Raw genomic sequence first — 55461 nt, forward strand, 5'->3', positions numbered from 1 at the left:
GCGTCGAAGCTGAGCGCCAGGTTGACCGCGATCAGCGTCGCGGCGTGCGCGGCGGGCAGCGCGCTGAGCACCCGGTCGATGCCCTGCGGCCGGGGCAGCGCGGCGCGGTGCCGGATCGACGCGTACAGGCTGGCGTGCGAGTGCACCACGGCCTTGGGCATCCCGGTGGTGCCGGAGGAGTGGGTGATCGCCACCGGGTCGTCCGCGTGGTGCCGGTAGGGGGCGGGCGCCGCGTCCGGGTCGCCGGAGCCCAGGTCGGCGGCGTCGGCGAGCACCGGGGCCGCCGGGTCGTGCCCGGCCAGCCCGGCCCGGTGCGCGGGGTCGGCGAGGACGCCGACGGCGCCGAGGCGGGCGATGTAGCGGGCCGCGCGCTCGCCGTCCACCCCGGGGTTGAGCAGCGCCGGGATCGCGCCGAGCCGGGACAGCGCCAGGAAGGACAGCACCTGGTCGGCGGCGGCGCTCGCGTACACCACCACCACGTCCCGCCGGCCGACTCCGAGGGCGTGCAGCGCGGCGGCCCGGGCCCGGACGGCGCGGTCGGCCTCGCGCAGGGTGAGCGCCTCCCGGGCGGCGCGGCCGTCCACCGCGGTGTCGAAGGTCAGCAGCGGGGCGTCGATGCCGGCGCCCAGGGCGATCCTGCTGGTCAGCACGTTCCCGGCGCCGACGTCCGGGTCGTTCGCCAGGAGACTGCGGATACTGCGGATGCTCACGGTGTGGATCCCTCCCACGGACCACGGCGCTGGCCGTGCGGGTGCGGTGCGGCGTGCGGAGACGCGTACGGACGGGGGGCGATGGGGGTGCGGGGTCAGGCGGCGGCGACCAGGACGGCGGTGGCCCGGTCGGCGCCCCCGCCCGCCTCGGCCTGCTCGGCGGCGATCACCAGGACGTGGTCGGCGTCGCCGTCGGCGAGCAGCAGTGCGGCCGACTCCAGCGCGTCCGGCGGGACTTCACCGGGCGCGGCGGCCTCCGGGGGGCTGATCGCGACGACCGGGCCGGTCAGGACCCAGCGGGCGGCGACGTGCCCGAGGACGGCGTTCGGGTTGGACTGGAAGAACAGCAGCGGCGGCATCCGGTGCCCCGCGGCGGCGGTGTCGATGGCCAGTGCGGTGGCCCGGTCGCCCCCGGCGCTGGCGAGCAGCAGGCCGGTGCGGCGTGGCTCCCCGGGCTCGCCGTAGTGCGCGGCCAGGCAGCGTTCGGCGACGGCCGCGACCAGCGGGTTGAAGGTCGAGGCCGAGAAGCCGGGCAGCGGGGGAGGCGGCTCGCCGAGGGGCCAGTGCGCGGTGGCGAGGGTGCGCAGGAGGTTCACGCGGCGGCCACCAGGAGTGCGGTGTTGGCGCCGCCGAACGCCGAGTTGAGGCTCAGCGCGCAGCGGGGACGGGCGTCCGCGCGGGGCCCGGCCAGGACGAGGTTCAGTTCGATCTCCGGGTCCGGACCCAGCCAGCCCGCGTTCACCGGAAGCCCTCCGCCGCCCAACACGCCGATGGTGACCGCGAGTTCGAGTAGCGCGGAGGCCTCCAGCGCGTGGCCGTGGACGGACTTGCTGGAGCTCACCGGGAGCGCGTCCAGGGCCTCGCCGAACACCTCGCGCAGCGCCCGCGCCTCCGCCAGGTCGGACATCGGCGAGCCGGTGCCGTTGGCGTTGACGTAGCCCACCTCGGACGGGGCGACCCCCGCCCGGGCCAGCGCGGACCGGACGGCCCGGGCCGCGCCCGCGCCGTCGGGCCGCGGCCGGCACACGTGGTGGGCGTCCCCGGAGCGGCCCCAGCCGGCCAGCCGGGCCAGCGGACGGACACCGCGCCCGGCGGCGGCGCCCGCCGTCTCGACCACCACGGCCGCCGCGGCGTCCCCGAGCAGGGTGCCGCCGCGCCCGGCGCTGAACGGCCGCAACTCCCCGTCGCGGGCCAGTGCCCGCCCCGCGTCGAAGGCCGCGAAGACACCCGGCTCCACCAGGTGCCCGGCCGCGACCACCACCCGGGGGTGCCGGCCGGAGCCGACCAGCGCGGCGGCGTCGGCCACCGCGGTGGCGGCCGCCACACAGGCGCCGGTGTAGACCCGGGCCACCCCGGACAGGCCGAGGGCGACGGCGCCCCGCGACACCTCCGCGGCGACCTCGCGGGTGCGCAGGTCGCTGTGCAGGGCGAGCAACAGCGGTGCGCCCGAGGGGAGTTCGGACTGCTCGCAGGCGTCGCTGACGGCGCCGAGCACCGCGTCGGCGAGCGGCGGCGGGTCGGGCAGCAGGGCCGCCCGCCGGGTGCTGCGCCGGCCGACGTCGAAGCGGGTCACCTCGGTGAAGCCGGTCTCGGCCCGGGCGGCCGCGGCCGCCAGCGGGGCGAGTCCGGTGCCGAAGGCGCTGAGCACCCCGAGGCCGGTGAACACCGGCCGGTCGGCCGGCGGCGTGCTGGAGCTCATGACCGCGCGACCCCGCCGCTGCCGGTGTCGGTGCCGCCGCCGCTGGTGCCGGTGCCGGTGCCGGTGCCGGTGCCGGTGCCGCCGCCGGGGGTGGTGGTGAGCACGGCCGCGCGCAGCACCGCGACGGCGTCGTCCACCGTGCGGACGGCCGCGAACTGCTCGTCGGAGAGCTCCAGCTCGATGCCGTAGCGCTGCTCGAACTCGGCCGTCAGCCAGGTGAGTTCGAGCGATCCGAGGTTCTCGGGCACGCTGCTCGCGGCCCGCTGCCCGAACGCCGCGAGCATCTCCACGACCGCGGCCCGGTCCGGCGGTACGGGCGTGCTCACGCGGCGCTGCCGGCCGCGGCGGCGGCGTTGGCGGCGACCCGGCGGGCCACGTCGGCGGTGAACTGGTCGAGGGTCATCAGCGCGGTGGTCTCCATCTCGTCCATGTCGAACTTGACCCCGAACTCGTCCTCGACCTGCACCGAGAGGTCGGCGAGGGCCAGCGACTCGAGGTCGAGGCCGGCCGGGCCGAGGTCGGTGTCGCCGGTGACCTGGTCGATGTCGTAGTTCATCTCGGCGAGTGCCGCGAGGACGAACTCGTGGATGCGCTCCTGCATGGTGGTGCTCCTCGTACTGGGTCGGGGTTCGGTGCGGTGTGCGGTCGGTCAGGGGGCGGCGGCGCGCAGCGCGGCGGTGTCGCGGACGAGCTTGCCGGTGGCGGTGCGGGGCAGCGCCGGGAGGAAGGCGAGCCGCCGGGGCCGCTTGAAGGCGGCCAGTTCGCGGGTCAGCGCGTCCCGGACGGCGTCGGCCTGGTCGGCGGTCCCGGTGGCCAGGTACGCCTCGATGGCGCCGTCCGCGAAGACCACCACCGCCTCGCGGACCTCGGGCAGCGCCGCCAGGGTGTGCTCGACCTCGTTGAGGTCGACCTTGAGGCCGCCGATGGAGACCTGGGAGTCGCGCCGGCCGAGCACGGTGACCCGGCCGGTCACCGGGTCGATCCGGCCGGCGTCGCGGGTGTGCAGCCGGCCGTCCGACCAGCGGGTCGGGTCGGTGAGGCCGGGGTAGGGCGAGTCGGCCACGGCGACGTGCAGTTCGCCGCCGTCCTCGCGCAGGTCCATGCCGTGGACGGGCGCGGTCTCCGGGTGCAGGGTGCCGTCGAGGTCGGTGGCGATGACGCCGAGCTCGGTCATCCCGTACATGGTGCCCAGCGGCACGCCGTACCGGGCGGTGAAGGCGGCGGGCAGGCCCGGGCGGACCAGCTCGCCGGCGACGATCATCCGGCGCAGCTGCGGCAGCGGCGGGGGAGCGGCCGCGCCGGCCAGCAGCTCGGCGTGGAAGGGGACGCCGATCACGGTGGCCGGCCGGTCGTCCCCGGCGACCGCGGCCAGGATGCCCGCCGTCGTCATCCGCTCGGGGACGGTCAGCGGCACCCGGGCGTGCAGGCTGTTGAGCAGCCCGCCGACCAGGCCCAGGACGTGCACCATCGAGGAGAGCAGGACGACCCGCTCCCCGGCCTTCGGGAACGCCGCCAGCCGTGCGTAGCAGTCGAGTTCGCGCAGCAGGTCGGCGGCGGTGCGGGCGATCACCTTGGCCGGGCCGGTCGATCCGGAGCTGAGCTGCACCAGCGCGTGGCCGGTCGCGGCCGGGCGGCCCTCCGGCCGCGCCACCGGCACCGGGTCGGTCTCGGCGAAGCCGCGCATCGCCGCGGCGGGGCCGTGCGCCGACTCCACCAGGACCTGGGGCGCCAGGCGTTCGACGGCGAGCGCGACCTCGTGGTCGGTGAGCCGGTGGTCCAGCAGGACGGTCTGGGCGCCCAGTTGCCAGCAGGCGAGCAGTGCGGCGGTGTAGCCGAGCGAGGGGGCCAGCCGCAGCGCGACGGTGCCGCCGCGCGACAGGCCCGCCGCGGCGAGCCGCCCGGCCTGTTCGGCGACCAGGGCGCGCAGGGCGGCGCGGTCCACGGGGGCGCCGAAGCGCAGGCACTCCTGGTCGTCGGGCCCGGCGAGCAGGAAGCGGTTCACCCAGTCGTCCGGGGTCTCGGCAGGCGAGGGAGAAGGTGCGAAAGAGCCGGTCAACGCCACTCCACGAAGGGGAGGTCGGATGGACATCGGTCGCAACCGACGGGTCGGTTCGACTTCCTGACGATTGCACAGGCGATCGAACCGAAGCAAGGTCTAGACCATTGGGCGCGCGGCCTCCTACGCTGCCGGGCCGGAGCGGGCCCGAGCGCGGCCTGCCCGGAAAGGCAAACCCCGTGGGACCACTCGAACTGCCCGACTTCGAACGCGCGGCCCGCGCCCGGCTCCCCGCCGGGACCTGGGACTTCGCGCAGGGCGGCAGCGGCGCCGAACGCACCCTCGCCGCCAACCGCGCCCAGTTCGCGCACTGCCGGCTGCGCCCGCGCATCCTCGTCGACGTCTCCGCCACCGACCAGCGCCTCACCCTGCTCGGCAGCCCGCTGAGTACCCCCGTCGGCATCGCGCCGATGGCCTACCACCAGCTGTTCCACCCCGAGGGCGAGACCGCCACCGCCCGCGCGGCCGGCCGCGCCGGGGCGCTGATGGTCGCCGGGATCTTCGCCAGCCGCACCCTGGAGTCCATCGCCGAGGCCGCCACCGGCCCGCTCTGGCTCCAGCTGTACTGGCTGCGCCGCCGCGACGCGCTGGCCGCCGTGGTCGAACGCGCCGAAGCCGCCGGCTACCGGGCCCTGGTGCTGACCGTGGACGCCCCCCGGATCGGCCGGCGGCTGCGCGACGCCCGCAACGGCTTCGCCATCCCCGCGCACGTCCGCGCCGTCAACCTCGACCCGGCCCTGATGGCCGCCAGCCACCGCGCCGACGAAGGGAGCTCCGGCCCCGCCGACCACGCCAGGGAGCAGTTCGACCCCACCCTGACCTGGGCGGACCTCGCCTGGCTGCGCGAGCGCAGCAGCCTGCCGATCGTCCTCAAGGGGATCCTGACCGCCGAGGACACCCGGCTGGCCGCCGAGCACGGCGTCGACGCCGTCGTGGTCTCCAACCACGGCGGCCGCCAGCTCGACGGTGCCCTGGCGACCCTCGCGGCGCTGCCCGAAGTGGCCGCCGCGGCGCCGCCGAACCTGCCCGTCCTCCTGGACGGCGGTGTCCGGACGGGCACGGATGTTGCCCTCGCGATCGCCCTCGGCGCCCGGGCGGTCCTGATCGGCCGCCCGGTCCTGTGGGGCCTGGCCGTCGACGGGGAGGACGGCGTCGCCCGGGTCCTCGACCTGCTGAAGGCCGAACTCGACGACACGATGGCCCTGCTGGGGCGCCCCCGGCTGGCCGACCTCGACCGCACCGCCGTCGCCGCCGCGCCCCACCACTGACGTACGGAGGCTCACGCGCGGCGGTGCGCTGCCGTCGTCGTCAGGCGGCGGGCAGGTCTCCAGGAGCGCCCCGTCCCCGTATCCTCGTGTCCGCCGTGCCCCGCCTCGGCCGGTCCGGGCATCGGACCCGCCCCCGGGAACGCCCCCTGCCGCCGCGCCCCGAGGCTGAGGTGCTCGCCGCCGCCGGAACCCGTAACCCACCGGTGCGGCCGAGGAGTCGACCGACTCCAGCCCGGGCGCCCGACTGCCGCCGCGGGCCCACCGCCCGGCCGCCGAAACGCCGAAGCCCCCTGAAGCCCCGAAGCCCCGAAGCCCCCGAGCACCACCGCCGCTGACCGGCGGTCCGACCCCAGGAACGTCCCTTGCCACTGCACCCCCAGGCCGAGGCCCTGCGCCGGCAGCGCGCCGCCGCCGGCACCCCGCCGCTGTACGCCCGCAGCCTCGCCGAGGCCCGCGCCGCCGACCTCGCCGACATCCGGGCCGCCGCCGGGAACCCGGAACCCGTCGGCGCCGTCGAGGAGTTGACCGTCCCCGGCCCCGGCGGCCCGCTGCCGCTGCGGGTCTACCGCCCGGTCGGCGGCAGTGCCCGGGACGCCCGACCCCCCGTCCTGCTCTACCTGTTCGGCGGCGGCTGGACGCTCGGCTCGCTCGACACCGGCGACGCGATCTGCCGTCGGCTCACCAACGCGGCGGGCTGCGTCACCGTCGCGGTCGGCTACCGGCTCGCCCCCGAGCACCCCTTCCCGGCCGCCGTGCACGACGTGGCCGCCGCCGCCGAGTGGATCGCCGCGCACGCCGCCGAACTGGACGCCGACCCCGGGCGGTTGGCCGTCGCGGGCGACAGCGCGGGCGGCAACCTGGCCGCCGCGCTCACCCTGCTGGCCCGCGAACGCGGCGGCCCGCCGATCCGGCACCAGCTGCTGGTCTACCCCAACACCGACCACGCCGCGGACACCCCGTCCGTCCGCGAGCACGACGACCCGCTGCTGTTCAACCGCCGCTCGGTCGCCTGGTACTGGGGCCACTACCTGGCCGACCCGGCCGACGGCGCGAACCCGCTGGCCTCCCCGCTGCGCGCCCCCTCGCTGGCCGGCCTGCCGCCCGCCACCGTGATCACCGCCGAGTACGACCCGCTGCGCGACGAGGGCGAGCAGTACGCGCGGGCCCTGCGCGCCGCGGGGGTGCCCGTCGAACTGCGCCGCTACGACGGCATGCCGCACGGCTTCTTCGCGATGTCCGGCGTCCTGGACGACGGCCGCGACGCCCAGCAGTACGCCGCCGACCGACTGCGCGAGGCCCTGCGATGACCACCACCACCGTCACCCCGCTCCGGCTGGACGACCTGCACGCCAGCCTCGCCGACCCGCTGCTGGACGCGATGACCTTCCTCAACGAGGTCACCGAGCGCTACCCGGACGCGCTCTCCTTCGCTCCCGGCCGCCCGCACGAGGGCTCCTTCGAACCCGAGGACGTCCACACCTACCTGGACACCTACCTCGCCCACCTCGCCGAACGCGGCCTGAGCGGCGGCGCCGTGCGCACCGCGCTGTTCCAGTACGGACCCACCAAGGGCATCGTCGCGGACCTGGTCGCCCGCACCCTCGCCAACGACGAGGGCCTGGACGTCGCCCCCGAGGCGCTGGTGCTCACCGTCGGCGCCCAGGAGGGCATGCTGCTGGTGCTGCGCGCCCTGTGCGCCACGCCCGAGGACGTGCTGCTGGTCAGCTCGCCCTGCTACGTCGGCGTCACCGGCGCCGCCCGGCTGCTCGACCTGGCGACCGTCCCCGTCCCCGAGGGCCCCGGCGGCGGCCCGGACCCGGACGCGGTGCACGAGGCGGCCCGCGCCGTCCGCGCCTCCGGCCGCCGCCCGCGCGCGCTCTACGTCGTCCCCGACTTCGCCAACCCGTCCGGCACCAGCATGCCGGTCGCGGCGCGCGCCGGGCTGCTGGCGACGGCGGCCGAGGAGGGGCTGCTGGTGATCGAGGACAACCCGTACGGCTTCTTCGCCCGGGAGGAGGGTGCGCGCCCCACCCTGAAGGCCCTGGACGGGAACCGCGGGCGGGTGGTGTACCTCGGCTCCTTCGCCAAGACCTGCTTCCCCGGCGCCCGGCTCGGCTACGTCGTCGCCGACCAGCCGGTGGTCGCCCCCGACGGCCGGACCACGCTGCTCGCCGACGAGCTGGCGAAGCTGAAGAGCATGACGACGGTCAACACCCCGGCGCTCAGCCAGGCCGTGATCGGCGGCATGCTGCTGCGCCACGACTGCCGGCTGCGCGCCGCCAACGCCCCCGCGCGCACCCACTACGCGGCCAACCTGGCAGTCCTGCTGCGGGAGTTGGAGCGGCACTTCCCGGCGGCCGAACGGGAACGGCTCGGGGTGTCCTGGAACGAGCCGGCGGGCGGCTTCTTCGCCGTGCTGGAGGTGCCGTTCACCGCCGACGGGGCGGCGATGGAGCGCTGCGCCCGCGACCACGGCGTGCTCTGGACGCCGATGGCCCCGTTCTACCCGGCGGGCGGCGGCGAGCGCCGGCTGCGGCTGTCGATCAGCGCGCTGAGCGGGCCCCGGATCGAGCAGGGCGTGACCCGGCTGGCCGCCTTCATCCGCTCGGCCCGCGACCGGGCCGCCGCGGGCTGAGAACGGCGGCGGGGGGACTCGGCCACCGTCTGCAGCCACACCGGCGCCAGCGCCAGCGGCAGCAGCACCCCGGAGAGCAGGCCGATCGGCTGCGCGATGGTGTTCACCACCGGCGCCATCGCGGCGTCGTTGGGCAGCGCCAGCGCGATGCCGTACGAGATGGCCGAGGTCATCAGGGCCAGCAGGCCGAGCAGCACGTACGCCAGCAGCAGGCTCGGCAGGTCGACCCGGAGGCCGAACGGCAGCGCGACCAGGGTGATGATGACCGCCTGGACGAGCAGGCCGAGCGTCTCGCGCAGCGCCCGCCCCAGCAGCAGGGCGAGCCGGCTGACCGGGGTCACCCGGGAGCGCTCGATGATGCCGGCCTTCAGCTCGCCGAGCAGGCTGAACCCGGTGTAGAGGCCGCCGAAGATGCAGAGCACCGCCAACAGGCCGGGGACGTAGATCTGGTACGCCTCGGCGTAGCTGGTGGCGCCCATGGGTGCCAGCACCTTCTTCAGCAGCGGGGCGAACAGCAGCAGGTAGAAGACGGGCTGGGTGATGCCGATCACGATCCAGATCGGTGTGCGCCACATCAGCAGCACTTGCCGCTGGAAGACCAGCCAGGTGTCACGGGCGAGCTTCACGGAAGGGACCCCAGGGTTCGTCAGGACTGTTCGATGGAGCGGCCGGTGCGGGCCAGGAACACGTCGTCCAGGCTCGGCCGCTGGAGCTGGACGGTGCCGGGGACGATGCCCGCCCCGTTCAGGACGCTCAGCAGCCGGGGGATCGCCGCCGCGCCGTCGTCCAGGTAGAGCCGCAGGCCGTCCTCGCCCTGCTCCAGCCGGTGCAGGTAGGGCTGCTCGCGCAGTGCGTCGGCGGCGGGCCCGGCCCCGTCGGCGGCGAGGCCGAGCAGGACGACGTCGCCGGAGATCTCGCGCTTGAGCTCCTCGGGGGTGCCCTCGACGACGATCTGCCCGTGGTCGACGATCGCGACCCGGTCGCAGAGCGCGTCCGCCTCGTCCAGGTAGTGGGTGGTCACCACCACCGTCATGCCCTCGGTGCGCAGCCGCTCGATCTCGGCCCACACCTGGCCCCGGCTGGCCGGGTCGAGGCCCACCGTCGGCTCGTCCAGGAACAGCACCTTCGGGGAGTGGATCACCCCGAGCGCGATGTCCACCCGGCGGCGCTGGCCGCCGGAGTAGGTGCTGCAGGGGCGGTCGGCGAACTCGGTGAGGTCGAACGCCTCGAGGGCGTCCTCGGCCTGCCGCTGGGCCTCGGCCTTGCGGCTGCCGTACATCCTGGCCTGCATGACCAGCTCCTCCCGCCCGGTGACCGCGTCGGCGGTGCCGCCGCCCTGGGCGACGTAGCCGATCCGGCGGCGGACCCCGGCCGGGTCGGCCAGCAGGTCGGCGCCGGCGATCAGGGCTTCGCCGCCGTCCGGGCGGATGAGCGTGGCGAGCATGCGCAGGGTGGTGGTCTTCCCGGCGCCGTTGGGGCCGAGGAATCCGAAGATCTCACCTGCCTGGACGTCCAGGTCGATGCCGCGGACGGCGTCGACCACGGTCCGGCCGTGTCTTCCGGACGGATAGGACTTGCGAAGTCCCTTGGTCTCGATCAACCAGAACTCCCGTGCTGGAGTGGAGTGCGGGGGCCTGCGCCCGCCAACCACCGCTCATGGTTCGGCGGTTGGCGGACGCGAGGCGGTATCAGGGGGCGACCAGTGCTTCCATCCGGTCGGCGGCGGTCAACGCCCCTCCGCCGGACAGCAGTTGACGGCCGATCAGCTCGGCGGACGCCCGGTGGGAGGGCTCGTCGAACACCCGCCGCAGCCGCTCGGCGATCACCGGCGGACTGACCCGGGCGAACGGGATCCGGAGGCCGGCCCCGGCCTCCACGACCCGCTGCGCCACGAACGGCTGGTCGTTGCGGATCGGCGCCGCCAGCACGGGGACACCGTGCGACAGCGACTCGACCACGGTGTTCATCCCACCATGGCAGAGCACCGCGTCCAAGCGGCCCTCCGACAGCAGCTCCAGCACGGGTGCCCGATCGACCACCAGCACGGAGTCCGGAAGGGCAGCGGGGAGTGCCCCCCGGGGCGCGGCGACCACCGCCCGCACGCCGTCGCCGAAGTGGGCCAGCGCCCGGACGGTGCGGTCCAGGAAGTCCGCGCCGACCGCGTCCGACATGGTCCCCATGGTGACCAGCACGGTGCGCCGGCCCGGCGCCAGCCGCTCCCACGGGAACGCCGGATCCGCCGGACGCCCGGTCAGCACCGGCCCCACCAGGGCGAGCTGCGCCAGCGGCGGCAGCTCGCCGAGCAGCGCCCGGCCGGAGGTGGCCAGCACCAGGTGCGGCGACAGGCGCGGGTCGGTGAACTCCCCGGCGGGCAGCTGCGCCCGCTGCCACAGCCCCGCCAGCAGGCCCGCCGTCCAGGCCTCGACCCGCGGTAGGTGCCGGTACGGGCGGCCCAGCTCCATCGCCCCCGGCGCCAGCGTCGCCCACGGCAGCCCGTGCCGGTGCGCGACCAGCGCGCCCGCCGGAGTGTGCTGGTCCACCAGCAGCGCGTCCGGCCGGAACTCCCGCACCACCGCGTCCAGCGGCTTCAGGGTGAACTTGGCGTACGGGACGACGAAGCCCTCCCACAGCGAGCGCAGCGAGGCCAGGCCGTGGCCCCCCATCGCCCGGAACACCCGGTTGCCGGTGCCGAAGATCCGGGCGTCCGGGCCGAGCAGCGGCCGCAGCATCGTCTCGGTGCCGGTCCAGGCCACCTGGTGGCCGCGCGCGAGCAGCTCGTCCGCGATCCCGGCCGCCGGATTGACGTGCCCGGCCAGCGGGGGCACCACCATCAGGAAGCGGCTCACCGGCGCACCAGCTCCGCCAGGTCGCCGACGGTCAGCGCGGCCAGGCCGTCCAGGTCGAGGCCGGCCCGCAGCGCGCCCAGGTCGGCGCCGAAGCGCTCCCGCAGCAGCGCGTCCAGCGCGGCGAACTCGCTTTCGTCCAGGGCGAGATCACCGTCGAGCCGGTCCTCGGGGGCGAGCGACTCTGCCCATTCGGGCAGAGCGTCGGCGGCCTCGGCCAGCGCGGCCAGCAACTCCGGGTCCAGCCCGGACGACGGCCCGGGGAGCGGCGCGGAGGGCAGCTCGGAAGCGGTTTCTGGGTACACGGAGGAAGGCTGGGAATCAGTCATCGGAAGGCTCCACCGGCTCGACGGCAACGGGGTGAGGGAGGGGGCTCCGGATCGGTGATCGCTTGTGCGACCCACGGAGCGTGGGAATACTAACCGGGGTGACCGCACTGGAGGCAGTGGCCGTCCACCTCCCCCCGCGACTCGAACCGATCGAGGACGTGGGCGCCCGGATCGGCCTTACCCCACGTCAACTCCGACTCTTCCGCCGCTTCCACGGCCTGGACCAGGTGCGCCTGGACCCGGACGGGACGCTGCTCGACCTGCTGACCGCCGCCGTCCGGGCCCTGCCCGAACTGCGCGGCAACGAACACCGCGTTCGGTACCTGCTGCACGCCCGCAACACGCCGGTCGCCGCGCCCTACCCGATCAACCCCCTGCACCAGCTCAAGGAACGCTTCGGCCTCACCCGGGCCGACGCCTTCACCGTCACCCAACAGGCTTGCGCCGCCTCGCTGTTGGCCATCGACCTGGCCGGACGGCTGCTGGCGGACGACGGCGACCCCTCGGCGCTGGCCCTGGTGGTGGCGGGGGAGAAGACCTTCACCCGGGACGCCCAGCTCCTCCCCGACACCACGATCTTCGCCGAGGCCGCGACGGCCTGCCTGGTCAGCCCCGGCGGCGACCACAACCGGGTGCTCTCCTACGCGGTCCGCCAGCGCCCCGAGTTCTACGGCCGACCGGCCGAGGACCCGGAGCTGATGACCCGCTACCAGCGGGAGTACCAGCCCACCATGATCGAGACCGTCCGGGCCGCGCTCGACCAGGCGGGTCTGGACCTCTCCGACATCGCGCTGCTGCTCCCGCACAACGTCAACCAGGCTTCCTGGCGGGCGACCTGCCGCCAACTCGGCTACCCCGTCGAGCGGGTGGTCCTGGACAACGTGGCCTCGGTCGGACACAGTTTCGCCGCGGACGCCTTCGTCAACCTCCGCACCGCCACCACCGGCGGAGCGCTCCGGCCGGGCGACCACTACCTGATCGCCGCCGCCGGCATCGGCGCCACCTTCGCGGCCATGGTCCTGCGGCACTGACCCGCCGCCGCGTCCCCGCTCCTCCCCTCCACCACCGGACGGTCCACCCATGTCAGAATCCGCCCTGCCCACCGCCGCCCTGCCCGCTGAGGCCCCGCCCACTGGGGCCCCGCCCGCGGCCGAGCCGGTCGACCCCGAGGTGCGCGCCCGCATCCGGCGCGGCATCGAGGACGTGCTGCCGCGCGTCCTGGGCGTCGAGCTCGCCGACGTCCCCGAGAACGCCTGCTTCTTCGACGACTTCGGCCTCACCTCCTCCGGCATCGTCGAACTGGTCCTGGACATCGAGGAGACGCTCGCCATCCAGGTCGACGTCGAGCACCTCGTCATCGACGACGTCCGCTCCGTCGACAGCCTCACCGACTACGTCGTCGGGCACCACGTCGACGAGGACTGACCCGGTGCCCGCCGAAACCCGGGGCCTGCGCGTGACCAGGGCGGTCGCCGCCGGATTCGACGGCCGCTCCGCGGCCTCGCTCCACCCCGACCTGCGCACCTTCACCGACGACCTGGTCCGCCCGTACGGCCTGGCGCTGCGCGAGGACCTGCTGGCGGAGGGCGCCGGGCACGACTACGGCGAGATGGCCGCCGGCCTGTTCGAACAGGCCCTCCCCGGGGGCGAACCCGCGGACCTGCTGATCCTCGCCTTCTCCTCCCCGGACGTCCGGCCCGCCGCGCCCGCCTCGCTCCGGCTCAGCTGGCACTGCCCCGGTCGGCCGACCGCCTTCGCCGTCTGCGACCAGGGCAGCGCCACCGCCTTCGCCGCGCTGCGGATCGCCGCCGCCCACCACCGCACCGGCGGCTGCCGGCGGGCCGTGATCGTGCTCGCCGAGCAGAGCGCCCTGCACCACCGGCCCGCCGAGCCCGTCGAGCTGCCCGCCGAGCACCGCGCCGTCGTCCTGGTCTGCGAGGCGGGCGCGGAGGAGGGGATGCGGGTCCGCCAGCAGGCCCAGCCGGACGGTGCCGGGGCCCTGCGCTCCGTCCGCGACGAGCACCGTCGACTCGGGTCCGGCGCCGGGCTGTTGCTCGCCGCCGGGCTGGCCTCCCACGGCGCCCCCGACGGCGCCGGGGCGGCCCGCCCCGGCCAGCCGTTCACCGGCGTCTGGAGCCTGCTCGCCGAGCGCCTCGCCGCGCCCGGCACCACCGGTCCGCTGCTGGTCGCCGACCACGACCGGCGCCTGGGCCGGCTCAGCACCCTCACCCTGCCGTGAACGCGGCACCGACGACCGACGTCATCGACGTCTGGAGCATCCCGACCGACCAGCCCCCGGCCGTCGTCCGCCGGCTGTACGGCCTGCTCGACGCCGAGGAGCGCGAGCGGGCCGACCGGGCCCGCGACCCCCGGCAGGGCGAGCGGTTCGCCGTGGTCCGCGGCGCCGTCCGGCTGCTGGTCGCCGAACGGCTCGCCGTCGCGCCCGCCGACCTGGCGTGGCGGCGCGGCCCGCACGGCAAGCCCGCCCCCGCCGCCGACACCGGCCTCGACGTCAACTGGTCCGCCTCGGGCGCCCTCGCGCTGCTCGCCGTCGCGACCGGCCGCCGGGTCGGCGCCGACGTCGAGCAGCTCCGCCCGCCCGGCGTCGGCGCCCGGATCGCCCGCCGCCACTTCCCGCCCGCCGACGCGGCCCTCGTCCTGGACGCACCCACCCCGGCCGACGGCGCCGAGCGCTTCACCCGGCTCTGGTGCCGCCGCGAGGCCTGCGTCAAGGTGTACGGCGGCCGGCTCGCCCAGGGCCTCGGCCTCCCGCTGGCCGGCCCCTCCCCGCTGCGCCTGGCCGACCCGGGCCAGCTCGGCCCCGGCCCGCTCCGGCTCGCCGACGTCCCCGTCCCCGGACCGTTCCGCGCGGCGGTCGCCGCCGACGGGGACCGCCCGTTCACCGTCCGCCGGCACCACTGGGCCTGACGTCCCGACAGCACGACGAGGAGCCCGACCGGCAAGCCGGTCGGGCTCCTCCCGTTCGGGGCCCTCAGCCCAGGGGCTTCGACATGTAGACCGCCCGCCGCCCGTACGACGCGGGCAGCTCCACCTCCCGGTGCGCGCGGTAGCCGTAGAAGCGCAGCAGGATGTCGGAGCCGCGCACCGCGACCATCGAGACCTGCACGAAGCCCTCCGCCACCGCCCGCTCCTGCACGTGCTCCATCAGCTTCGCGGCGAGCTCCCGGCCGCGCAGGTCCTCGGCCAGCACCAGGTCGTGCACGTGCAGGTTGTCCGACTCGAACGCCCCGGCCTCCGCCACGGCGAGGTCCGGGCAGCGCAGCGGCGGGTACGGCAGGCTCAGCAGGTAGCCGCGGACGGTGCCGCGCTGCTCCAGCACGAAGCAGGTCCCCGGCGAGCAGGCGACCCGGGACCGCAGCGCCTCCCGGCCCTCGGAGAGGCCGTCGGCCGCGTAGGCCTCGTGCTCCAGCGCGACCACGGCGTCCCAGTCCCGCTCGGCCAGCTGCCGGATCAGGAACTCCTCGCTCACCCGGCGGTCCCGACCGCGCCGAGGCCCCGCTCGCGGGCGGCGGCCACCATCGGGGCCCAGGCCTCGATCAGCACCGCCCAGCGCACCGCGTCCTCGCGGGCCTCGTCCAGGAGCTGCTGCCGCTGCCCGGCCACCACGTCCGCCAGCTCGGCGTACTTGCCGCCCAGCGCGCGGTAGCAGCGGTCCACCTCGTCCAGGCACTGCTCGTTGACGTCCCGGTCCAGGTCGAAGGTGCTGCGCACCAGGCCGAGGATCGGCTCGACCCTCAGCTCGTGCCGCTCGTCCAGCAGTCCGCGACCGAGGTCGATCATCTGGCCGTAGACCGGGTACAGGTACAGCATCGAGAGCAGCATCTTCACGAAGCGCAGCTGGTAGGAGACGAACCCGGCGCCGACCCGGCGTTCGGGCGTGTAGTAGTTGACGATGTGCCGCCTGTGGATGACGGCGGGCAGCTCGGCGTGGACCAGGGCGTGCAGCAGCGCGTAGTCGCTGCCGATGGTGCGCAGCGCGGGCACCAGCGGCAGCACCTCGTAACCCCGGTGGTCGATGGCGACGTTGCACATGTAGACGTCCCAGATGTCCGGCACGCCGAGCACCGAGTCGTCGCGGTCGAAGGTCTCCGGTTCGGCGCCCTTGAAGGAGATCTCCACCATGGCGTCCTGCTGCTCCCGCGTCCACACCCGCGGCGTCCACAGCCGCACCAGGTCCCGGTAGACCTCCGGGTCCAGCTCGTTGATCTCGCCGATGTCCACGTTGAGCTCGCCCATGAAGGAGGCGCTGACCAGCATCACCGGCCGGTCCGCGTCTGCCGGGTCGAGCTCGGAGCGGGCCACCCCGGCCACCGCCTCCCCGGCCGGCTTGCCGATCGACAGCAGCTCGTGGTGGATCGGGAACGTCTTCTCCCCGTCGACGACCCGGTAGTCGAAGTCGTCGTTGCGCAGGTGCGCCGAGGTGCAGCCCAGGGCGGCGGCGCCCAGGAAGATCCGGTTGACGCAGGAGCCGTACGCGACGGCCTGCGGCAGCATCAGGTCGAGCAGCAGCTCGGGGTCGGCGCCGCCGGAGCGCCGCGCCACGTCGAGGAAGAACGCGCGCTGCGCCTCGTTGCCGAGGTGGTGGACGGACACGCCGGGGGAGGGGGCCAGCGCGGCCACGGCGTCCGCGTTCTTCGCGAAGTCGGCGCCCTCGGTGGTGTCGAGGACGAGGAGGTGGACCTCGACCCCGAAGGTCTCGACGGCGTAGGCCGCCTCCTCGGCGAGGTCCACGATGGTGCCGGGGCAGGACCGCATGGTGGGCAGGGCGAGGCAGACTCGTTGCATGGTGTGGGAATCTCCGTCTGGTCGTCAGATTCGTCGCGGCGCCTGGCGGTCGAGCGGGGAGGAGCTGCCCTGACCGGCCGGCCCGGCCGTCCCGGACGGGCTCGCCGACGAGTGGCGGAGGGCTGCGGCGGCACCGTGGACGACCTGGTCGCACCACAGTGGACTAGACCAAACTGGGGTGTCAACGCACCGCCGCCGGCCCGGCCCCGCCGCCCGCCGACCCTGCCCGATGGGGCAGCGGACCCTGCCCCGGCGCGAAGTGCCCCGACTCCGTTCCGGGCCCCCGGGACGAACGGGGAACGGGCGTGCGGAATCCGCCCGGGAATCGCCGGCGCCCCGGCGGACCGACTTCCGCCCGGCCGCCGGACCGGACTTCCGGTCCCGAAGTCCGGTGAACCGGCGACCGGCCCGGACGAAAGGCGTCCCGGACGCCCATTCACCACTCGGCCGTTCCCGCCGAAATTGATCCGTGATGATCGTTGCGCAGCCTGCGCGCAGTATCTCGGCGAGATAACGGAGTTGCGGGGGGAATGTTCCGGGAGGCGGCGGAGGCCCCCGCCGGGGCCGTCCGGAAAGGCCGGCTACGCCAGGCAGGCCCGACCGCGGCCGGACTCCCCGAGGTCGGACAGCGCCTGGTCGATCGCGCTCAGCGCACCCGCCCTGCGGTGCTCCAGGCCGACCCGATCGGCGATCGCCAGCGCCTGCTCGGCCGCCTCCAGCGCCCGGGCCGGCCGCCCGGCCGCCCGGTAGGAGTCGGCCAGCGACACCAGCACGCCCGGCATCCGGTCCCAGGAGCCGAGCGCGCGCAGGGCGCCCAGGCACTCCTCGTAGTCCCGGGCCGCTGCCTCGAACCGGCCCAGCCCGTACAGCGCCCCCGCCCGGGCGTAGAGCATGTGGACCTGGCCGACGAAGTCACCCAGGCCCCGGAAGGCCGACAGGCTGCGCTCGGCCCGGCGCAGCGCCGACTCCGGCCGGCCGACGGCGACGTCCGCCAGCGCCGCCATCCCCTCCACGAAGGCGTGCGAGGACCGGTTGCCCAGCTCGACGCCCAGGCGCACCGCCTCGTCGCACCAGGCGGTGACCTCCTCGTCCGTGCAGTGCGGGAGGCTGGTCAGCGCCAGCGCCACCAGCGCGCCCGGCAGCAGGGCCGGCTGCCCGGTCCGCCGCGCCAGCGCGACCACCCGGGCCGCCTCGGAGCGGGCCTGCGCGGTGCGCTGGAACTCCCGCTGCGCCCACATCAGCGTGTACCGGGCCCGCGCCTCGCTCTCCGGCAGGCCCGCCGCCCGGGCGGCCTCGGCCACCCGCCCGGCCAGGTCGCACAGCTCCGGCACGGCCGTGCCCAGGTCGATCAGCTGGATCAGCACCAGCGTCAGGTCCGCGACCAGCACCAGCGGGCCGTCCGGATCGCGGGCGGCCTGCCCGGCGACGGCCAGCACCGCGGGCACCTCCTGCCGGGCCCAGCGCAGCCCCTCGGCCGGCCCGGTGAACTCCCGTCCGGCGGCCTCCCGCCCGGCCCCCGCCGCCACCAGGTCCGGGAAGGGGTAGCCGGGCCGGACCACCCGGTACAGGCCGGCCACCGTCGCCAGGTAGTGCCGCAGCAGCCGCTCGACGGCGGCCCGCCCGGCGGCCTCCCCGTCCACCTCCCGGACCAGCTCGCGGGCGAACAGCCGCAGCAGGTCGTGGTACTGGTAGCGGCCCGGGTACGGGCAGGACAGCAGCCCCAGATCGGTCAACGACTCGGCCAGCCGCTCGGCCTCCGGCTCCGGCAGCGCCAGCAGCACCGCGGCCGCCGCCGAGGACACCCCCGGGCCGTCCGCCAGCGACAGCAGCCGGAACGCCCGGGCGGTCTCCGCGTCGAGCTGGTCGTAGCTGAGCCGGAACGACGCGGCGACCGCCAGTTCCCCGGTCTCCAACTCGGCCAGCCGCCGCCGCTCGGAGGCCAGCCGGTCCGCCATGTGCGACAGCTCCCAGGCCGGCCGGGCCGCCAGCCGGGACGCCGCCGTCCGCACCGCCAGCGGCAGGAACCCGCAGGCCGCCGCCAGCCGCCGGGCCGCCGCCGGCTCGGCCGCCACCCGCGGCTCCCCGGCGATCGCCGAGAGCAGCCGCACCGACTCCTCCGGAGTCAGCGGCTCCAGGCCCACCTGCCGGGTCATCGGCAGCCCCGACAGCCACGCCCGGCTGGTCACCAGCACCGCGCACGAGCGGCTGCCGGGCAGCAGCGGCCCGATCTGCCGGGTGTCGCGGGCGTCGTCCAGCACGATCAGCACCCGCAGCCCCGCCACCCGGGACCGGAACAGCGCGGCCCGCTCCGCCGTCCCCTGCGGGAGCGCCGCGTCGGCCACGCCCAGCGCGCCGAGGAAACCGGCCAGCACCTCGCCCGGGTCGGCGGGCAGCGCCCCGGCCCCCCGCAGGTTCACGTACAGCTGCCCGTCCGGGTACCGCCCGCCCACCGCGTGCGCGACGTGCACCGCGAGCGCCGACTTGCCCACCCCGCCCAGGCCCGACACCCCCACCACCGGCATCGCCGGGCCGCCGGGCGCCAGGTCCGCGCAGAGCGCCGCGCACAGCTCGTCCCGGCCGGTGTAGTCGGAGACGTCGGCGGGCAGTTGGGCCGGCGGGGCCGGCGGGGCCGGCGGGGCCGGGGCGGGGCCGCCCGCCCCGGAGACCGGAGCGGGCGGAGCGGGCGGCGCGGCCGGTGCGGCCAGCTTCGGGTCGCCGGACAGGATGCCCAGGTGGAGCTCGCGCAGCCGCGGCCCCGGGTCGACCCCCAACTGCTCCAGCAGCGCGCGGCGGGCGTCCGCGTACACGCCCAGCGCCTCGGCCTGCCGCCCGCCCCGGTACAGCGCCAGCATCAGCAGCTCGCGCATCGGCTCCAGCAGCGGGTACTGGCTGACCCACACGGTCAGCTCACCGACCACCTCCGCGTGCCGACCCGTCTCCAACTCGGCCTCCAGCCAAGCCTGGACGGCGTTCAGCCGGCGCTCGACCAGCCGGGCCCGGTGCGCCTGGGCGAGCGGCCCCGGCAGCCCGGCCAGCGGCTCGCCGTGCCACAGCCCGCACGCCTCCCGCAGCAGCCCGAGCGCCCCGGCCGCGTCCCCCCGCGCGCGGGCCCGGCCCGCCGCCGCGACCCGGTCCTCGAACACCTCGGCGTCCACGCAGTCGGCCGGGAGCCGCAGCACGTAGCCGCTGCCCGAGGACACCAGCACCGCCGGGTGCACCCGGTCCGGCTCCAGCACCCGCCGCAGCCGCGACACGTACGTGCGCACGATGGCGGCGGCCCGGGCCGGCGGCTCCTCCCACAGCGCGTCGAGCAGCTCGTCGACGGACACGATCCGGCGGGCCCGCAGCGCCAACGCGGTCAGCAGCGCCCGCTGCTGCGGCGGGCCGAGCTCCAACTCGCGCTCCCCGCACCAGGCCTGCACCGGCCCGAGCAGACACAGCCGCAACCGCTCCCCGCCGTCCGGCTCCGGGGCCGACGTACCGAGGGGCGCTCCGATTTCCGTCATCGTCAGAAGGTAGCGGTTCGACCCGCCGGAGTGCGGCGCCGGGGCGGGTGCAATTCCACCCCCGAGGGCGGCCCTTGTCGGTCCCCTCTCCCCGCGCATTCGATTCCGCCGTGCCGCCCACCGTCCTCCCCGCGGACCGGAAAAGGAAAAAACCCCCGTGGAACGGGAACCACCGACGCAGATGCGCATCCGTCAATCTTTTATTGACCGGCGGCGGATAGCTTGGTCCGTGTCCGCCGAACCTCCGGCGGACACGGGGGAACTCCCGCGGTGCCAGCCGCGCCGGGGGAGGAGGAGGGACGGCGTCGCGTGCGGACGACGCCGGCCGACCGGTTCTGACGGTGCGCCGCCGCCTGTGGGGGGCGGTGGGCGCACCGCCGAGCGCAACGAAAGGAACTCAGCGCCGTGCTCCAGTACGCCGACGACGTCCGTACGACGACCCGACCGATCCCGACGCAGACCACCCGGACGATCCCGGTGGCCGTCCACGCCCTGGACCCGCTCTCCCGGGCCGGGGTGGTGAGCTTCCTCCGGCAGTGTCCGGAGGTGTCGCTGGTGGACGGCGACCACCAGGGCGGAACCGGCGTGGCCCTGCTGGTCGCCGACGCCTTCGACGGGACGGCCCTGACCAGCCTCTCCCGACTGGTCCGGGCCGAGCGCACCCGGGTGGTGCTGGTCCTGGACCGGATCCAGGAGCCGGAACTGCTCAACGTCGTCTCGCTCGGGGTGACCACCATCCTGTGGCGCCGCGAGGTGACCAGGGACCGCCTGCGCCAAGCCGTCCTCACCGCCGACCGGGGCCACGGCGACCTCCCGCCCGACCTGCTCGGCAAACTGCTCGGCTGCATGGGCCGCCGGCGCGGCGGCGAGGGCCAGGCGCACGAGAACGGCCCCACCGACTTCGGCATGCTGCCGCGCGAGGTGGACGTGCTGCGCCTGGTCGCCGACGGCATGGACACCGGGGAGATCGCGGTCAAACTGCTCTACTCGGAGCGGACGATCAAGAACATCATCCACACCGTGACGACGCGCTTCCACCTGCGCAACCGCGCCCACGCGGTGGCCTACGCCCTGCGCGAGGGCTACATCTAGACCCGCGCGGGAGCCTCACCGCCCGGCCAGCACCTCCAACAGCCTGGTCAGCGACGTCCCCAGCCCCCAGCGCACGGCCAGCCGCTCCAGCGCCCGCGGATCGCGCGCCGCCCGGGGCAGCTCCGGCTCGAACGCGGGCAGCGGGACGTCCAGGGCGACCCGCACCACCTTCGGCGCCACGTCCAGGTACGGCGCCGCCTCCAGCAGGTTGCGGCGCCGGGCCGGCGTGAGCTTCGAGGCCGGATCGGCCGCCGCCGCCCGGACGCCCGCCAAGTCCCCGTACTCCCGCACCAGTTGCGTCGCGGTCTTCTCCCCGATGCCCTTCACCCCCGGCAGCCCGTCGCTGGCGTCCCCCCGCAGGGCCGCCAGGTCGGCGTACGAGGAGCCCGGCACGCCGTACTTCTCGCGCAGCGCCGCGTCGTCCATCACCAGCGCCGAGCCGATGCCCTTCGCCGGGTACAGCACCGTCACCGCGCGGGCGTCGTCCACCAGTTGGAACAAGTCCCGGTCGCCGGTGACGATCTGCACCGGGCCGGTGGCGCGGGTGGCCAGGGTGCCGATCACGTCGTCGGCCTCGTAGCCGGGCACGCCGACGCGGGCGATGCCCAGCGCGTCCAGCACCTCCTCGATCACCGGGACCTGCGGGGCCAGGGTGTCCGGCACCTCCTCCTCGCCGTCCCGCGCGGCCTCGGCCACCCGGTGCGTCTTGTAGGTGGGGATCAGGTCGACCCGCCACTGCGGGCGCCAGTCGGCGTCCATGCAGGCGACCAGTTGGTCCGGGCCGTGGTCGTGGACCAGGCGGGAGATGAAGTCCAGCAGGCCGCGCACGGCGTTCACCGGCTCGCCCTGCGGGGAGCGGAGCGAATCCGGGACGCCGAAGTAGGCGCGGAAGTAGAGGCTGGCGGTGTCCAGCAGCATCAGGCGGGGCGCGGACGAGGCGGTCGGTGCGGTCACCCCCCGATCATGCCGCATCCCGCCGACAGACCGGGGCTGACGCCGGTTCAGCGCGAGGGCTCGGCGCGAGGGCTCGGCACGGGGGTTCGGCGCGAGGGCGGCGCGCGGCCCGGCGCGGGGTTCAGTGCGGGTGCGGCCCCGAGCGGTGCACCGGCCCGTGCGTGTCCCCGCAGTGCTCGCGGGCCTCCTCCTCGGCGGCCGCGGCCGCGCTGCTCGGCGCGATCTGCAGCAGCCCGTCCGGCCCGTCCTCGCCGACGTGGTCGACCTGCAGGGTGGCGTGGGTGATCCGGTACTCCTCGCGCAGCCGGCGCTGGAGTTCGCGCCGCACCGCGTGGCAGTCGCCGCCCGGGGCGACCAGGATGTGCGCCGAGAGGGCCGGCTCGTTGGAGGTGATCTCCCAGATGTGCAGGTCGTGGACCTCCTCCACCTGCGCCGCCGCCACCAGCCGGTCCGCCACCGCGTCCGGGTCGACCCCGGCCGGCGCGGCCTCCAGGAAGATCCGCGCCGAGTCCCGCACCAGCCCCGTCCCGGCCCGCAGCATCAGCGCCACCACCACCAGCGAGGCGATCGCGTCCGCCCGGACGAACCCGGTCAGCAGCACCACCGCGCCCGCCACCGCCGTCGCGACGAACGCGTACAGGTCGGTCAGCACGTGCTGGAACGCGCCCTCCACGTTCAGCGAGGACCGGTTCGCCTTCGACAGGCACCAGGTCGCCGCGACGTTCACCACCACGCCCACCAGCGCCGTCACCAGCACCAGCGAGCCCTCCACCTCCGGCGGCCGGATCAGCCTGGTCACCGCCTCGTAGCCGAGCCAGGCCGACAGCACCAGCAGCGTCACCCCGTTCGCCTGCGCGGAGAGGATCTCGGCCCGCTTCAGCCCGTAGGTGTAGCCGCCGCGCGCCGGCCGCGCCGCCAGCCGCATCGCCACCAGGGCCAGCGCGATCGAGGCGGCGTCGGTCAGCATGTGCGCCGCGTCCGAGATCAGCGCCAGCGAGCGGGCGGCGAAACCGGCCACCACCTCGCCCGCCATGAACACCACCAGCAGGACCAGCGCGCTCCACAGCCACTTGCGGTCCGCGTCCGCCGAGACCGCGTGGCTGTGTCCGGCGTGCGAACCGTGCCGGTCGCCGTCGTGGTCGTGCTCGTGCCCGTGCCCGGCCATCGGGATCCCTCCGCTCTGGTGTCCGCACCCGAAGTGAACCCCAGAACGGAGGAAGATCCAAAGGCTGCACTGGTGACCGTTGTCGTTCCCCGCACCGCGCCCCGCCGGGCCCCGCCGCGCGCCACCACCGCACGGGCGCCGCCCGAACCAGCCCAACGGGGGACGCCGCACTGGGCCGAGCGGTCCCGGTGGTCCCGGCGGTCGTCCGGCGGTCGTCCGGCGGTCCCTCAGCGCGAGGGGAGGGCGGCGTCCTCCGCAGTGGCCGGCGCGGTGAGCGGCGCGGTGAGCGGCGCCAGCCGGGTCGCGTTGACCAGGGCGCGGGCCACCCGCAGGTCCTCGCCCTGCTCCGGGTGCCACTGGACGCCGACCGTGAAGCCCGCCCCCTCGACCGCTTCGACGGTGCCGTCCTCGGCGTACGCGCTGACGGTCAGGCCCTCGCCGAGGCGGGCGACCGCCTGGTGGTGGTAGGTCGGGACGACCACCGACTCCTCCGGCAGCAGGTCCGCGAGCAGGGTGCCGGCCACCGGGCGGACCGCGTGCCGGCCGTACTCGCCGGGCTCGCCGATGTGGCTCAGCCTCTCGCCGACCACGTCCGGCAGGTGCTGGACCAGCGAGCCGCCGCACACCACGTTCAGCAGCTGCATGCCCCGGCAGATCCCCAGCAGCGGGGTGCCGGCGGCGAGGGCGGCGCGGATCAGCGCGGCCTCCCACAGGTCGCGCGCGGCCGCGGTGGCCACCGTCCTCGGGTGCGGGAGCTCGCCGTACAGGGCCGGGTCGACGTCCTCGCCGCCCGCGATCACCAGCCCGTCCAGCCGGGCCACCACGGCCGCCGCGTGCTCCGGCGCGTCCGGCGGCAGCATCACGGCGATCCCGCCGGCCTCGCGCACCAGCTCCGGGTAGCGCACGGGGAGCAGCACCGAGCGCATGAGGTCCCACCGCCCCCAGGCGGCGTCGTTGAGGTAGGTGCTGATGCCGATCACGGGGCGAGAGGTCATGGCGCGCATTCTGCCGGGCGCTCGCGCGCCCCGCCGCGCGACCCACCCCCCTCACGCGCCCCTTCAGGCGCGTGGAGCACAGTGCGCGCCCCTCGGCGGGTCCGGAGGGCGCCGCAGCGGGGGAGGCCGCGCGATTCTCACCGGAATCTCATCGCCGGACCCCCGTTCGCACCCCCTCGCTGATTTCCCGCTTATCCGCCGCCCCCTAGGGTCTCTGTCGTGAGCGAGCAGCAGATTCCGGCCGGGTGGTACCCGGATCCGGTCGACACCGACAGCGACCCCCGCCCCCAGCGCTGGTGGGACGGCAAGGGTTGGACCGCCGAGACCCGCCCGGCCCCGGAGACCCCGGCGGCGCCCGCGGCTGCCCCCGCCTCCGGCCCCACCGCCGGGACGGACGACACCGCCGTCCTCGAGGGCACCGTGCTGGACGCCTCCGGGCAGACCGTGAACTACCCCCCGCTGCCCCCGTACGCCGGGCAGTTCGGGGCGAAGCCGGCCCGCGCCCGGCCGCCGAAGCCGGTGCTGGTCGCCGCCTCGGTCGCCGCCGTGCTGGGCCTCGCGATCGGCTCCGGCGTCACCTACCTGGTGATGGACGGCCACCACGACAAGAAGGGCACCGCCGCCGCGCAGAGCAGCGACGGGCGCCGGGGCGGCAACGGCTTCAACGGCTTCGGCGGCGGCGGCGGGGAGGGCGGCAGCGGCAAGACCATCCCCGACAACCCGTTCGGCGGCGGCAGCGGCAGCAGCGGGGGCAACGGCAACGGCGGCAGCGGGAAGAACGGCCAGGGCAACGGCAACGGCAACGGCGACGGCACCGGACGGAACGCCAAGGCCGCCATCGACATGGTCAACGGCATCTCGCTGCCGATCCCGAGCGGCTGGGAGGGCGGCACCGTCGAGGGCGGTTACGCCGGCATGTACACCGGCAGCTACACCTGCGCCGACGGGTCGGACAACTGCTCGCTGGGCGGCGTGTCCACCGCCCGCCTCAAGGGCACCGACGCCAAGCAGGCCGCCCAGGACGACATCGCGGACGCCGCGAAGCAGTCGTACGGCGACCTGAACGGCCACCAGGAGCTGAAGAGCGAGGCCGTCAAGGTGGCCGGGCGCGACGGCTACCTGGTGCGCTGGAAGGTCGACGTGGCGAAGGGCAACCCGGGCTACGTGGAGACGGTGGTCTTCCCGACCGCCGACGGCAAGGCGCTGACCGCCGTCCACTTCGGCTTCGACATCGCCGACAAGGCGCCCGGCCTGGACCAGATGGACACCATCCTGAAGGGCATCACCAAGGTCGACGCCGGCTCCCTCGGCGGCGGCCCCGGCACCACCACCTGACGGCCGACCGGCGCGCCCGGCTCAACCCCCTTCCCGCAACAGCGTGTTGAGCCGGGCCGCCTGCCGGATCAGGTGCTCCCGCTCGGCCGCCGTCCCGGCCTCGCGGGCGGCCCGCGCGTACAGCCCGGCGGCCGCCGGCAGCTCGCCGGCCCGCTCGTGCAGGTACGCCCGGGCGGCGGTGTGGCGGGGCAGCGTCCCGTCGAGCGCGGCGAGGGCGGCCAGGCCCGCGCGGGGCCCGTCCGCCTCGCCGACGGCGACGGCCCGGTTGAGGCGCACCACCGGGTTGTCGGTGAGCGCCGCCAGCTCGTCGTACCACTCGACGATCTGCACCCAGTCCGTCTCGGCGGCGGTCGGCGCGTCCGCGTGCAGGGCGGCGATCGCGGCCTGGGCCTGGTACTCGCCGAGCCGGTCGCGGGCCAGCGCCGCCTGCAGGACGGCGACGCCCTCGGCGATGGCGGCGGTGTCCCAGCGGGTGCGGTCCTGCTCGGCCAGCGGCACCAGGCTGCCGTCCGGCGCGGTCCGCCCGGCCCGGCGGGCGTGGTGCAGCAGCATCAGCGCCAGCAGGCCGGAGACCTCCGGGTGGTCGGTCCGGGCCGCCAGCTGCCGGGTCAGCCGGATCGCCTCGGCCGCCAGGTCGACGTCCCCCGAGTAGCCCTCGTTGAAGACCAGGTACAGCACCCGCAGCACCGTCGCCACGTCCCCCGGCCGGTCCAGCCGCACGCCCGCGACGGTCCGCTTGGCCCGCGAGATGCGCTGCGCCATGGTCGCCTCCGGCACCAGGTACGCGGCGGCGATCTGCCGAGTGGTGAGCCCGCCGACCGCGCGCAGCGTCAGCGCCACCGCCGAGGAGGGCGTCAGCGACGGGTGCGCGCACAGGAAGTACAGCCGCAGCGAGTCGTCGGTGTCCGGCACCGGTCCGGGCCCCGGCTCCTCCTCCACCGCGTCCTCGCGGCGGCGGCGCGCGCTGTCGGCCCGCGCCGCGTCCAGGAACCGCCGCCACGCGACGGTCACCAGCCAGCCCTTCGGGTCCCGCGGGGGCTCGTCCGGCCAGCGCCGGACGGCCTCCAACAGGGCCTCCTGGACGGCGTCCTCGGCCGCCGCGAAGTCCGCCCCGCGACGGACCAGGACGGCCAGCACCTCGGGGGTCAGGACGCGCAGCAGCGACTCGTCCACGGCCGAGGACGCCATCCCGCTCACTCCGTGACGGTCGGCGGTTCGGACATCACCGGGCGCAGCTCCAGCCACTCGCGGATCGGCACCCCGCCCGCGCCCGGCGCCGCCGACAGCTCGGCGGCCAGCTCCAGCGCCCGCTCCCGGCTGTCCACGTCGATGATCATCCAGCCGGCGATCAGGTCCTTGGTCTCCGCGAACGGCCCGTCGGTCACCGGCGGCTTCCCCTCCCCGCCGTACTGCACCCACGTCCCCTCGGGCGCGAGCCCCTGCGCGTCCACGAACTCGCCGGTCCGCTCCAGCTTGGCGGCGAAGTCCCGCATGTACCGGATGTGCGCGTCGACCTCCGCGGGCGTCCACCGCTCCATCGGCACGAAGCCCTCCGGCACCGGCGCGCCGCGGTAGTGCTTGAGCATCAGGTACTTGGCCATGGGTCCCACTCCTCGGTCCTGGTGCGGCCCATTGTGGCCGCCTTCACCCCTGGGACGGAGCAGCTCACGGGTTCTCGACACGGACGCGGAGAAAATCTTCCGGAGTTTCTCCGCGCCCGCCGACCGGCACCGGGGCGGCTCGGCGGCGGCGCGGCCCCGGTCGGCGTCACAGGAAGGTGCGGCCCTCGCCCCGGTAGGTCGGCACGGTGGCGGTGACGGTGTCGCCCTCGATCAGGTGCAGCCGCTCGAAGCGCTCGCACAGTTCGCCCGCCTTCGCGTGCCGGAACCACACCCGGTCGCCGATCAGCAGGTCGTCCGCCGCCGAGCCGAGCAGCGGCGTCTGCACCTCGCCCGCGCCCTCCTGCGGGTCGTAGCGCAGGCCGGCCGGCAGGTACGGGACGGGGGAGCGGTCCGCGCCCGCCGGGCCGGACGCCGGGTACCCGCCGCCCAGCACCGTCACCACGCCCACCCCGGGGCGCCGCACCACCGGCTGCGCGAACAGCGCGGCCGGGCGGCCGCGGAACGCCCGGTAGTTGTCGAACAGCCGGGGCACGAACAGGCCCGAACCGGCCGCCACCTCGGTCACCGCGCGCTCCGCGACGGTCGACTCCACGCTGCCGGTGCCGCCGCCGTTCACGAACTCCAACTCGGCGACCTCGCGCACCCGCCGCACCACCTCGGCGCGCCGCGCCGCCAGTTCGGAGCGCGCCTTCGCCTGCATCAGCCGCACCGCCGCCGACCGCAGCGGCCGCCCGGGCACCGCGTCCCCGACACCGGCCACGTGGCCCTCGTACGCCATCAGCCCGACCACCTCGAACCCCGGGCGGCGGCCCACCAGTTCGGCGAACCGGCCCAGCTGCTCGGGCGTCCGCAGCGGCGAGCGCCGCGCGCCCACCCGCACCCGGCCGCCCAGCAGGTGCAGCGAGGTGTCCAGCTCCAGGCAGACCCGGACCGTCGCCGGGCCCTTCCGGGCGGCGTCGATCAGGTCCAGCTGGGCCACGTCGTCCACCACCACGCTGACCTGCCGCGCCAGCTCCGGATCGGCGGTCAGCCGCCCGTACGCGGCCCGGTCCGCCGACGGGTACGCCAGCAGCACGTCGGTGAACCCGGACTCCACCAGCCAGAGCGTCTCCGCCAGGGTGAAGCTCATCACCCCCGCGAACCCGTCCAGCTCCAGCACCCGCTCCAGCAGCGCCCGGCACCGCACCGACTTCGACGCCACCCGGATCGGCTTCCCGCCCGCGCGGCGCACCAAGTCCGCCGCGTTCGCGTCGAACGCCGCCAGGTCGACGACGGCCAGCGGCGCGTCCAGGTGCGCCGTCGCCCGGTCGTACCGGGCCCGGTCGGAGACGGTTCCGCCGGCCGCAGCGGTCTCAACGAGTGCCATGGCCGCAGACTGCCACATCCCCCTACCGGGCGGTAGATCCACCGGACCCCCAATCCGCGACGCCCGCTACCGGGCGGTGGGCGCCGTGTGCAGCGTGCGCAGGCGCCCCGGCTCCGCCGGGTCCCGGTCGACCACCCGGACGGGCGGCCAGGCCCACTGCCACACCCCGCTGCCCGGCACCCGGGAGAAGCGGACCGTCCCCCGGGTGCCCGCCACCTCGACGTCCGACCAGCGCACCCCGCCGCCGGGGCGCAGGGCCCGCGCCAGCACGGCCACCGCGTCCCAGCCCTCGAACGCGACGAACGACGGCGCGCCGCCCAGCGGTTCGCGCAGCTCCGCGTCGACCCGGGCGCCGACCGGGGTGAGCTCCTCGGGCAGGTAGCTCAGGAACGGCACCCCGGCGCCGTCCGCGCCCAGCAGCTCCAGCCACTCCGCGAACTCCGGCTGCCCGGCCGGCGCCCCCAGCAGCAGCCCGCGCAGCCGCCGGTCGCGCCGCACCGCCCGGACGATCGGCACCGCCGGATCCGGGTGCCCGGCGAGCAGCAGCAGCGCGCTCGCCCCGCTGCCCGCCACCGCGTCGCACAGCGTCCGGGGCGTCCGTCCGCGCAGGTCGAACGCCACCACCTCCCCGTCGTGCGCCGCGAAGCGTCCGCGCAGCACCTCCGTCCCCGCCGCCCAGTACCCGCCCGGGCCGGCGGCCACCGCGACCCGGCGGTGGCCCGCGCCGAGCAGGAAGTCCGCGTAGGCCCGCCAGCCGTACGACTGCGCCGGGGCGAGCCGCGCCACCCACCGGGCGGGCGCGTCGACCAGGCCGTCCAGCACCGCCGAGGAGCACAGGTACGGCAGGCCCAGCGCCTCGGCCCGCTCCGCCACCGCCCGGGCCACCACGCTGTGGTACTCGCCCACCAGCGCCGCCGCCCCCAGCCCGGCCAGCTCGCCGACCGCCTCCGCCGCCCGCGCCGGGTCCGCCGCCGTGTCCCGCACCAGCAGCTCGACCGGCCGCCCGTCGATCCCGCCCGCCGCGTTGACGTCCCGGACGCCCAGCTCCAGCCCGGCCAGCAGCTGCCGCCCCGCCGCCACCCACCCGGGCGGGCTCAACGGCACCAGCGCCCCGACCCGCACCGCCGACATCCCGTCAACTCCCTCCGTCCGCAGACCGTGCCGCCCTCACCGTACCCACCGCCCAGCGCGCCGCCGACTCCACCGCCACCACGCCCCGCGCCAGCTCCGGCCAGCCGTCGGAGACCACCGCCACCAGCGTCCCGTCCGCCAGCGCGCCGAAGCTGCCGACCACCCACAGCCCGGTCGCGCTCCGCGGCAGCCACCCGTTCTTCAACCCGGTCGCCCCCGCCGCCGACACCCCCCACGCCTGCTCCGGCACCACCCGCCCCATCAGCCCGGCCAGCCACCGCCGCCCGGGCAGCGCCCCGTCCGCCGCGAAGACCTGCCGCAGCAGCCGGACCCGGTCGCCGGCGCTGGTGGTGGTCAGCCCCCAGTACCCGTCCCGCCCGGCGGCGGTCTCCACCAGCCCGAGCGCCCGGTAGGCCGCGTCCAGCCCGGGGGCGCCGCCGACCAGCAGGTACAGCTCGCTCGCCGCCGCGTTGTCGCTGCGGACGATCGACAGCTCGGCCAACTCCCGCTCGCCGTCCGTCAGTCCGCCGTCGCCGCCGTGGCGCAGCAGCAGCGCCGCGACCAGGTCCACCTTCACCGTGCTGGCCGTCACGAACAGTCCGCCGCCGCGCACCGCGGCCGCGCCCGTCCCGGGCACCGCGGCCGCCACCGCCAACCGTCCGCACCGTTCCACCGGCACACCTCCTCCAGCGTCCGTCCCCCGGATAAACGTGGCATACGCTCACGGGGTGGAGCGCAAGAACATCCCCGATCCCGGTTTCGCCGAGGACGACGGCACCGCCGACCCCGCCCTCGCCGCGGCCCTCACCGCCTGGCAGCAGGACCCGGCCACCGAGCCGGACCTGCTGGCGGCCCTCACCCCGAGCCGGCTGATGGTGCCGATCGTGGCGCTGCTCGGCGAGGTCGAGGTGGGCGCCGACGGGCACCGGCACGAGAAGACCAGCGACATGGCCGTCCCGGTGGTGGAGGCTCCGGACGGCCGCCGGGCCCTGCCCGCGTTCACCTCGCTGGCGACCATGGCCGCCTGGCGCGCGGACGCCCGCCCGGCCCCGGTGGCGGCCCCGCAGGCCGCGATGGTGGCGTTCTCCGAGCGCGCCGACACCCTGCTCGTCGACCCGGCCGGGCCGGTCACCTACCGGCTGTCCGGCGCCCGGCTGCGCGCCGTCGCGGAGAACCGCCGCTACCTCCCGCCGCTCCGCGACCCGGAGGTGCGGCAGGCCCTGCGCACCCTCCTCGCCGCCGAACCCGCCGTCGCCGCCGCCCACCTCACCCCGGCCCCGGACGCCGACGCCACCCTGGCCCTCGTCCTGGCCGACCCGGCGGCGGACCCCGCCGCCGTCCAGTCCCTCGCCGCCCGCCTCGGCCGGTCCCTCGCCGCCGACCCCACCCTGCGGGTCCGCCTCGACCGGGGCCTGCAACTCGCCTTCCTGGCCCGCCACCCCGAACAGGCGCCCTTCTACGCCGCGAGCGCTGCGAACGCGCACGAGTGAAGTCGCGCGACACCTGGTCCCACCTGGACGGTGCCCGGGGCGTCGACCGCCGCGCCGACGCCGGCCGCGCCGACTTCGGCGGCCGGTGGATCGACCGCATCTCCACCGGCAACGACGACCTCGTCCACTACGACGTCGACGGCGGCCCGGTGGAGATCGAGCGCCGGCACGACACCGCCTTCCCCGACCAGCCGCCCCGGGCGAAGTCCGTCCAGGTCCTCTGACCGGTCACCCGCCGGACGCCGGGGCACCGGCCGCCGGGGCCTCGGGCCCGGCGGCCGGGAGCGCCGCCAGCCGCCGCAGCTTCCCCTCGCTGTCGCTGCCCCGGTCGGGGTAGTAGACGACCAGGATGACGTCCTCGACGGGCAGCTTGTCGCGGTGCAGGCGCAGCTCGCCGACGACCGGGTGGTGGAGCGTGGTGGTCCCGCCGCCGAGGCCGCGCACGTCGTGGCGGGCCCACAGGGTGCGGAACCGCTGGCTGGAGAGCGCGAGCTCCCCGACGAGTTCGACGAACCTGGGGTTGTCGGTGTCGTCCCCGATCGAGGTGCGCAGGGCGGCGACGAAGTCGGCGGTGGCCTTCGTCCAGTCCTGGTGGAAGGACCGCTCCTCGGGATCGAGGAGCAGGGAGCGGAGCCGGTTCTCGCCGGGCCGCAGGCGCGGGGAGAGCGCCAGGGCCGTCGGGTTGGCGGCCAGCACGTCGAACGCCCGCCCCTCGACGAACGCGGGCACCGGCAGCTGGGCGAGCAGCTCGTGCAGGCGCGCCGGCACGTGTTCGGGCCGCCTGCGGCGCGGCGCCCGCGGGCGGCCCGCGGCGAGGCCGAGCAGGTACGTCCGTTCGACGTCGTCGAGCCGCAGGACGCGGGCCAGCGCGGCGAGCACCTGGGGCGAGGGGTTCTTGTCGCGGCCCCGCTCCAGGCGCAGGTAGTAGTCGGGGCTGATCCCGGCGAGCAGCGCGACCTCCTCCCGGCGCAGGCCGGGCACGCGGCGGTTCCCGCCCGGCGGGAGCCCCGCCTGCTCGGGGGAGACCAGTTCGCGCCGGGCGCGCAGGTAGCCGCCGAGCCGGTTGCCGGATTCCTCGTCCTTCATGCCGCCACCGTAGTGCGGTGCGCCCGCTCCAGCGGGGGCCCTGCCAGGACCAGGGAACGCCGGGACCGGGGAACGCCAGGGCCGGGGAGTGCGGGGGCCTCCCCGCGGCCGGACGGTTCCGCGCAGGCTGGAGCGGTGCCGCTCCGAGCCGGAGCGGTGGAACCGGGGACGGTGCGCGCCGCCGTCCGCGCCGCGGCCGCGCGCCGCCGGCGCACCTGATCGAAGGGAAGACCCCGTGGACCTCTCCACCCGCACCGTCCTCGTCGTCGGCGGAACCTCGGGCATCGGACGGGAGCTGGCCCGCCGCTTCGCCGCCGCGGGCAGCACCGTGGCCGTCGCGGGCCGCAGCCCGCGCGCGCTCGCCGAACTCGCCGCGGAAGGCTTCGGCACGTTCGAGGTCGACGTCACCGACGGCTCCTCCGTCACGGCCGCCCGGGACGCCGTGCTCGCCCGTCACCCGGCGCTGGACACCGTGGTGACCACGGCGGGCGTCATGCTGACGGAGGACCTGCGCGACCCCGCGCACTTCGCGGCGGCGGCGATGACGATCGACACCAACCTGCTCGGCACCATCAGGGTCGTCGACGCCTTCACCCCCCACCTGGTGGGCCGGGGCGCGGGCGCCTTCGTCACCGTCACCTCCGGCATCGCCTTCCTGCCGTTCCCGCCGATGCCCAGCTACGCCGCCTCGAAGGCCGGGGTGCACGCCTACTCCGAGGCGCTGCGCGCGCAGCTCGACGGCACCGGGGTCGAGGTCGTCGAGCTGGTCCCGCCGGCCGTGGCCACCGCCGGACAGGAGGAGGTGAACCCGCACGCGCTGCCGCTGGACGCCTTCGCCACCGAGGTCGTGCAGCTGCTCGGGCAGGACCCGACCCCGCGCGAGGTCCTGGTGGAGGGCGTCCTGATGCACCGCTGGGCCGAGCGCGACGGCACCTACGCCGACCTGGTCGCCCAGCGCTCCCGGGCCCTGTCCGCGCTCCCGGGCCGCCGGAGCTGACCGCCCCGCCCCCCCCACCGCGCGGGCGGCGGGACGGGCGGCGGGGCGGGAGCGGCGCGTCAGCCGGTGATCGGCCGGACGTCCAGGCGGACGTGGTCGACCGCCCAGTACCAGTTGTTGCCGGCGTCGTACATCCGGAACTCCAGGGTGACCGCCCGGGCCCCGGCGGGGACGGCGAACCGCCGGGTGACGAAGGCGTTCTGGACGTCCTTGCCCGCGTTGTCGTTGCCGGTGGCGTCGCTGCTGTAGAAGACCAGCCGGGTCTCCTCGCCGGTGTCGAACACCGCCGTCACGGACGCCTTCTGCGGGGCCTCCTGCCGGTAGTGCGAGTCGAAGGCGAGGTACAGCGAGCCGGTGCCGGCCGGGACGGGGACGGCGGGGGAGACCAGGGTGGAGTCGAACCTCCCCTTGGCGGAGGGCGAGCCGGTGTCGTCCCAGTCGTCGGGGTCGGCGACGGCGAGGACGCCGAGGCCGCGGGTGAAGTCGCCGCGGTCCTGCCCGGCGGGGGCGGACCACTCGCGCTTGGTGTGGAACGTCCAGCCCTGGAGCCGGGCGGTGCCCTGCGGCATGCCGGGCGCGTTGACCACCGACCAGCCGGCGGGGGCCTGGGCGGTCCAGCCGAGGACGCCGGAGACCGGGGCGAGCACGGGGGCGAGCGACTCGAAGTCCTCGCCGAGCAGGTGGCCCGCCATCGACGGCGCGGTGCGCCCCGCGGCCTCGCCGTCCGCGACGGCGTACCGGTCGCCGGCCGCGCCCCGGGCGGTGACCAGCAGGCGGGCGGTGCCGGAGAGCGTCGCGGGCACCCGCACCTCCCACTCGGCGTCGGCGCTCGCGCCCGCGGCCAGCGCGGCGGGCGGCGCGCTGACCACGCTCGGGGCGGGCCACCCGGCGGGCAGCAGCGGCACGACCTCCAGGCCGGTCAGGTCGGCGGTCGCGGTGAGCCGGGCCTTCAGCCGGGCGGTCCCCCCGGGCAGCAGGACCGGCTCGTCGACGGTCGTGGACGCGGAGCCCAGCGAGACGTCCAGCACCAGCGGGTCGGCCAGGCCCATCGCCGGGTCGGTGGAGCCGACGGCCTGGTTCGGCAGCCGTCCGGCGCGCCGGAAGCGGTAGCGGGCGTCGTCCCGGGCGGTGACCACGACGTCGTACCAGCCCTCCTCGCCCACCGGCAGGTCGACCACCGCGGACTCGCCCGCGCCGAGCCGCACCTCGCGCCGCCCGCCGCCGTACGCCAGGTCGCCGACGGTCATCACCCGGCTGACGTCCGTCCGGTTGGCGACCTCCACGGCCAGCTGCCACCCGCCGCCGCCGTCCTCGGAGACCGAGGTCTCGTACGAGCCGGCCGCGTCGCCGCGAAGGTGCCACAGCGCGCCGTTCGGGCCGTGCAGGCGCAGGTCGTGCCCGTCGGGGCCGAGCTGCCAGGTGTCGGAGAGCTTGCCCTTGACGCCGAGCGTGTAGTGCCGGGGCGCGCTGCCGGGCTCGGGGTAGGCGGCGATCACGGCGCCCTGCCGCCCCGGGTTGGCCAGGTCGAGGCTGAGCACGCCCCTGCGGACCCGCGCCTTGGCCTGCAGGTGGTACGGGACGGGCCGGGCGGTGCGGGTGCCGCGCTGCTGCTGCGGGGCGCGCTGCGGCTTCGGGACGGTCGGGGCGGGCAGCCTGCCGGTGTCGGTGACCTTCTGCCGGTTGCCCGAGGTGTCGGGCAGCTCGGGCCAGACCGGCTCCTTCCCGGAGAAGTCGAAGACCTCGGTGAGGTCGCCGGTGACCGCCCGCCGCCAGGGCGAGATGTTCGGCTCGGCGACGCCGAAGCGCCGCTCCAGCAGCCGGATCACCGAGGTGTGGTCGTACACCGTGGAGTCGACCGCGCCGCCGCGCGTCCACGGCGAGACCACGACCATCGGCACCCGCACGCCCAGCCCCATCGGGTACGGCCCGGACACCAGCGACTCCCCGGCGGGCAGCGCCGCCGACCAGCCCAGCGAGCCGTCCGCGTTCCGCACCCGGTAGCGGCCGTCCTGCCCGACCACCCGGTGGTACGTCGAGCCGCCCTTCGACACCCGCACCACCACCTCGCCGTCCACCGGCACGGTGGAGGCGCCGCGCCCGGCGGCCAGCGGCGGCACGGGCGGCAGCTGGTGGTCGAAGAAGCCGCCGTGCTCGTCGTAGTTGAGGATGAACACGGTCTTCGCCCACACCTCCGGGTTGGCGGCCAGCGCCGCCAGCAGCCGGGCGGTCAGGTGCTCGCCGTTCGGCGGCGCGTAGTTGGCGTGCTCGGACAGCGCGGCGGGCGCGACCAGCCAGGACACCTGCGGCAGCCGGTCCTCGCGCACGTCGGTGGCGAACGCCTCCACCAGCGCGTCGCCCATCGCGAACGGGTCGCCCTTCTTCGCCGGGTCGCCGACCGCCCGCAGCCCGCGCTCGTACAGCGCCGAACCCGGCTTCGCCCGGATGAAGCCGGTGAACCAGGCCAGCGCGTTGTCGTCGAAGTTGTCCAGCGCCTGGTAGGTGCGCCAGCTGATCCCGGCCCGCTCCAGCCGCTCCGCGTAGGTGGTCCACTCGAAGCCCGCCGCGGGCTCGGAGTTGTCGGTCACCGGGGTGTCGCGGACGGTGCCGCCGCTGGTGCCCGTCATCAGGTGCTCGCGGTTGGTGTTGGTGTTGCACTGCACCGAGGCGTAGTACGCGTCGCAGGTGGTGAACGCCGAGGCCAGCGCGTGGTAGAAGGGCATGTCGGCGCTCTCGTAGTACCCCTGGCCGAGCCAGCCGGAGGAGCGCCGGGTCACCGAGCCGTCCGCCAGGCCGTCGTTCCAGGCGTTCATCGAGTCGACGAACCCGAACGCGGGCGCCCCCTGCTGGTACGCGCTGGTGTGGGCGGCGTTCATCGGGTACGGCAGCAGGTAGCCCTCGGGCCGGGACGGATCGGGCTGGTGGAACACCGAGCGGCCGTTGACGCCGCGCACCGCCGCGCGGTCGCCGAAGCCGCGCACGCCGGGCAGGGTGCCGAAGTAGTGGTCGAACGCCCGGTTCTCCTGCATGAGGACGACGACGTGCTGGATGTCCTCCAGCCTGCCGGGCCTGGCGGGGGCGGCCAGCGCCTGACGGACGCTCAGTGGCAGCGCGGACAGCACGGCCGCGGCGGCGGCGCCGCCCAGCAGGGTGCGGCGGGACAGTTCGGGACTCATCGGTGGCTCCTCGTGCGCGGTGCCGGGCTCCGTTGCTCCCGGCCGCGACCATTGGTAGGCGGCGCAGGTGGACCGCAACGGTGCGGCGGATGACGCGCGGATGACACCCGAGGCAAAACCTGTACAGACATCTTGGGGCCCGGAGCGGCCCCCGGAGCCGCTCCCGATCCTGACCGGACGTCAACCTCGCTACGGTGGGCGGATGATGACCGTACTGGTGAACGGCCTGCCCGGCTCGGGCAAGAGCACCCTCGGCCGGGCCCTGGCCGTCGAACTCGGCCTCCCGCTGTTCGGCAAGGACACCGTCAAGGAGGTGCTCGCCGACCGCCTCGCCCCGCTGCGCACCCCCGCCCACGACCGATGGGAGTGGAGCCGGCTGCTTGGCGCCGCCGCCGGCGAGACGCTCTGGGCGCTGCTGCGCGACGCCCGCGGCGCGGCCGTGCTGGAGGCGCCCTGGCTCGGCGAGCCGGCGCGCCGGATCGTCCGGGCCGGGCTGGACGCCGCCGGGGTCGCCGCCGCGCAGGAGGTCTGGTGCGAGCTCCCGGCGGCCATGGCCCGCCGCCGCTTCGAGGCGCGGGTGCCGCACCGGCACCCCGTCCACCCCGAGCGCCCCGGCGAGCCCGACGACCGCTGGGCGGCGTGGTCCCGCGCGGCCGCCCCGCTCGCCCTCGGCCCCGTCCACCGCGTCGACACCGCCGGCCCGGTCGACGTCCCCGCCCTGGCCGCGGCGCTGCGCCGGATGGGCCCCGCGAATTCCGGTGACGAGCCCGCCCCGCTGGAGGTAAGCTTCAAAAGTCAGTAGAGACCATTACATCCCTGGAGCGTGCCCGTGCCCGACGACGCCACCGTCCCCGAACTCGTCCGGGCCTGGACCAACGGCTGGGCGGTCTCCCGCGGCGCTGCCGACCCCGTCCCCGAACCCTGGGGCTGGAGCATCGACGTCGGCCAGGCCCGCCAGGTGCGGCGCCACGTGCTGCCCGCCCCTGCGGAGGAGGAGGTCCGCAAGCTCGCCGGCGGCACCACCGCCCCCTGGACGTGGCTCAAGCTGTTCGCCGAGGACGAGCGCGTCCTGCCCTGGATCGGACGCGGCTGGCACCAGGACATCCCCGGGTACCTGATGACCCTCCCGCTCCGCCCCGTGACCGGGCGCCCCGCCGTCCCGGCCGGCTACCGGATCACCACCTGGAGCCGGGGCGGCACCGTCCGCGCCCTGATCCGCACCGCCGACGGCGCCTTCGCCGCCCGCGGCCAGATCGCCCTCGCCCCCGCCACCCCGCTCGGCGGCCGGGTGGACGCCCCGCTGCTCGCCGTCGCCGACCAGATCGAGACCGCCCCCGAGCACCGCCGCCGCGGCCTCGGCTCGGCCCTGATGCGCACCCTGCAGGGCGAGGCGCACGCGGCCGGCGCGCGCACCGCCCTGCTGGTCGGCACCACCGAGGGCCGCGCCCTCTACACCAGCCTCGGGTGGACGTCGCGCTCCCCGATGGTCAGCCTCTGGTACGACCCGGCGACGCCCACCGCCCGCCCGTCCGGCGGCTCCTGACGTCGGCGCACCCGTCCCCGGACGCGCCGGTGCCCGCCGGGAGGGCGCACTCCGGGCGGGCACCGAGCGGGGGACGGGCGGGGGAGCGGGAGCGGGAGGCTTCAGGCGGCGATCAGCAGGCTCCGGCGGGGGGCGATCACCCGGCCGTCCGGCAGCAGCTCACCGGTGTCGTCGAACAGCAGCACCCCGTTGCACAGCAGGCTCCAGCCCTGCTCGGGGTGGCGCGCGACCGGCACGGCCGCCTCGCGGTCAGCCGAATCGGCGGACGGACACTCGGTTCGGTGCTGGCACATCCTTGTACCTCGCTTCGCTGAAAACTTGCACCGGATCAGGTGTGAACCGGCGTCAGCCGGGTAGGACGATTGGTCCTCCACCCGACCGACACCAGTGTCCGACTCCGCGGGCGCTCGCGCAGCCATTTGGTGACATGCGCCACAGAAGAGGACGCGAGATCACCCGACCGGGCGGGAGGCGAACGGATCCGCGCACGAACGGGCCATGCCGGACCGATCCGATCGGATCAGTGCGGCATGGCCCGTCCGGGTGGTGCGGGGCCCTCCCGCCGGCCGGCCCGGCGCGTCAGCCGATCAGCGCGGTCGCCCGCGCGGCGGGCGAGCGCTCCAATCGGGCCAGCAGCTCGGCGGCGGGCAGCGCCTGGTGCGCCGCCACCCCGAGCGGCGCCGGGGCCAGCGGGATCAGCAGGTCCTCCCCGGGGCGGCCGCCGTGCAGCCACAGCGCCGAGGCGTAGTGCTCGGGCAGCGGCAGCAGCCGGGGCTCGTAGCGCGCGGGCGCGCCGTGGGCGAGCTGCCAGGCCTGGCGCAGCGCCCGCACGGTGGAGTCCAGGAACGGGCCGGCGCTCAGGTGGGAGAAGGCCGGGCCGTCCGGGCCGTCGACCACCTCGGCGGCGGCCACCACCCCGTCCAGTCCGTCCTCGCTGAACTCGCCGACGGTCAGTGGCGGATGCTCCGCCCCGCCGGGGCCGGCGCCCGCGCAGCCGCCGTGCCCGCAGGGGGCGGTCGCGGCCTCCCCGGGGGAGGTCTCGCACAGCAGGAAGCGCCAGCCGGTGCACTCGGCCCCGGCCAGCCGGGACGCGGGGCCGCTCTCGGCGGGCCCGGCCAGGGCGTGGACGGGCAGCGCGAGCAGCGGCCGGGGGCGACCGGCGCTATGGCGCAGGACGGCGGCCGAGGAGGGCGGGAGCTCCGCCTCCGGGGCGAGGGCGCGGCGCACGGCGCGCAGCGCGCCGTCCGGGGGCTGGATCAGGTGCAGGGTCATGGCTGGTCGCCTCTCCGTGCGTGATCGGCGCGCCGTCGCGGCATACCGGCATGGCGTCGACTGAGGGAGGCGTCTGGGCCGTGTCCGGTTGTGCATGGGCGCCGAGTGGGGTGGGCGGGTCGTCGACGAGAGCCCCTCGGCATCGTGGGTGTCTCGGACGGCCCTGACCGGGCCTGAGCGGCGTGCGAATTCCATTCGAACAGGTGCGCAGGGTGACCTTCATATCACGTTCAGTTGTGCCGCACAAGTCGAGCCATGGCTGACTCTCCGTCAGGAACCGCTCCTCGTGCGGGTGTTCGGATCGCGGGCTATCGATCTTCGACCGGGGCATGATGCTGGGGCACTGTCGACCGAGGGGAGGGAAGGCACCCGTGGGCGAGAAGGTCGTGGCGACCAGGGCGGAGCTGGCCGACCGGCAGCTGTACCGCCGCAAGCTCCAGTCCTGTCTGGACGTGCTGGAGCGGATGCTCGGGGAGGAACGGTTCGACCGCCCCAAAGCGATGATGGGCCTGGAGATCGAGCTGAACCTGGCCGACGAGCAGGGCCTGCCGGTGCTCGGCAACGAGCAGGTGCTGGACGCGATCTCCTCCGCGGACTTCCAGACCGAGCTGGGCCGGTTCAACATCGAGGTCAACGTCGCCCCCCGCCGCCTGAGCGGCCACGTCTTCGAGGACCTGCGCGAGGAGCTGGACACCGCCCTGCGCTACGCCGACCGGCGGGCCGCCGAGGCGGGCGCCCGGATCGTGATGGTCGGCATCCTGCCCACCCTCGACCTGGAGCACGCCGGGCTGGACGCGATGAGCCGCAACGACCGCTACAGCCTGCTCAGCGACCAGATCCTGGCCGCCCGCGGCGAGGACATCGCACTCGACATCGACGGCGTGGAGCGCCTGGCCGTCGACTCGGTCTCGATGGTCGCCGAGGCCGCCGCCACCTCGCTGCAACTGCACCTGCAGGTCACCCCCGCCCGGTTCGCCTCGGTGTGGAACGCGGCCCAGGCGATCTGCGGCGCGCAGCTCGCGCTCGGCGCCAACTCCCCGTTCCTGTTCGGCCGCGAGCTGTGGCGCGAGACCCGCCCGGTGCTGTTCCAGCAGGCCTGCGACACCCGTTCGGCCGAGCTCAAGGCCCAGGGCGTGCGCCCCATCACCTGGTTCGGGGAGCGCTGGGTGGACTCCGCGCTCGACCTGTTCGCCGAGAACCTGCGCTACTTCCCGGCGCTGCTGCCGATCTGCGACGACGAGGACCCGGTCAAGGTGCTCTCCTCCGGCGGCGTCCCCCGGCTCGGCGAGATGCGGCTGCACAACGGCACCATCTACCGCTGGAACCGCCCCGTGTACGACGTCGCCGACGGCGTCGCCCACCTGCGGGTGGAGAACCGCTGCCTGCCCGCCGGCCCGACCGTGGTCGACACGCTGGCCAACGCCGCCTTCTACTACGGCCTGGTCCGCGCCCTGGCCGAGCAGCCCCGCCCGATCTGGACCAGGCTCCCCTTCGAACTGGCCGACCAGAACTTCCGCAGCGGCGCCCGGCACGGCATCGACGCCGTCCAGTGGTGGCCCCGCACCGGCCGCGGCGCCCGCGGCCAGGTCGAACTGCCGGCCACCGACCTGGTGCTGAACGAACTGCTGCCGCTGGCCCAGCAGGGCCTGGACGACTGGGGCATCGAGGCCCGCGACCGGGACCGCTACCTCGGCATCATCGAGCAGCGCTGCCTGCGCCGCACCAACGGCGCCGCCTGGCAGGCCGCCACCGTGCACCGGTTGCGCGAGCACCACAACCTCGGCCCGAACGAGGCGATCGCGACCATGACCCGCCGCTACGTCGAGTGCATGCGCACCGGCGAACCGGTGCACACCTGGCCGGTCGGCTGAGCCGCGGGTGGGCTTTCACGGGCGGCTCATCTGCCTGTGAAAGGATGATCGGCCCGGGGCGGCAGCACCGCCCCGGACCGACCGTCCGCCCCCGGGAGACCCGTGACCACCGCCTCGGCCGAGCCCGCCACCACCCCCCAGACCCCCTCGCGCCGGCTGCTCGCCGTCGAGGTGCTGATCGTCCTCGGCCTCTCCCTCGGCGCCAGCGGCGTCAGTTCGCTGATCAGCTTCGTCGGCTCGCTCACCGAGCCCGACCACCTCGGCAACCAGGTCGCCACCCTCAACGCCTCCCGCGCCCCCGGCCGGCCCTGGCTCGACCTCGCCTGGCAGCTCTACTACGTCGCCCGCGGCCTGATGCCGGTCGTCCTGGTCGGTTACCTGCTGCTGCGCGAGGGCAGCTCGCTGCGGGCGCTCGGCCTCGACCTGCGCCACAAGCTCTCCGACCTCGGCCGCGGCGCCCTGGTCGCCGCCTGCATCGGCGGCTCCGGCCTCGCCCTCTACCTGGCCGCCCAGGCCGCCGACTTCAACCTCACCGTCGCCCCCTCCGGCCTGCCGGACGTCTGGTGGCGGATCCCCGTCCTGATTGCCTCCGCCTGGCAGAACGCCATCCTGGAGGAGGTCGTCGTGGTCGGCTACCTGCTGCGCCGGCTGGACCAGCTGGGCTGGGGCCGGCCCGCGGCGGTCGCCGCCAGCGCGGTGCTGCGCGGCTCCTACCACCTCTACCAGGGCGTCGGCGGACTGGTCGGCAACATGGTGATGGGCGTGGTCTTCTGCCTGCTCTACCGCCGCTGGCAGCGGGTCGGCCCGCTGGTCGCCGCGCACGCCCTGATCGACACCACCGCCTTCGTCGGCTACGCCCTGCTGGCCGGCCACGTCAGCTGGCTGCCCTGACCCCGCCGGGCGCCGCCGCGCGGCCTGACGGCCTGTCACCGCGCGGCGGTAGGCTGACCCCCCGACGACCGCGGTAGCGGGGTACGCACGACAGGGGAACGTGACATGGACGGACTGCCCGGGCCGGCCGACGAACGGGTGCGCTGGATCGGGGACGCGCTGCACAAGCTCACCGGCACCAAGCCGACCGTCGACCGGCCCCGCACCGGCTGCACCCGGCTCTCGGTGCGCGTCACCGAGCAGCCCGACCGCACCCAGACGCTCGCCGTGCTGCGCGTCCTGCGGCTCGGCGACCGCTTCGGCCACACCGAGACCGCCCGCTGGGAGCGGATCTGGGTCGAGGTCTGCGACCACCCGGCCGAGCCGACCCCGCAGGCCCCGCAGGCCCCGCAGGCCCCGCGGTCCTGAGACCCGCGGACTCGGGCCCGCGGGGCGGCCGGAGCCTCAGCAGGCCCACGGGTTCGGCCAGGCCCGCGACGGCGGCCGCCGCAGCAGCCGGTCCACGTGCTCGCGCTGCAGCCCCTGCGCCGGGTCGACCGGCAGCAGCAGCCGGTCCGCCCGCAGCACGCTGCGCCGCACCAGGCGCGGCGGGATGCAGTCGTCCACCCAGGCGAACGGGCGGCCCTGCGCGTGCCGCAGGATCGGCGCCCACTTGGCGGCCGAGAACAGCTCCATCAGCGGCACCCGCGGGTCGCCCGGCTGCGGCACGTACCCGCTGAACACCACCACCGGGAGCTCGGGCAGCCCGAGCAGCGGGGCGATGTGCTCGTTGGCCCGCTCCTCCCAGGTGGTGGCCCAGACCAGTTCGTAGTGCCCGGCCAGTTCGCGCAGCCAGTCGCCGTGGCGCGCCGACAGCAGCACCGAGTAGCCCAGCAGGGTGTGCGTGTCGAAGTCGTCGTCCGGGTGCGGGAACACCGGGTTCAGCACCCCGTCGACGTCGAGGTACAGCAGCGGCTTGTCCATTCGGTCGTCCCTCCCGGGTCGCGGCCAGTCACCTGGTCGGACGTGCCGGGGCCCCGGGAGGTTGCAAACCGTCAGCGGCTGTCACCCGGAAGTGACGGGTTCCGGTTCCACCGCTCCCGGGCGCGCCTGCGGGACGGCGCGCTCCAACCGCCGCACCTCGGGCACCAGCAGCACCAGCCCAGCCAGCGCCGCGCAGACCAGCGCGCACCCCCACAGCGCCCCGGACAGGCCGAACGCCTCCGCCGCCGGACCGGCCAGGCCGGTGCCCAGCGGCAGCAGCGCGAACGAGCCGAACGAGTCGTAGGCGGACATCCGCGACAGCAACTCCTCCGGGACCTCCTGCTGCAGCGTCACCATCCAGCCCACCAGGAACACCGTGGTGCCCGCGCCCGCCAGGAACATCGCCACCGCCACCAGCGGCAGCGACCAGCCGAGCGCCAGCGCCAGCGGCGGCAGCCCGAACAGGAACACCCCGCCGTTGCCGACCAGCAGCAGCCGGCGCGGCTGCCGGCGCGCCATCAGCGGGCCCGCCACCACCATGCCGACGCTCAGCGCGGCCATCGCCACGCCCCACGCCCCGGCGCCGCCCATCCGGTCCTCGGCGACCACCGGCCCGTACACCACCTCCACGGCGAGCACGCAGGCGTTGATCAGGCCGAACTGCACCACGATCGCCCACAGCCACCGCCGGGCGGTGAACTCCCGCCAGCCGACCAGCAGTTCGCGGGCCAGGCTGGGCCGGGCCGAGCCCCGGCCGGTGGCCGGTTCCGGTCGCAGGCCGACCCGCAGCGCCGCCGCGAGGGCGAAGCAGGCCGCGTCGCCGGCCAGCACCCAGCCGGGCCCGGCGGTCGCGACCAGCAGGCCGCCGAGCGCCGCGCCCGCGATCGAGGCGCCGTTCACCGCCATCCGGAACACCGAGAACGCCTTCGCCGCGTGCTCGGCCGGCACCGCCCGCAGGATCACCCCCTCCGCGGCCGGCGCGTAGAACGCCTGGCCCGCGCCGCCCGCCGCCGAGAGCGCCAGCAGCGCCCACAGGCCCGGGTGCCCGAGCAGCACCAGCGCGGCCAGCGCCGCCTGCGAGCCGGCGTTGAACAGGTTGGCCCCGACCATCACCAGGTGCCGGGGCAGCCGGTCCGCGATCGCGCCGCCGACCAGCAGCAGCACCACCAGCGGCACCGTCCGGGCGGCGCTCACGTAGCCGACCTCGGTGCTGCCCCAGTGCTCGCCGGAGTGCAGGACCGCGAAAGCGGTGGCGATCGGAGCCGCGGCGTTGCCGAGCCCGCTCACCACCGTCGCGGCGGTCTGGACGCGGTAGTTGCGGCCGGCCCAGGCCGGATCGAGGAAGTTCACCGCCCGACCATGGACCTGCCGCACCCCCACCGTCCAGCGGTTTTACCCCCGGAGGACCGGCCGGCCGGGACCGCTCGCCCCGGCCGGCCGGTGCGCTCAGCCCATCTCCTCCAGTGCCTTGCCCTTGGTCTCCTTGATGCAGAAGGCCACGAACGGGATCGACAGCAGCGCGAAGCAGGCGTAGATGACGTACGTCGCCGACAGGTTCCAGTCGGAGAGGTTGGGGAAGGTGACGGTGATCGCCCAGTTGGCGATCCACTGCGCGGAGGCGGCCACCGACAGGGCCAGTGCCCGGATCCGGTTGGGGAACATCTCGCCGAGCAGCACCCAGACCACCACGCCCCAGGAGAAGGCGAAGCAGAACACGAAGACGTGCGCGGCGATCAGCGCCGTGGTGGCGTACGCGTTGGCCAGGGTCGCGCTGTCACCGGTGCCCTGCCGGAAGGAGAACGCCCAGGCGGCCAGGGCGAGCGAGACCGCCATGCCCGCGGAACCGGCCAGCGCCAGCGGCTTGCGGCCGATCCGGTCGACCAGCAGCATCGCGACCACCGTGCCGACCACGTTGACGATCGAGGTGGAGAGCGAGATCAGCAGCGAGTTGGACTCGTCGATGCCGACCGACTGCCACAGGAACGACGAGTAGTAGAAGATCACGTTGATGCCGACGAACTGCTGGAACACCGAGGCGCCGATGCCGATCCAGACGATCGGCAGCAGCCCGAACCGCCCGCCCAGCAGGTCCTTCAGCCGGGGCTTGTGCTCGGTGTTGAGCACGCGGCGGATCTCGGCGACCCGGGCGTCCAGGTCGACGCCGGACCCCTCGACCTCGGCCAGCACCTTGCGGGCCTGCGCCTCCCGGTTGTCGGCGATCAGGTAGCGCGGCGACTCGGGGATGGACAGCGCCATCAGCCCGTAGACCAGCGCGGGCACGGTCTCCACGCCGAGCATCCACTGCCAGGCCTGGACGCCCGCCAGGTGGTTGGTGGACTGTCCGTCGGCGGCCTGGTTGAGCGCCCAGTTGGCGAGCTGCGAGACGGTGATGCCGAGCACGATGGCCATCTGCTGGAAGGAGGCCAGCCGGCCCCGGTACGCGGTCGGCGCCACCTCGGCGATGTAGGTCGGGGCGATCACCGAGGCGATGCCGATGGCGATGCCGCCGAGCACGCGCCACATCCCCAGCACCTCGATGCTGGGCGGGAACATCGACCCGACGCCGCTGATCGCGAACAGCACCGCGGCCAGCAGCATGGTGCGTACCCGGCCGTAGTGGTCGGCCAGCCAGCCGGCCACCACCGCGCCGGCCGCCGAACCGAGCAGGGCGATGGCGACCACGAACGCCGTCTCGCCGTTGCCCACGCCGAAGTGCTTCTGGATGCCGGTGACCGCACCATTGATCACCGCACTGTCGTAGCCGAACAGGAACCCGCCCATCGCGGCGGCGGCGGAGATGAACACCACATGGCCGAGGTGCTCGTCCCTGGCGGCGGAGTGGGTAGCCAGTGCTCTCTCCCTACGTCGTGTTCCGTCCCGTTACGGGCGGAAATATCCGGAGGTAATTCGACCAGCGGCTACCCCGTCGTCCGGGTCCGACACGCCCGGAGGGGATGAACTGTCAGTCCGACGAACGGTCAGCGGCGGCCTTCCGCAGGGCCATCCGCCGCAACAGCTGCACCCGCGCCCGGGCGTCCTGCGGGTTCCCGGTGGCCGCGTACCGCTCGGCCAGCCGCTCGGCGACCTCCCCCTGGAGCTCGACGGGCTTCTTGTCGTCGTACTTGAACTTCGCCCGCACCCGGTGCACCGTCAGCCGCAGCCCCCGGACGGCGGTCAGCTGCGCCCAGTAGGCGTTCCCGGCCTCCACCCGGTCCGCGGGCCGCTCGGGCTGGAAGTGCGCCAGCTGCCGGTTGAGCAGCGCGGCCTTCTCCGCCGGGTCCTCCACCGGCTCGGCGGTGCAGGAGAACTGCACGGACGCGTAGTAACTGGTCGGCGTGTACGGGGCGCCGCGCCAGCGGCCGGGGGCGAAGGCGTAGTCGTCGGTGACGGCCAGCGTCACGTGCGGGTCGGCGCGCACCGCGGCCAGCAGCGGGTTGGCGGCGGACAGGTGCAGCAGCACCTCGCCGGCCTCCGCGTCCAGCAGGAAGTGCGTGGGCACCAGCACCGGGCCGTCCGGGCCGTTGGCCGCCAGCGTGCCGAAGTCCCGGCCCGCGGCCAGCCACCGGCGCCACTCGTCCTCCGCGCCGCGGTCCCAGCCGCGGATCAGCACTCCGCCTCCCCGAGGTACGCCGGGAGCCCGACGGCGGTGTGCGGGGAGGCGACCGGCGCGCCGTACGCCGGGGCGACGGGGACGACGCCCGCCCAGTACGGCAGCGCGAGGTCCTCCTCCTCGTCGTTGACGCCGCCGGTGCGGGTCTTCGCCGAGACCCGGTCCAGCTCCAGCCGGATCACCGCGGTGGCGGCGATCTCCTTGGCGTTGCCCGGCCGGCAGTCCGCCGAGCGGCCCGGCACCACCTGGTCGACGATCGCGTCCAGCGCCAGGCGCAGCTCCTCCGGGTCGGTGACCTGGTGCGCGGTGCCGTGCGCCACCACCGAGCGGTAGTTGACGGAGTGGTGGAAGGCCGACTTGGCCAGCACCAGCCCGTCCAGGTGCGTCACCGTCACGCACACCGGCAGGCCCTGCTCGTCCCCCGCCCCGCGCAGCGGCCGGCTGCCGGTGGAGCCGTGCACGTACAGCACGCGGCCGACCCGGGCGTACAGCGTGGGCAGCACCACCGGGGCGCCGTCCCGGACGAAGCCGAGGTGGCACAGGTATCCGGCGTCGAGGATCGCGTGCACGGCCTCCTCGTCCCAGGCGGCGCGCTCCTTGGAGCGGGTGGGGGTGGTGAGGTCGTCGCGGGTGTACGACGCGCCGGGGCTGTCCGACATGACAACTCCTCTGTACTAGTGCATAATCTGCTTTGTGCTAGGAGAGTATCGGATCACCGGGCGGCGGGCCAGCGAGATTGCCGCCGACGTCGAACGCGCGGTCGCGGCGGGGGAGTTGGCTCCCGGCGCCGCCCTGCCCCCGCTGCGCGACCTGGCCGGCGAGCTCGGCGTGAACCCCAACACGGTGGCCGCCGCCTACCGCCTGCTGCGCGAACGCGGCGTCATCGAGACCGCCGGGCGGCGCGGCAGCCGGGTCCGCCCCCGCCCCGTCACCACCCCGCGCGACCAGGCGGCGCTGCCCGTCCCCGCCGGCGCGCGCGACGTCTCGGCCGGCAATCCCGACCCGGCCCTGCTGCCCCCGCTCGGCCCGGCCCTGGCCGCCGCCGCCACCGGCCCCGCCGTCCTGTACGGGCACCCCGTCGCCGAGCCCGGGCTGCTCGCCGACTACCGCGCCGAGTTCCGCGCCGACGGCGTCCCCGAGGGCGAACTCGCGGTCTGCTCCGGCGCGCTGGACACCATCGCGCGCGTGCTCTCCGCGCACCTGCGCCCCGGCGACACCGTCGCCGTCGAGGACCCGGGCTGGGGCAGCCTGCTCGACCTGCTGCCCGCCCTCGGGCTGCGCCCCGCCCCCGTCCCGGTCGACGACCGGGGCCCGCTGCCCGGCCCGGTCGCCGCCGCGCTCGACCACGGCGCCCGCGCCCTGATCGTCACCAGCCGCGCCCAGAACCCCACCGGTGCCGCGCTCACCCCCGCCCGCGCCGCCGAACTGCGGGCCGTGCTGGCCGACCGCCCCGGCACCGTCCTGATCGAGGACGACCACGGCCACGGCATGGTCGACCAGCCCTTCCAGTCCCTCGCCGCCGGCACCGTCGCGCACTGGGCGCTGGTACGCTCCGCCGCCAAGGCGTTCGGCCCCGACCTGCGGGTGGCCGTCTGCGCCGGTGACGCCGACACCGTCGCCCGCGTCCTGGGCCGCCAGCGCCTCGACGCCGGCTGGGTCAGCCACCTGCTCCAGCGCGCCCTGCTCGAACTGCGCCGCCGCCCGCCCGTTCCGGCCCCCGTCTACCGCGCCCGCCGCGACGCGCTGCTGGCCGCCCTCGCCGCGCACGGCGTCCGCGCCCACGGCGCCAGCGGCCTCAACGTCTGGGTGCCCGTCGCGGACGAGACGGCCACCGCCGCCGCGATGCTGCACCGCGGCTGGGTCACCGCGCCCGGCGCCCGCTTCCGCCTCGCCTCCCCGCCCGGCATCCGGATCACCGTCTCCACCCTCGACCCGGCCGAGGCCGCCGACCTCGCCGCCGACCTCGCCGCCGTGCTGTCCGCCCCCGCCCCTGGCTCCCGGCTCACCTGAGGAGGCCGCCCGTGCTGGTCCAGCTGGAGCGCCTGCGCTCCACCGGCGCGGGCCCGCCGCTCGCCGAGGTCCGCACCCCGTACGGCCCGGCCGTCGCCGTCTGGCGCGGCGACCCGGCCGACCCGCCCGGCGCGTACCACGTCGAGTGGACGATCGACGAGGGCCGCGCCACCGTCCGCCCCGCCCCCGGGGCCGGGCCCGCCGTCCGCACCGAGGGCGGACTCCTGCTGCTGACCGGCGAGTTCGACGGCGCGGGGGCGCTGCGCACCGGCGACGGCCTGGTCCTGCTCGACCTGGCCGCCCCGCCGGGCCGGATCGAGGTCGCCGTCCCGTGCGAGCACGCCGAGCTGTACCCGTACCGCCTCTGACGGCTGTCATGTCCGCGAGGAATAGCGGGCGGCCCGCCCCGGTTGTGGCACGCGGGGGACCAGACCAGCAAGGAAGGACCGGCATGCGCATCCGGAACTCGCTCCGCTCCCTGAAGGCCAAGCCCGGCGCGCAGGTGGTCCGCCGCCGCGGACGCACCTTCGTGATCAACCGGAAGGACCCGCGCTTCAAGGCCCGCCAGGGCTGAGCGCCGCGAGGGCCCCGACCGCTCCGGTCGGGGCCCTCGCCGTGCGGCGGGCGCGCTGCTCAGCCCTTGGCCAGCAGCGCCTGCGCGTGCTCGCGGACCTGGTCGCGGGAGAGGTACGCGTCGGTGTACTCGAAGTCGCGCAGCCGGGCGGGCTGGCGGGCCAGGAAGCCGGTGCGGACGAAGTCGTCGCCCGCGGTGGCGTTCAGCAGCCAGTTCGCCGCCGTCCGGTACTTCGCGGCGTTGGTGCGCATCGCCATCACGTGGTAGCCGCGGGCCACCGCCTGGGCGGGCGCGCCGTGCAGCTCGATGCCCAGCGGCTTGGAGACCGCGTCCTTGCCGCCGAGGTCGACGACCAGGCCCAGGTCCTTGTGGAAGTACGGCTGCAGCGGCTGGTTGCGCACCGCCGCCACCAGGTTGTCGGCGACCTTCTTGCCCTGCCGGGCCGAGTGCTGCGCGGTCGGCGGGCACACCGCCCCGTCGCCCTTGGCCAGGTCCGGCACCGCCGCCGCGTCGCCGAGCGCGAACACGCCCTCGAACTGCGGCACCCGCATCTCCGCCGTCACCGCCAGGCGCCCGCGCACCGTCTCCGCGTCCAGCGTGCCCACCAGCGGCGAGGCGGCCACGCCGGCCGTCCAGATCAGGGTGCGGCACGGCAGGCTGCGCCCGTCGGTGAACTTGACCGTCTCCGGGCCGACCTCGGCGATCGACACGCCCAGCGACACGTCCACGCCGCGCCCCCGCAGGATCTCCATCGCGGTGGTGCCCAGCTTGTCGCCCAGCTCGGGCATCAGCTTCGGCGCGATGTCGATCAGGTGCCACTTGATCAGCTGCGGGTCCAGCCGCGGGTAGCGCTTGACCGCCGCCGTGGTCAGCCGCTGCAGGCAGGCCGCCGTCTCGGTGCCCGCGTACCCGCCGCCGACCACCACGAACTGCAGCCGGGAGGCGCGCTCGTTCTCGTCCATCGACGCGGACGCCAGGTCGAGCTGGGCGATCACGTGGTCCCGGATGTAGGTGGCCTCGGCGAGCGTCTTCATGCCGCGCGCGTAGTCCGGCAGGCCGGGGATGTCGAAGGTCCGGGTGACACTGCCCGGCGCGAGCACCAGGTAGTCGTACTTCTCCGCCACCACCTCGTCGGTGATCTTGCGGACCACGGCGACCTTCGACCGCGGATCGATGCCGATCGCCCCGCCCGGCACGATGTGGGTGCGCCGCAGCGTGCGGCGCAGCGAGATCGCCACCGACTGCGGGGTCAGCACCCCGGCCGCGACGTGCGGCAGCAGCGGCAGGTACAGCTGGTACGAGAACGGCGTGACCAGGGAGATCTCCGCCTCGGAGGGGGCGAGCTTGCGCTCCAGGCGGCGCGCGCACTCCAGTCCGGCGAATCCGCCGCCGACGATCAGGATCCGAGGTCGTTCCATCTTCATCCCCTACTGTGTGCAGGTCCGTGAGTGGCAAGGACGACTGTTGGCCACACTCGCACGGGGTAACGGCGGGTGCATCTCCAACGGGCTGCCGGACGCCTGCCCGCCCCGCGCGCGGCCATGCCCCGCTGCCGGGCCGCTAGGCTGTCCGGATGCTCTCCGAGGTGACGGCCGTCCGCTACGCGGCGCCGCTGCGCGAAGGCGGTTCGATGCCCGGCCTGGTCGAGGCCGACGACCGCCGCCTGTACGTCCTGAAGTGGGTCGGCGCGGCCCAGGGCCGCAAGGCGCTGGTGGCCGAGGTGCTGGCCGGCGAACTCGGCCGCCGGCTCGGCCTGCCGGTGCCCGAACTCGCCCTGGTCGACCTGGACCCGGTGCTCGCCCGCAGCGAGCCCGAGGTCCAGATCCAGGACCAGATGCGGGCCAGCGGCGGCACCAACCTCGGCATGGCGTACGTCTCCGGGGCGCTGAACTTCGACCCGCTCTGCTTCGAGGTGGAGGACGCCTCCGCCGCCCGGGTGCTCTGGTTCGACGCCCTGATCGGCAACGTCGACCGCTCCTGGCGCAACCCCAACCTGCTGGTCGCGGCCGGCGGGCTGCGACTGATCGACCACGGCGCCAGCCTGATCTTCCACCACAGCTGGCCGGGCGCCGAGAAGTGGCGCCGCAAGCCCTACGACGCCTCCGACCACGCGCTGCGGCACGCCGCCGCCCACCTGCCGGACGTCGACGCCGAACTCGCCGAACTCGCCGAGCAGGCGCTGCCCGCCGCCGTCGCCGCCGTCCCGGACGTCTGGCTGGCCGACGAGCCCGGCTTCGACACCCCCGGGGACGTCCGCGCCGCGTACACCGCACAGCTCACCGCCCGCCTCGCCGGGCCCCGCGACTGGCTCCCGGAGGTGGCGTCCTGATGGAGGACCGGCCCGCCCGCGAACAACCCCGCCACGACTACGAGTACGCGCTGATCCGGGCCATCCCCCGGGTCGAGCGCGGCGAGTGCGTCAACATCGGCGTCCTGCTGTACTGCCGGGGCGCCGACTACCTGGGCGCCCGCACCCACCTCGACCAGGGCCGGCTGCTGGCGCTGGACGCGCTGGCCGACGTGGCGGGCGTGCGGCGCGCGCTGCGCGGCATCGAGGCGGTCTGCGCGGGCGGCGAGGCCGCCGGGCCGGCCGCCCGGGACAGCGCCGGGCAGCGCTTCCGCTGGCTCACCGCCCCGCGCAGCGCCGTCGTCCAGCCCGGCCCGGTGCACACCGGGCTGACCGCCGACCCGGGCGCGGAACTGCACCACCTGTTCGACCGCCTGGTCCTCTGAACGCCGCCACCGGACGGGCGGGCACGAGCCGTCCACCGGATCCGCAAACTACTTGCCGGATTCAATACTGGAGCTGCTGAAACGAATGGGCGTACCCTGACCGCCATGGCCAGCAACACAGGCACCGGCACCACCGGCACCGCACCCTCCACCACCGACCTGATGGAGCAGATCGCGGCCGTCGGCGCCGCCTACTTCCAGGACTTCGCCGTCGCCGCGGCCCGCCACGGCCTCAGCTCCTCGCAGGCCAAGGCGCTCAAGGCGGTCCTCGAACCCGTCCCGATGCGCGCCCTGGCCGGCCGGCTCGGCTGCGACGCCTCCAACGTCACCGGCATCGTCGACCGCCTCGAAGCGCTCGGCTACGCCCACCGCGAAGCCGCCGCCGCCGACCGCCGGGTCAAGATCGTCACCATCACCGACCAGGGCCGCGACGTCCTCGACCGGATCCGCGCCGACATGACCCGCGCCCACGCCGCCTTCGACAGCCTCGACCCCGACCAGCGCGCCGCCCTCTCCGGCCTCTGCGACCAGGTCCTCCCGCTGCTGCGCCCGTGACCGTCGGTGGCGTGCCGTACGCTCACCGGATGCACCAGGCGAACGGATGGACCGCCACCGGGCTGCGCTGGCACGACGGCGCGCCCCGACTCACCGCCACCGACGGCAGCCGCCGCCACGACCGGCCGCTCGGCGACGGCACCCCCGTCGCCTGGCGGATCACCGGCCCGCGCTGCTGCACCGGCGCCCACACCGAGCGCGGCCACCGCCCCTGCCCGCACCGCGCCACCGTCCCGCCCGAGGGCACCGTCAGCCAGTGCCCGGGCTGCCAGAACGCCGACCGCGGCCTGCAACTCGCCCGCGACCGGATCCTCGACGACGGCCGCGAGTACCGCCTCTACCTCGCCTGGTTCGCCCCCGGCCTGCTCAAGGTCGGCCTCACCGCCACCGAGCGCGGCACCGCCCGCCTGCTCGAACAGGCCGCCCTCACCTGGACGTTCGTCGCCCACGGCCCGCTGCCCGCCGTCCGCCGCGCCGAACTCGCCCTCGCCCACGCCAAACTGGCCCGCGAACGGATCCCCGCCGCCGCCAAGTACCCCGCCTGGTGGGGCCTGCCCGCCCCCGCCGAACGGCACGACGCGCTCACCGCCGCCCGCACCCGCGCCCACCGCCTGCTCGCCGAGCACGAGCAGCTCACCCTGCTGCCCGACCACCCGGTCACCGACCAGGTCGAGCTGTACGGCCTCACCGACGGCGCCCCCGACCACTACCAGCAGGTCAAGGCGCTCGCCGACGGCGCCCGCCTGGCCGGCCGGCTGCGCCGCCCCATCGGCGGCCACCTCTTCCTCGACCGGCCCGACGGCCCCCCGCTGCTGCTCGACACCCGCCTGCTCACCGGCTGGACGCTGCACGCCGACCCCGCCGTCACCGCCTGCGACGGCCTGACCCTGCTCCCCAGGGCCCGCCCCGCCGCCGAACAGGACGCCCTGTTCTGAGCCGCCCCCGCCCCGCCCCCGGTCAGCCCTTCTTCCGGGCCTCCTGCTTCTGCCGCGCCCCCAGCGCCGCCAACGCCATGTCCTGCGCCTGCGACTTCAGGTTCTTGTAGCCGTACCCGCGCTCCGTCAACCACAGCTCCGCCGCCGTCTCGGCCCGCACCGACGCCGCCACCACGTCCTCCTCCGCCTCCCCGTGCTCCAGGAACCGGAAGGTGAAGAACGGCCGCGCCGACAGGTCGTACGTCAGGTGCCCCTCCTCGCTGAACTCCGCCCGCAGCACGTCGTGCTCGGCGGCCTCGGCCTGCAACTCGGCCCGCTGCTCGTCGGTCAGGCCGTCGAAGGAGCCACGGACCGTGATCCGGAAGGTGCGCTTGGTCATGCCCGGACCCTAACCCGCCGGCCCGCCGCCGCTCACCCGGATTTCCGCCCCGGCCGCCCGGTCGAGCGCGGCGCGGGCCCCGGTGCGGACCCCGGCGCGGGTGGTGTCCTGGCGGGCGTGGAGGGCGGACGCGCTTCGTCCCGGCCCGAGCCGGACTGTTAGGCTTGCGAAACGTGAGCGCGAAGCCCAAGATCCCCAATGTCCTGGCCTCCCGGTACGCCTCGGCGACCCTGGCCCAGCTGTGGTCCCCCGAGCACAAGGTGGTCCTGGAGCGCCACCTGTGGCTGGCCGTCCTCAAGGCGCAGCAGGACCTCGGCATCGAGGTGCCGCCCACCGCGATCGCCGACTACGAGCGGGTGGTGGACCAGGTCGACCTGGCGTCCATCGCCGAGCGCGAGAAGGTCACCCGGCACGACGTGAAGGCCCGGATCGAGGAGTTCTCCGAGCTCGCCGGGCACGAGCAGATCCACAAGGGCATGACCTCGCGCGACCTCACCGAGAACGTCGAGCAGCTGCAGATCCGCCAGTCGCTGGAGCACGTCCGCGACCGCACGGTGGCCGTCCTGGTCCGCCTCGGCCGCCTCGCCGCCCAGTACGGCGAGCTGGTCATGGCCGGCCGCTCGCACAACGTCGCCGCCCAGGCCACCACCCTCGGCAAGCGCTTCGCCACCGCCGCCGACGAGGTCCTGGTCGCCTTCGTCCGGCTGGAGGAGCTGATCGCCCGCTACCCGCTGCGCGGCATCAAGGGCCCGGTCGGCACCGCCCAGGACATGCTCGACCTGCTGGGCGGGGACGCCGACAAGCTCGCCGAGCTGGAGCGCCGGGTGGCCGGCCACCTCGGCTTCGAGAACGTGTTCACCTCGGTCGGCCAGGTCTACCCGCGTTCGCTCGACTACGACGTGGTCTCCGCGCTCGTCCAGCTCGCCGCCGGCCCCTCCAGCCTGGCCAAGACCATCCGCCTGATGGCCGGCCACGAGCTGGTCACCGAGGGCTTCAAGGCCGGCCAGGTCGGCTCCTCGGCGATGCCGCACAAGATGAACACCCGCTCCTGCGAGCGCGTCAACGGCCTGGCCGTCATCCTGCGCGGCTACGCCTCGATGACCGCCGAGCTCGGCGGCGACCAGTGGAACGAGGGCGACGTCTCCTGCTCCGTGGTCCGCCGGGTCGCCCTGCCGGACGCGTTCTTCGCCTTCGACGGCCTGCTGGAGACCTTCCTGACCGTCCTGGACGAGTTCGGCGCCTTCCCCGCCGTCATCGAGGCCGAGCTGGACCGCTACCTGCCGTTCCTGGCCACCACCAAGGTCCTGATGGGCGCGGTCCGGGCCGGCGTCGGCCGCGAGACCGCCCACGAGGTCATCAAGGAGCACGCGGTGAACGCCGCGCTCGCCATGCGCGAGGGCGCCCGCGAGAACACCCTGGTGCCCGGCCTGGCCGCCGACCCGCGCATCCCGCTCGACCACGCCGCCCTCGACGCCCTGCTGGCCGACCGCCTCTCCTTCACCGGTGCCGCCGCCGCCCAGGTCGGCGAACTCGTCCGCCGCGTCGAGGAGGTCGCCGCCGCCCACCCGGAGGCCGCCAAGTACGCGCCCGGCGACATCCTCTGACGCCCTGCGGGCCCTCCCCGCGGCCCGCCCCGGAACAGCTCCGGGGCGGGCCGCGGGCCGTCGTGGCGCGGCGGTTAGGGTCGGTGCCATGCCTGCTGCCACCGAACCCCGCCCCGCCCACGTCCTGCGCACCGCGACCCGGGCCGACCTGCCCGCGGTGCTGGCCCTACTCGCCGACGAGGAGCGGGTGGTGGACCCGTCGGCGGTGGTGGTGACGCAGGCGTACGAGCGCGCCTTCGCGGCGATCGACGCGGACCCGCGCA

Annotated in this window: 57 protein-coding genes and 1 pseudogene (1 of these 58 only partly in view); 26 read left to right on the top strand and 32 right to left on the bottom strand. The window is 75.6% G+C overall.

All coding sequences use genetic code 11. From position 1 onward, the window contains the following. From OO48_RS06685 to OO48_RS06710, 6 genes are all read right to left on the bottom strand, one after another. A partial coding sequence (locus OO48_RS06685) for an AMP-binding protein (RefSeq protein WP_033213444.1) occupies positions 1-710 on the bottom strand: 710 nt, incomplete at its 3' end. A gap of 95 nt (positions 711-805) precedes the next feature. Continuing rightward, a complete protein-coding gene (locus OO48_RS06690; protein WP_033213445.1) occupies positions 806-1306 on the bottom strand; it encodes a hypothetical protein in 501 nt (166 codons plus the stop codon). After that, a complete protein-coding gene (locus OO48_RS06695; protein WP_033213446.1) occupies positions 1303-2409 on the bottom strand; it encodes a beta-ketoacyl synthase N-terminal-like domain-containing protein in 1107 nt (368 codons plus the stop codon). The genes OO48_RS06690 and OO48_RS06695 overlap by 4 nt, the downstream gene beginning before the upstream one ends. Further along, positions 2406-2735 (bottom strand): acyl carrier protein, encoded by a 330-nt coding sequence (locus OO48_RS39170; protein WP_209439446.1) that lies wholly within the window; start codon positions 2733-2735, stop codon positions 2406-2408. Before OO48_RS39170 ends, OO48_RS06695 begins: the two co-directional genes overlap by 4 nt. Beyond that, a complete protein-coding gene (locus OO48_RS06705) occupies positions 2732-3010 on the bottom strand; it encodes an acyl carrier protein (protein WP_033213447.1) in 279 nt (92 codons plus the stop codon). The genes OO48_RS39170 and OO48_RS06705 overlap by 4 nt, the downstream gene beginning before the upstream one ends. 48 nt (positions 3011-3058) lie before the next feature. Then, on the bottom strand, positions 3059-4471 hold the full coding sequence (locus tag OO48_RS06710) for a class I adenylate-forming enzyme family protein (protein WP_081951959.1): 1413 nt from the start codon (positions 4469-4471) through the stop codon (positions 3059-3061). Positions 4472-4644: 173 nt separating this feature from the next. Between OO48_RS06710 and OO48_RS06715 the strand changes: the two genes are divergently transcribed. The 3 genes from OO48_RS06715 to OO48_RS06725 all read left to right on the top strand — a co-directional run bounded on the left by OO48_RS06715 (position 4645) and on the right by OO48_RS06725 (position 8368). Then, positions 4645-5733 carry an alpha-hydroxy acid oxidase gene (locus OO48_RS06715; protein ID WP_033213448.1) on the top strand — a complete coding sequence of 363 codons (1089 nt, stop codon included), beginning with the start codon at positions 4645-4647 and terminating at the stop codon, positions 5731-5733. A 362-nt stretch (positions 5734-6095) separates the two neighbouring features. Continuing rightward, positions 6096-7040: an alpha/beta hydrolase gene (locus OO48_RS06720; protein WP_033213449.1), complete on the top strand. Its 945-nt coding sequence runs from the start codon at positions 6096-6098 to the stop codon at positions 7038-7040. Next, positions 7037-8368 carry an aminotransferase-like domain-containing protein gene (locus OO48_RS06725; protein ID WP_033213450.1) on the top strand — a complete coding sequence of 444 codons (1332 nt, stop codon included), beginning with the start codon at positions 7037-7039 and terminating at the stop codon, positions 8366-8368. Before OO48_RS06720 ends, OO48_RS06725 begins: the two co-directional genes overlap by 4 nt. A gap of 32 nt (positions 8369-8400) precedes the next feature. On the opposite strand, the pseudogene OO48_RS35980 reads toward OO48_RS06725, so the two are convergent. The 4 genes and pseudogenes from OO48_RS35980 to OO48_RS06745 form a co-directional block, all read right to left on the bottom strand. Then, positions 8401-8994 (bottom strand): annotated as a pseudogene (locus OO48_RS35980) (ABC transporter permease); the annotation flags it as partial. Positions 8995-9014: 20 nt separating this feature from the next. Then, positions 9015-9911 carry an ATP-binding cassette domain-containing protein gene (locus OO48_RS06735; RefSeq protein ID WP_245194538.1) on the bottom strand — a complete coding sequence of 299 codons (897 nt, stop codon included), beginning with the start codon at positions 9909-9911 and terminating at the stop codon, positions 9015-9017. A 145-nt stretch (positions 9912-10056) separates the two neighbouring features. Beyond that, complete coding sequence (locus OO48_RS40570) at positions 10057-11214, bottom strand: glycosyltransferase (protein WP_033213453.1); 1158 nt, start codon at positions 11212-11214, stop codon at positions 10057-10059. Continuing rightward, positions 11211-11516, bottom strand: coding sequence for a hypothetical protein (locus tag OO48_RS06745; protein WP_033213454.1), 306 nt, complete (start codon positions 11514-11516; stop codon positions 11211-11213). Before OO48_RS06745 ends, OO48_RS40570 begins: the two co-directional genes overlap by 4 nt. A 122-nt stretch (positions 11517-11638) precedes the next feature. Here OO48_RS06745 and OO48_RS06750 point away from each other — a divergent pair, with 122 nt between their 5' ends. Genes OO48_RS06750 through OO48_RS38095 form a run of 4 tightly spaced genes read left to right on the top strand, consistent with a single transcriptional unit; the run spans position 11639 to position 14468 of the window. Next, the gene (locus OO48_RS06750) at positions 11639-12571 is read left to right on the top strand and encodes a 3-oxoacyl-[acyl-carrier-protein] synthase III C-terminal domain-containing protein (RefSeq protein ID WP_033213455.1); all 933 of its coding nucleotides are present in this window, start codon (positions 11639-11641) and stop codon (positions 12569-12571) included. A 49-nt stretch (positions 12572-12620) separates the two neighbouring features. Then, positions 12621-12965 (top strand): acyl carrier protein, encoded by a 345-nt coding sequence (locus tag OO48_RS06755; protein ID WP_051731815.1) that lies wholly within the window; start codon positions 12621-12623, stop codon positions 12963-12965. Between the two features lie 4 nt (positions 12966-12969). Beyond that, complete coding sequence (locus OO48_RS38090; protein ID WP_051731816.1) at positions 12970-13779, top strand: hypothetical protein; 810 nt, start codon at positions 12970-12972, stop codon at positions 13777-13779. Beyond that, positions 13776-14468, top strand: coding sequence for a 4'-phosphopantetheinyl transferase family protein (locus OO48_RS38095; RefSeq protein ID WP_051731817.1), 693 nt, complete (start codon positions 13776-13778; stop codon positions 14466-14468). The genes OO48_RS38090 and OO48_RS38095 overlap by 4 nt, the downstream gene beginning before the upstream one ends. Positions 14469-14532: 64 nt before the next feature. Here the strand turns inward: OO48_RS38095 and OO48_RS06770 are convergent, their stop codons facing one another. The 3 genes from OO48_RS06770 to OO48_RS40575 all read right to left on the bottom strand — a co-directional run bounded on the left by OO48_RS06770 (position 14533) and on the right by OO48_RS40575 (position 19852). Further along, positions 14533-15030 (bottom strand): GNAT family N-acetyltransferase, encoded by a 498-nt coding sequence (locus tag OO48_RS06770; RefSeq protein WP_033213456.1) that lies wholly within the window; start codon positions 15028-15030, stop codon positions 14533-14535. After that, on the bottom strand, positions 15027-16346 hold the full coding sequence (locus OO48_RS06775; protein WP_033213457.1) for a DUF6271 family protein: 1320 nt from the start codon (positions 16344-16346) through the stop codon (positions 15027-15029). The genes OO48_RS06770 and OO48_RS06775 overlap by 4 nt, the downstream gene beginning before the upstream one ends. Before the next feature lie 581 nt (positions 16347-16927). Beyond that, positions 16928-19852 (bottom strand): AfsR/SARP family transcriptional regulator, encoded by a 2925-nt coding sequence (locus OO48_RS40575; RefSeq protein ID WP_167346426.1) that lies wholly within the window; start codon positions 19850-19852, stop codon positions 16928-16930. Positions 19853-20257: 405 nt separating this feature from the next. Here OO48_RS40575 and OO48_RS06785 point away from each other — a divergent pair, with 405 nt between their 5' ends. Beyond that, the gene (locus OO48_RS06785) at positions 20258-20944 is read left to right on the top strand and encodes a helix-turn-helix transcriptional regulator (RefSeq protein ID WP_033213458.1); all 687 of its coding nucleotides are present in this window, start codon (positions 20258-20260) and stop codon (positions 20942-20944) included. A 15-nt stretch (positions 20945-20959) separates the two neighbouring features. On the opposite strand, the gene OO48_RS06790 is transcribed toward OO48_RS06785, so the two are convergent. The 3 genes from OO48_RS06790 to OO48_RS06800 form a co-directional block, all read right to left on the bottom strand. Then, on the bottom strand, positions 20960-21862 hold the full coding sequence (locus OO48_RS06790) for a 5'-3' exonuclease (RefSeq protein ID WP_033213537.1): 903 nt from the start codon (positions 21860-21862) through the stop codon (positions 20960-20962). A gap of 157 nt (positions 21863-22019) precedes the next feature. Then, positions 22020-23063: a cation diffusion facilitator family transporter gene (locus tag OO48_RS06795; RefSeq protein WP_033213459.1), complete on the bottom strand. Its 1044-nt coding sequence runs from the start codon at positions 23061-23063 to the stop codon at positions 22020-22022. 227 nt (positions 23064-23290) lie between these two features. Further along, positions 23291-24058, bottom strand: coding sequence for a gamma-glutamyl-gamma-aminobutyrate hydrolase family protein (locus tag OO48_RS06800; protein ID WP_051731835.1), 768 nt, complete (start codon positions 24056-24058; stop codon positions 23291-23293). A 219-nt stretch (positions 24059-24277) separates the two neighbouring features. On the opposite strand from OO48_RS06800, the gene OO48_RS40580 reads away from it, so the two are divergent. Beyond that, entirely contained in the window at positions 24278-25393 is a 1116-nt protein-coding gene (locus tag OO48_RS40580; RefSeq protein ID WP_033213461.1) for a DUF2510 domain-containing protein, read from the top strand. A 21-nt stretch (positions 25394-25414) separates the two neighbouring features. On the opposite strand, the gene OO48_RS06810 is transcribed toward OO48_RS40580, so the two are convergent. The 5 genes from OO48_RS06810 to OO48_RS06830 all read right to left on the bottom strand — a co-directional run bounded on the left by OO48_RS06810 (position 25415) and on the right by OO48_RS06830 (position 30185). Next, entirely contained in the window at positions 25415-26566 is a 1152-nt protein-coding gene (locus OO48_RS06810) for an RNA polymerase sigma factor (protein WP_033213538.1), read from the bottom strand. Positions 26567-26586: 20 nt separating this feature from the next. Then, positions 26587-26994 carry a YciI family protein gene (locus OO48_RS06815; protein ID WP_033213462.1) on the bottom strand — a complete coding sequence of 136 codons (408 nt, stop codon included), beginning with the start codon at positions 26992-26994 and terminating at the stop codon, positions 26587-26589. A 166-nt stretch (positions 26995-27160) separates the two neighbouring features. After that, entirely contained in the window at positions 27161-28381 is a 1221-nt protein-coding gene (locus OO48_RS06820; protein ID WP_033213463.1) for an alanine racemase, read from the bottom strand. Positions 28382-28447: 66 nt separating this feature from the next. Then, positions 28448-29512: an ABC transporter substrate-binding protein gene (locus tag OO48_RS06825; protein ID WP_051731819.1), complete on the bottom strand. Its 1065-nt coding sequence runs from the start codon at positions 29510-29512 to the stop codon at positions 28448-28450. A 4-nt stretch (positions 29513-29516) separates the two neighbouring features. Beyond that, positions 29517-30185, bottom strand: a complete 669-nt coding sequence (locus OO48_RS06830; protein ID WP_051731820.1) for a serine hydrolase — start codon at positions 30183-30185, stop codon at positions 29517-29519. A gap of 55 nt (positions 30186-30240) precedes the next feature. On the opposite strand from OO48_RS06830, the gene OO48_RS06835 reads away from it, so the two are divergent. Both OO48_RS06835 and OO48_RS06840 read left to right on the top strand, forming a co-directional pair. Next, a complete protein-coding gene (locus OO48_RS06835; RefSeq protein ID WP_033213465.1) occupies positions 30241-31002 on the top strand; it encodes an SseB family protein in 762 nt (253 codons plus the stop codon). Continuing rightward, entirely contained in the window at positions 30999-31226 is a 228-nt protein-coding gene (locus OO48_RS06840) for a beta/gamma crystallin domain-containing protein (RefSeq protein ID WP_051731821.1), read from the top strand. Before OO48_RS06835 ends, OO48_RS06840 begins: the two co-directional genes overlap by 4 nt. A gap of 4 nt (positions 31227-31230) precedes the next feature. Here the strand turns inward: OO48_RS06840 and OO48_RS06845 are convergent, their stop codons facing one another. Beyond that, entirely contained in the window at positions 31231-32088 is an 858-nt protein-coding gene (locus tag OO48_RS06845) for a helix-turn-helix transcriptional regulator (protein ID WP_033213466.1), read from the bottom strand. A gap of 235 nt (positions 32089-32323) precedes the next feature. Between OO48_RS06845 and OO48_RS06850 the strand changes: the two genes are divergently transcribed. After that, entirely contained in the window at positions 32324-33085 is a 762-nt protein-coding gene (locus tag OO48_RS06850; RefSeq protein WP_033213467.1) for an SDR family oxidoreductase, read from the top strand. A 59-nt stretch (positions 33086-33144) separates the two neighbouring features. Here OO48_RS06850 and OO48_RS34920 read toward each other — a convergent pair whose 3' ends face one another. Continuing rightward, positions 33145-36258, bottom strand: a complete 3114-nt coding sequence (locus OO48_RS34920; RefSeq protein ID WP_051731822.1) for a phosphocholine-specific phospholipase C — start codon at positions 36256-36258, stop codon at positions 33145-33147. A gap of 202 nt (positions 36259-36460) precedes the next feature. Between OO48_RS34920 and OO48_RS06860 the strand changes: the two genes are divergently transcribed. Then, the gene (locus tag OO48_RS06860) at positions 36461-37060 is read left to right on the top strand and encodes a P-loop nucleotide/nucleoside kinase family protein (protein ID WP_033213468.1); all 600 of its coding nucleotides are present in this window, start codon (positions 36461-36463) and stop codon (positions 37058-37060) included. A 27-nt stretch (positions 37061-37087) separates the two neighbouring features. Beyond that, the gene (locus OO48_RS06865; RefSeq protein ID WP_033213469.1) at positions 37088-37801 is read left to right on the top strand and encodes a GNAT family N-acetyltransferase; all 714 of its coding nucleotides are present in this window, start codon (positions 37088-37090) and stop codon (positions 37799-37801) included. A 101-nt stretch (positions 37802-37902) separates the two neighbouring features. On the opposite strand, the gene OO48_RS06870 is transcribed toward OO48_RS06865, so the two are convergent. Both OO48_RS06870 and OO48_RS34295 read right to left on the bottom strand, forming a co-directional pair. After that, positions 37903-38094, bottom strand: coding sequence for a DUF5999 family protein (locus OO48_RS06870; RefSeq protein ID WP_033213470.1), 192 nt, complete (start codon positions 38092-38094; stop codon positions 37903-37905). A 286-nt stretch (positions 38095-38380) separates the two neighbouring features. After that, positions 38381-39073 carry a serine/threonine-protein kinase gene (locus OO48_RS34295; RefSeq protein ID WP_051731823.1) on the bottom strand — a complete coding sequence of 231 codons (693 nt, stop codon included), beginning with the start codon at positions 39071-39073 and terminating at the stop codon, positions 38381-38383. Positions 39074-39444: 371 nt separating this feature from the next. On the opposite strand from OO48_RS34295, the gene OO48_RS06880 reads away from it, so the two are divergent. From OO48_RS06880 to OO48_RS06890, 3 genes are all read left to right on the top strand, one after another. Then, entirely contained in the window at positions 39445-40944 is a 1500-nt protein-coding gene (locus OO48_RS06880) for a glutamate-cysteine ligase family protein (protein ID WP_033213471.1), read from the top strand. A gap of 102 nt (positions 40945-41046) precedes the next feature. Then, positions 41047-41835: a CPBP family intramembrane glutamic endopeptidase gene (locus tag OO48_RS06885; RefSeq protein WP_033213472.1), complete on the top strand. Its 789-nt coding sequence runs from the start codon at positions 41047-41049 to the stop codon at positions 41833-41835. Positions 41836-41940: 105 nt separating this feature from the next. Then, positions 41941-42243, top strand: a complete 303-nt coding sequence (locus OO48_RS06890) for a hypothetical protein (RefSeq protein ID WP_033213473.1) — start codon at positions 41941-41943, stop codon at positions 42241-42243. Between the two features lie 36 nt (positions 42244-42279). Here OO48_RS06890 and OO48_RS06895 read toward each other — a convergent pair whose 3' ends face one another. The 5 genes from OO48_RS06895 to OO48_RS06915 all read right to left on the bottom strand — a co-directional run bounded on the left by OO48_RS06895 (position 42280) and on the right by OO48_RS06915 (position 47067). Next, entirely contained in the window at positions 42280-42798 is a 519-nt protein-coding gene (locus OO48_RS06895; protein ID WP_033213474.1) for an HAD domain-containing protein, read from the bottom strand. Positions 42799-42879: 81 nt separating this feature from the next. After that, positions 42880-44148: an MFS transporter gene (locus OO48_RS06900; protein WP_033213475.1), complete on the bottom strand. Its 1269-nt coding sequence runs from the start codon at positions 44146-44148 to the stop codon at positions 42880-42882. 96 nt (positions 44149-44244) lie between these two features. Further along, a complete protein-coding gene (locus tag OO48_RS06905; RefSeq protein ID WP_245194542.1) occupies positions 44245-45579 on the bottom strand; it encodes a sugar porter family MFS transporter in 1335 nt (444 codons plus the stop codon). A gap of 181 nt (positions 45580-45760) precedes the next feature. Further along, positions 45761-46408, bottom strand: a complete 648-nt coding sequence (locus tag OO48_RS06910; RefSeq protein WP_033213477.1) for an FMN-binding negative transcriptional regulator — start codon at positions 46406-46408, stop codon at positions 45761-45763. Beyond that, positions 46402-47067 carry a pyridoxamine 5'-phosphate oxidase family protein gene (locus OO48_RS06915; RefSeq protein WP_033213478.1) on the bottom strand — a complete coding sequence of 222 codons (666 nt, stop codon included), beginning with the start codon at positions 47065-47067 and terminating at the stop codon, positions 46402-46404. The genes OO48_RS06910 and OO48_RS06915 overlap by 7 nt, the downstream gene beginning before the upstream one ends. 34 nt (positions 47068-47101) lie before the next feature. Here OO48_RS06915 and OO48_RS06920 point away from each other — a divergent pair, with 34 nt between their 5' ends. From OO48_RS06920 to ykgO, 3 genes are all read left to right on the top strand, one after another. After that, positions 47102-48418 carry an aminotransferase class I/II-fold pyridoxal phosphate-dependent enzyme gene (locus OO48_RS06920; protein ID WP_033213479.1) on the top strand — a complete coding sequence of 439 codons (1317 nt, stop codon included), beginning with the start codon at positions 47102-47104 and terminating at the stop codon, positions 48416-48418. Positions 48419-48429: 11 nt separating this feature from the next. Further along, positions 48430-48786, top strand: a complete 357-nt coding sequence (locus tag OO48_RS06925) for a hypothetical protein (protein WP_033213480.1) — start codon at positions 48430-48432, stop codon at positions 48784-48786. 83 nt (positions 48787-48869) lie between these two features. Continuing rightward, entirely contained in the window at positions 48870-48992 is a 123-nt protein-coding gene (gene ykgO / locus OO48_RS37235; protein WP_014139854.1) for a type B 50S ribosomal protein L36, read from the top strand. A gap of 59 nt (positions 48993-49051) precedes the next feature. Here the strand turns inward: ykgO and OO48_RS06935 are convergent, their stop codons facing one another. Then, complete coding sequence (locus OO48_RS06935; protein WP_033213543.1) at positions 49052-50410, bottom strand: NAD(P)/FAD-dependent oxidoreductase; 1359 nt, start codon at positions 50408-50410, stop codon at positions 49052-49054. A gap of 155 nt (positions 50411-50565) precedes the next feature. On the opposite strand from OO48_RS06935, the gene OO48_RS06940 reads away from it, so the two are divergent. From OO48_RS06940 to OO48_RS06955, 4 genes are all read left to right on the top strand, one after another. After that, on the top strand, positions 50566-51321 hold the full coding sequence (locus OO48_RS06940) for a HipA family kinase (RefSeq protein ID WP_033213481.1): 756 nt from the start codon (positions 50566-50568) through the stop codon (positions 51319-51321). Further along, a complete protein-coding gene (locus tag OO48_RS06945; RefSeq protein ID WP_033213482.1) occupies positions 51321-51725 on the top strand; it encodes a DUF3037 domain-containing protein in 405 nt (134 codons plus the stop codon). The genes OO48_RS06940 and OO48_RS06945 overlap by 1 nt, the downstream gene beginning before the upstream one ends. A gap of 105 nt (positions 51726-51830) precedes the next feature. Further along, complete coding sequence (locus tag OO48_RS06950; protein WP_033213483.1) at positions 51831-52280, top strand: MarR family winged helix-turn-helix transcriptional regulator; 450 nt, start codon at positions 51831-51833, stop codon at positions 52278-52280. A gap of 29 nt (positions 52281-52309) precedes the next feature. Next, the gene (locus tag OO48_RS06955) at positions 52310-53215 is read left to right on the top strand and encodes a DUF2797 domain-containing protein (protein WP_063830633.1); all 906 of its coding nucleotides are present in this window, start codon (positions 52310-52312) and stop codon (positions 53213-53215) included. Positions 53216-53237: 22 nt separating this feature from the next. Here the strand turns inward: OO48_RS06955 and OO48_RS06960 are convergent, their stop codons facing one another. Further along, a complete protein-coding gene (locus OO48_RS06960) occupies positions 53238-53594 on the bottom strand; it encodes a DUF6204 family protein (protein ID WP_033213484.1) in 357 nt (118 codons plus the stop codon). Between the two features lie 173 nt (positions 53595-53767). Between OO48_RS06960 and purB the strand changes: the two genes are divergently transcribed. Next, the gene (gene purB / locus OO48_RS06965) at positions 53768-55198 is read left to right on the top strand and encodes an adenylosuccinate lyase (RefSeq protein ID WP_425338515.1); all 1431 of its coding nucleotides are present in this window, start codon (positions 53768-53770) and stop codon (positions 55196-55198) included. An 88-nt stretch (positions 55199-55286) separates the two neighbouring features. Beyond that, positions 55287-55461: the 5' end (the start) of a GNAT family N-acetyltransferase gene (locus tag OO48_RS06970; protein ID WP_033213486.1), read on the top strand. 314 nt of this gene lie beyond the right edge of the window; only the first 175 of its 489 coding nucleotides appear in the window; it begins with the start codon at positions 55287-55289; its stop codon lies beyond the right edge, outside the window.

The sequence above is a fragment of the Kitasatospora phosalacinea genome, from assembly GCF_000716545.1.
Taxonomy (GTDB): domain Bacteria; phylum Actinomycetota; class Actinomycetes; order Streptomycetales; family Streptomycetaceae; genus Kitasatospora; species Kitasatospora phosalacinea.

Bases quoted from the DNA above. Each gene is read 5' to 3' on its own strand.
- OO48_RS06940 (WP_033213481.1), top strand. From the start codon at position 50,566: ATGCTCTCCGAGGTGACGGCCGTCCGCTACGCGGCGCCGCTGCGCGAA.
- OO48_RS06795 (WP_033213459.1), bottom strand. From the start codon at position 23,063: ATGGCCGGGCACGGGCACGAGCACGACCACGACGGCGACCGGCACGGT.
- OO48_RS34920 (WP_051731822.1), bottom strand. From the start codon at position 36,258: ATGAGTCCCGAACTGTCCCGCCGCACCCTGCTGGGCGGCGCCGCCGCC.
- OO48_RS06820 (WP_033213463.1), bottom strand. From the start codon at position 28,381: ATGGCACTCGTTGAGACCGCTGCGGCCGGCGGAACCGTCTCCGACCGG.
- OO48_RS06860 (WP_033213468.1), top strand. From the start codon at position 36,461: ATGATGACCGTACTGGTGAACGGCCTGCCCGGCTCGGGCAAGAGCACC.
- OO48_RS06845 (WP_033213466.1), bottom strand. From the start codon at position 32,088: ATGAAGGACGAGGAATCCGGCAACCGGCTCGGCGGCTACCTGCGCGCC.
- ykgO (WP_014139854.1), top strand. From the start codon at position 48,870: ATGCGCATCCGGAACTCGCTCCGCTCCCTGAAGGCCAAGCCCGGCGCG.
- OO48_RS06705 (WP_033213447.1), bottom strand. From the start codon at position 3,010: ATGCAGGAGCGCATCCACGAGTTCGTCCTCGCGGCACTCGCCGAGATG.
- OO48_RS06905 (WP_245194542.1), bottom strand. From the start codon at position 45,579: ATGGGCGGGTTCCTGTTCGGCTACGACAGTGCGGTGATCAATGGTGCG.
- OO48_RS06915 (WP_033213478.1), bottom strand. From the start codon at position 47,067: ATGTCGGACAGCCCCGGCGCGTCGTACACCCGCGACGACCTCACCACC.
- OO48_RS06775 (WP_033213457.1), bottom strand. From the start codon at position 16,346: ATGCAACGAGTCTGCCTCGCCCTGCCCACCATGCGGTCCTGCCCCGGC.
- OO48_RS06945 (WP_033213482.1), top strand. From the start codon at position 51,321: ATGGAGGACCGGCCCGCCCGCGAACAACCCCGCCACGACTACGAGTAC.
- OO48_RS06755 (WP_051731815.1), top strand. From the start codon at position 12,621: ATGTCAGAATCCGCCCTGCCCACCGCCGCCCTGCCCGCTGAGGCCCCG.
- OO48_RS06895 (WP_033213474.1), bottom strand. From the start codon at position 42,798: ATGGACAAGCCGCTGCTGTACCTCGACGTCGACGGGGTGCTGAACCCG.
- OO48_RS06935 (WP_033213543.1), bottom strand. From the start codon at position 50,410: ATGGAACGACCTCGGATCCTGATCGTCGGCGGCGGATTCGCCGGACTG.
- OO48_RS06825 (WP_051731819.1), bottom strand. From the start codon at position 29,512: ATGTCGGCGGTGCGGGTCGGGGCGCTGGTGCCGTTGAGCCCGCCCGGG.
- OO48_RS06960 (WP_033213484.1), bottom strand. From the start codon at position 53,594: ATGACCAAGCGCACCTTCCGGATCACGGTCCGTGGCTCCTTCGACGGC.
- OO48_RS06815 (WP_033213462.1), bottom strand. From the start codon at position 26,994: ATGGCCAAGTACCTGATGCTCAAGCACTACCGCGGCGCGCCGGTGCCG.
- OO48_RS06950 (WP_033213483.1), top strand. From the start codon at position 51,831: ATGGCCAGCAACACAGGCACCGGCACCACCGGCACCGCACCCTCCACC.
- OO48_RS06870 (WP_033213470.1), bottom strand. From the start codon at position 38,094: ATGTGCCAGCACCGAACCGAGTGTCCGTCCGCCGATTCGGCTGACCGC.
- OO48_RS06695 (WP_033213446.1), bottom strand. From the start codon at position 2,409: ATGAGCTCCAGCACGCCGCCGGCCGACCGGCCGGTGTTCACCGGCCTC.
- OO48_RS06800 (WP_051731835.1), bottom strand. From the start codon at position 24,058: ATGACCTCTCGCCCCGTGATCGGCATCAGCACCTACCTCAACGACGCC.
- OO48_RS06955 (WP_063830633.1), top strand. From the start codon at position 52,310: ATGCACCAGGCGAACGGATGGACCGCCACCGGGCTGCGCTGGCACGAC.
- OO48_RS06790 (WP_033213537.1), bottom strand. From the start codon at position 21,862: ATGCTGCTGGACACCGCCAGCCTCTACTTCCGCGCCTACTTCGGCGTC.
- OO48_RS06725 (WP_033213450.1), top strand. From the start codon at position 7,037: ATGACCACCACCACCGTCACCCCGCTCCGGCTGGACGACCTGCACGCC.
- OO48_RS06890 (WP_033213473.1), top strand. From the start codon at position 41,941: ATGGACGGACTGCCCGGGCCGGCCGACGAACGGGTGCGCTGGATCGGG.
- OO48_RS34295 (WP_051731823.1), bottom strand. From the start codon at position 39,073: ATGACCCTGCACCTGATCCAGCCCCCGGACGGCGCGCTGCGCGCCGTG.
- OO48_RS40575 (WP_167346426.1), bottom strand. From the start codon at position 19,852: ATGACGGAAATCGGAGCGCCCCTCGGTACGTCGGCCCCGGAGCCGGAC.